The sequence below is a fragment of the Amycolatopsis sp. NPDC003676 genome (assembly GCF_053587275.1).
Genome location: NZ_JBSFNS010000065.1, coordinates 1 through 44443 on the forward strand (window position 1 = coordinate 1; position 44443 = coordinate 44443).

Here is a 44443-nt window from a genome sequence, read left to right on the forward strand (position 1 = left end):
GGTGCTTGTCAAGGCGGGAAAGATGCCTTGACAAGCACCCCCAGACCGCAGGGACGCTTTATATCGGGGTGCGGGGGAGGGGCTGGGTGCCTCGAACCTTGGGTGCACGGGTGCGGTTGGGTGGTGGGGCGCACGGCTGGGTGCCTCGATCGTTGGGTGCACCGGGTGGCGGTTGGGTGGTGGGGCGCACGGCTGGGTGCCTCGATCGTTGGGTGCTTCGGCTGCGGTTCGCGAGTGGGCTGGGGCTAGCGCCCCAATGTGGCGTTGGGTGCGTCAGATGCACCGAATGCGGCATTGGGTGCGTGGGATGCACCCAATGCCGCATTGGGGCGCGTTCTGGCGGGTGGTGGGCGGTCCGTGAAGGGGCCCTTGAGGGAATCTAAGTCCGTGAAGGAGCCCATCGCGGCGTGGCGCGGCGTGCGGAAGGAAGGTCGTGAGGGGAACCTTGAGGGAATCAGATTCCCTCAGGGTTCCCCTCACGTACTTCCGGGCCAGAACCGCCGGAGATCAGTCTGCGTCTGGGGTCTTGTCCAGGCGGGCTTCGTCTTCCTTCGCGCGTTGGGCTGCTTCGCGCATTTCGATCACGTCCGTGAACCAATCGCCCGTTTCGCGGGCTATGTCGCGGACTGCGCCAGTAATGATCGTGGCGATGTTGCCGATGTGGTTGGCTGCGGACTCCGTCAGCTCCTGCACGGTGTCCTTGCCACTTTCGAATGGGCCGACCATGGGCTTCCTCAGGCTGCTCGGAGTTGCCGTTCGGGGTCCACGGTAGCGGCCGGACCCGGTTTTCCGGGAAGGGCCAGCCGCGCGATCTTCTTAGCTACCGACCACAGCTGCTTGTACAGGGGGCCGGTGTTGTAAGGCAGGCCGTAGCGTTCGCAGATTTCGCGCACTTCTCCGGCGATTTGCGGGTAGCGGCGCGCAGGCAGGTCCGGGAACAGGTGGTGTTCGATCTGGTGCGACAGGTTTCCCGAGAGAATGTGGAACAGCGGGCCGCCGGTGATGTTCGCGGAGCCCAGGATTTGGCGCAGGTACCACTGGCCTCGGGTTTCGTTCTCGGTCTCTTCCTCGGTGAAGCTCTCGACGTCCGCGGGGAAGTGGCCGCAGAAGATGATCGAGAACGCCCACAGGTTGCGGACCAGGTTGGCGCTCGCGTTGCCCAGCAGCGTCAGCGGCGCCAGCGGACCGGTGAGCAGCGGGAACAGGACGTAGTCCTTGCCGATCTGGCGCGAGGCCTTGCGGACGATCCGGCGCAGCACCGGCACGTTTTCCGCCCAGGTTCGCTCGCCCTTCACCACCCGCTCGACTTCCAGGTCGTGCAGCATGACGCCCCACTGGAACAGCAGCGCGAGCAGCGTCGCGTACACCGGGTTGCCCAGGTAGTACGGATGCCACTTCTGCGCCGGGTCCATCCGCAGGATTCCGTAGCCGACGTCGCGGTCCTTGTCGACGATGTTCGTGTACGTGTGGTGGATGTAGTTGTGCGAATGCCGCCAGTTCTCCGCCGGCGCGACGGTGTCCCACTCAAACCGCTGCGAGCTCAGCTCCGGGATGCGCGTCCAGTCGTACTGGCCGTGCATCACGTTGTGGCCGATCTCCATGTTGTCCAGGATCTTCGCCGCCGACAGCGCCGCGACGCCGGCCAGCCACGCGGGCGGCAGGAAGCCGGCGAACAGCAGGCCGCGGCCGGTCACCTCCAGTGCGCGCTGGGTTTTGATGATCTTGCGGATGTACTCGACATCCTCCTCGCCGAGGTCGTCGACGATCCGCTGGCGCAGTGCGTCGAGTTCGCGGCCGAATTCCTCGACCTGTGCGGGGCTCAGGCGGTCCTGCAGACCGGTCATGATGCTTCCTCCGGTGGTCAGGCGTCGATTTCGACGTCCCCGACGGGGACGCTGAAGCAGAGCTGGATTTCTTCGTTCTCCTCGCCGGAGACCTCGCCGGTGCGGGCGTTGCGGACGCGTCCGGCGGTTTTGAGCTGTGTGCAGGAGAAGCAGATGCCCATCCGGCACCCGTGTTCCGGCGTCAGGCCCGCGTCCTCGGCCTGTTCGAGCAGCGGCTTGCCGGAGTTGTCGCACTCCCGGCCGCTGCGGGCGAAGCGCACCCGGCCCTCGGCGGCCGCGGTATCGAAGGTCAACGGTGCTGCCGTGAACTCTTCGGTGTGCAGTTGTGCACTCAACCCCTCGTTCTCGAAGAGTTCACGTGCAGCGGCCATCAGCGGAGCGGGACCGCAGAGGAACGTTTCGGCCTCGCGGAACCACGGCGCGGCCTTCTCCAGGTGCGCGACGGAGAACAGGCCGTGCAGGTCGCCGCCGCGGCGGGCGTGGGTGTGGGCGTTGACCACGCGGAACCCCGGGTGCCGGGCGGCGAGTTCGGCCAACTCGGCGCGGTAAAGGGCGTCCGCGGGGGTGTTCGAGTAATGCAGGAACACGATCTCGCCGGGGTGGCCCTCGGCGACGAGCGTGCGGGCCATCGCGAGGACCGGCGTGATCCCGCTGCCGCCGCTCATCAGCACGATCCGGTCCGGGCGCGGCGACGGCAGGGTGAATTCGCCGTCCGCCGGCGAAAGCCCCACCACCGCGCCGACGGCGGTGTCCTGCAGATGCCGCGACACCAGCCCGTTCGGGTCGGCTTTCACGGTGAACTCCAGGTCACCGCTGCCCTGCTCGCCGCACGGCGAGTAGCAGCGGGTCCGGCGGACGCCGTCGATCTCCACCTGCATCCGCACGTACTGCCCGGCGCGGAAGCCCTGCCACGCCCGGCTCGGCCGCACCGTGAAGGTGACGGTGTCGGGCGTCTGATGCCGCACGGCGGTGACGCGGCCGCGGATCTCGCGCCGCACCAGCATCGGGTCGACCAGTTCGAGGTACCGGTCCGCGCCGTGCGGGGTGAGCAGCGCCTCGGCGAGCGAGACGAGTCCGCGCACGCGGCGCGGGAGCAGTGCGGTCATCACCCCTCCAGAAGTTGAGTGCACAGTCGTACACTGACTAGTGTGGGGGCACGGCCCCGGGGCCTGTCAACGCGGAAGCGAGGTGATGTGACGTGGGCCATGCGGCGATCGCCAGTACGCTGCTCGACGTGTCCGCAGCCGAGGAGCCGGCCGGCCCGGTGAGCCGGCAGGAGCGCAAACAGCGCACCCGTCAGGCGCTGCTCGACGCGGCGCTCGACCTGCTCGCCGACCGGAGTTTCGCCAGCCTTTCGCTGCGCGAGGTCGCGAAAGGCGCGGGCATCGTGCCGACGGCGTTCTACCGGCATTTCTCGTCGATGGAGGAGCTGGGCGTCGCGCTGGTCGAGGAGACCACGCGCACGCTGCGCGGCATGCTCCGCGGCGCGCGCACCGAGCAGCGCGGCTACGGCGGCATGATCCGGGCTTCAGTGCAGACGCTGCACCGGCACGTCCGCGAGCACGAGGACCACTTCCGGTTCGTCACGCGCGAGCGCTACGCCGGTCCCGGCGCGGTGTCTCGGGCGATCGCGGTCGAGATGCGGATGTTCTCCAGCGATCTGGCGCTGGACCTGGCGCGCTTCGACCCGCTGCGCACCTGGCCCACCGAGGACCTCCACCTGCTGGCCGACCTCATCGTCACCGCGATGCTCGGCACGGTCGCCGAACTGCTGGACATCCGTCCCGGCGACACCGCCGCCGACGAGCGCACGTTGGTCGCGGCGGAAAAACGGCTCCGGATGATCCTGCTCGGCGTGCCGCACTGGCAGCCTTAGCGGCATGGCCTTCCTGCACCTGACCGCGATCATCGTCGACGACTACGACGAGGCGATCGACTTCTTCACCCAAGCCCTGGGCTTCGACCTTGCCGAGGATTCGCCGTCGCTCACCAACGACGGCCGCCCCAAGCGATGGGTGGTCGTCCGCCCGCCCGGCGGCGAAACCGGCATCCTCCTGGCTCAGGCGGACGGCGACCGGCAGTCCCGCGCGGTCGGCGACCAGCACGCCGGCCGGGTCGGGTTTTTCCTGCGTGCGGACGACTTCCAGGCCAGCTATCAGCGGATGCGCGACGCCGGGGTCGAGTTCCTCGGCGAACCGCGGACCGAGCCGTACGGCCAGGTCGTCGTGTTCCGCGACATCGCGGGCAACCGCTGGGACCTGCTCGGCCCGGCCGCGTCCTGAGCCTGCTCTACGATCCCGAAGTCCAGCTGATCGTGGAGGAACGCTATGCCGAGCGGGTCGGAAGTCCGAGCCGAATTCACCGACCCAGCCGAAAACCTGGCGTTCGACGAGGCGCTGCTGCGCGAGGGGCCGACAGCGCCGGTGGTGTGGCTGTGGCGGAACCCGGTGTGCGTCGTGGTCGGCCGCGGTCAGCGGATCGCCCGCGAGGTCCGCGTCGACGAATGCGCTCGCGACGGCGTCCCAGTGCTGCGGCGAGCCAGCGGCGGCGGGACGGTGTTCCACGACCCGGGCAATCTCAACGTGACGCTCGTGCTTCCCGGCCCCGCGCCTCGTCCGCTGGAAATGCTCGGACTGGTGATGTCCGCCGCAGTGGAAAAACTCGGTCTCCCGGCGAGAATCGGCGACCGCGGCATCTTCGTCGGCGACGCGAAACTGTGCGGCTTCGCGGTCTTCCGGACCAAAGACGTGCTGCTGGCGCATTCGACGCTGCTGGTCGACACGGATGCCGCTCGCGTCGGCGCATACCTCACCGGCCCGCCGCCGGACCCGAAGCCGCTGGATTCGCACCGGAGCAAGGTCGCGTCCCTGGTCGACCACGGCGTGCGGCTGCCGCTGACGGAAGTGGAAGACACTGTCCGCGCAGCTGCGGCGGGACTGCTCGGCCCGCTCCCGCCGCGCGAACCGACGGCAGGGGAGTTGGCGCGGCAGCGGTCATTGCTGTGGAGCCGCTACGAATTCCCGGACTGGCACGCCGAAGGACGCCAGCGTTCGTAACTTCCTTGCCGGACAGCCACATTCGTGCAGCCTGGCCGAAAGTCCGTGAGGGGAACCCTGAGGGAATCAGATTCCCTCAGGGTTCCCCTCACGAACCTCGGACTCGCGGGGCGCCACGCCGGGCCCGAGAACCCCCGCGCGCTACTGAGAAACCGGCATTGGAGCGCTTAGAACCAGCGCTCCAGCACCTGCGCCACCCCGTCCTCCGCAGCCGGTCCCGTCACCTCGTCCGCCACCGCCAGCACCTTCGGGTGCCCGTTGGCCATCGCGACGCCGTGCCCGGCCCACTGCAGCATCTCGACGTCGTTGGGCATGTCGCCGAAGGCGATCACCGCCGACTGGGGCACGTCGAAGCGTTCGGCGATGTCCGCGAGCCCGGTCGCCTTGGTCACGCCGTGCGCGGACAGTTCGATCAGCCCGCCGGTGGACGAGTACGTGACGTCCACCGCGCCGTCGAGCACCGCGTTCACCGCCTCGGCCATTTCCTCCGACGTCATCCCCCGACGGCTGACCAGCAGCTTGATCGCGGTTTTCCCGAGCACCTCGGCGCGCGGCGCGATCCGGCTCTCCTCGTCGCCCCACGGGTTGTGGTACTCCGGCTCGATCACGAAATTGCGCAGTTCGTGGTCCACTGATCCGGTGCCGACCCGTTCCGCGGCCAGCCGGCAGCCGGGCAGCGCCTTGTCGAGCGCGGAGGCCAGGTCGTGCAGCAGGACCGGCTCGAGTTCGCCGTGCACCGCGACCACCGAATCGGCTCCGATGTCCAGCAGCACGGCGCCGTTGGCGCACACCGCGTACCCGGTCAGCCCGAGCGGCCCGGCGATCGGCGCGATCCAGCGCGGCGGGCGGCCGGTGCTCAGCACGAACGGCACGTCGTCGGCCAGGACCCGCTGGACGACCGCCACCGTGCGCGGCGTCACTTTTTCGCTGGGGCCGAGCAGGGTGCCGTCGACATCGGACGCGATCAACCGGGGTTTCTCCACGCGTCCCATTCTCCCGGTCGCCGCCCGTTCGAGCGAATGTCAGTGCTGGACGTTACGGTCGGCCTCGTGCGAGCAGGCATCGTAATTCTTCCTGAAGACCGCTGGTGGGCGGCCGAGCCGAAATGGCGCGCGGCCGAGGAGTACGGCTTCGACCACGCGTGGACCTACGACCATCTGGGCTGGCGATCGCTGGTCGACGGCCCGTGGTTCTCCGCCGTGCCCACCCTCACCGCGGCGGCCATGGTCACCTCCACGATCCGGCTGGGCACCTTCGTCGCCTCGCCGGTCGCGCGGCATCCCGTGCCGTTCGCGCGCGAGCTGATCACCCTGGACGACGTGTCCGACGGGCGTTTCGTGCTGGGCGTCGGCGCGGGCGTGGACAGTTCGCGCTACGACGCGCAGGTGCTCGCCGCGCCGGAGCTGACCGCGCGGCAGCGGGTCGACCGCTTCACCGAGTTCGTGGAGGCCCTCGACGGGCTGCTGATGACCGACAACTTCGACTTCTCCGGCGAGTACTACTCCGCGCGCGGCGCGCGGAATCTGCCCGGCACGGTGCAGCGGCCTCGGCTGCCGTTCCTGGTCGCGGCCAACGGCCCGCGCACCATGACGCTGGCCGCGCGGTTCGGGGCGGGCTGGGTCACCACCGGTCGCGGCGGCTCCACCCTCGACGAATGGTGGACCGGCATCGAGGAGCTGGTCCGCACGTTCGACCAGCGGCTCGAAGCGGCCGGTCGCGAGCCGGCGGGCATCCAGCGGCACCTGAGCCTCGACGCGGCTCCGGTGTTCTCGCTCAGCAGTGTCGCGGCGTTCCGCGAGGCCACCGAAAGGGCCCGTGAGCTGGGCTTCACCGACGTTATCGCGCACTGGCCGCGTTCGAGCGGGCCGTACGAGGGGCACGAGTCGGTGCTGGAAAAGGTCGTCGAAGAAGTGCTTCCGGGTCTCAAGGCCGAATAAGAACTCGGGACCGCGGCCGGGGAGGCCGCGGTCCCGAGGACTTACTTGATGATCGTGTAGATCTGCGCGCCGGGATTGTCGTACACGAGGCGCAGGAAATCGCTGCCCCGGAGGTCGCGCAGACCGGGGGAGATCGGCGCGTCCCTCGCGATCGAGCCGCTGCCCACGAGCACGTGGTGCACTTTCAGCCGCTGCACCGCCTCGCGAACGCGCAGGTCGAGGTCGTAATCGCGGAAGTGCAGCGCCAGGTACTTCGCGTCCGGCGAGATCGGGCCGCCGCCGTCGTAGTGGCCCGCCACCGGGTGCACGCCGGTCAGCGCGTACATCCACGCGGTGCCGTCGAGGCGGTCGTTCAGCACCTTCTGGTCCGACGGGATGCCCATCCGGCCGAGGAAGTCCATGGCCGCGATCTCGTCCGGGCTGACCGGCGGCGTGACCTCGCCCTCCGGCCCGTTGTAGTACAGGAACGACACCGCAGTGGCGTTCGCGGTCCGGTAGAAACCGCCGGTCAGCACCGCGGTCAGGGCCACGACGACCGCCGCCGCCGCGACTCCGAGCCGGGACACCACCTTCGGCCGCGCCTTCGCCCAGCTGACCGAGCGGATCAGCTGGGCGATCCAGCGCTGCAGTTCCGCCATGCCGTGCCCGGCGAGCAGGCACAGCGGGATCGCGGCCAGCGCCATCAGCCGGAACCGGTCGTTCCACCACGGCCGCGACAGCGAGATCACCAGCGGCGACGCGCCGTAGGACGTGACCAGCACGAACAGTCCGGACAGCCCGATCGCGGACACCATCAGCCAGCGCAGCCTGCCGAGCGAGCGGAAGCTCAGCACGCCGACCACGAGCAGCACGGTGAGCCAGAGCTGCGGTTTGTGCAGCACCTGCTGGAACGTGGCGAGCATGTTCAGCGCCGACATGACCGGCAGGTCCGAATTCCACGGCTGGTACGGGTATGCGCCGTTGGTGAAGCCGATCGCGCCCAGGATCTGCAGTGCGGCGAGCGCGAGCCCGATCACCATGACCGGCACTGTGCGCACGATGTCGCCACCGATCACGCGCAGCCCGTTGCGTCCTTCGGGCACACCGTCCACCTGAAGCCCGCGAAGCGACCGATACCAGCGCTGCAGCACCAGTGGCGCCGCGAAGAGCGTGCCGCCGAATAGTGCGCTCGAATGCGCGACGAGCAAGCCGTCCACGGTTAGCGCGAGCACTAAGCCGGTGTCGACGCCCGGGCGTACGAGGAAGCGTTGCAGCGAAACCACCATGAGCGGTGTCAGGACCACGCCCAGCGCGTACGGCAGCAAGCCGCTCGACACTGACTCGTACGCGCCCGTGGTGGCCGCGGCGGCGATGAGAGCCGCGCAGCCCGCGAATACCGCACGGCCGCCCATCTGGCGGACCAAAGCGACCATCGACAGCGCGAAGATGCCCGCGACCGGCATGGTCACGGCGTTCAGCGTGACCGGGATGCTCGTCCCGGAGATCTGGTAGACCAGCGCGGCGACCAGGTGATAGCCGTTCGGGTAGAACGAGCCGTCCGGATACCAGTTGATCTTGCTCATGCCGATCAGCGAGCCGTCGCCGGTGTCGGCGATGTAGCGGATGCCGTTCGCGTGATAGACGGTGTCCCAGCGCTGGAAGACCGCCGTCGTCCCGCCGCGCGCGGACAGCACCACGGCGATCGACAGCGCGGTCGCCACCACGACGCACGCGGCGACCGACCAGTGCGCACGCGTGCTCCAGACGACCGGGGGCTCCTCCGCGCCGGGCTTGATCCAGCCGCGCACGAGGCACAGCCTGCGGATGCCCCACGCGATCCCGGCCAGCAGCAGCGTGCACGCCGAGGCGGTCAGGACGTTGTAGTGAAGGCCGACGGCTGCCAGCCACGGCCCGCCAAGGCCGGTGACGGCGTAGCTGAGCAGCGGCGCTAGTCCGGCCAGGGCCCAGCCGCGCACTCCCGCGGCCCTCCCGATGATGCCGCCCGGGACCACCAGCACGGCCAGGTAAGTGGCGACCGCGCCGAGATAAGTCCAGAAGGTGTCTGGTGCAGGCATGCTTCTCACTTGTGTAGTGCGGGTAAAACCCGGCGGGATGCCGAGGTCGGTTCGGGAGGCGGTCGCACGACTGCGTACCCTGAGCGCCCGTGAGCGAGCACACGAACTCCGCCAAGATTACTGAAGACGACTTTCGCGGTTACGACCTCGTCGTCGTCGGGTCCGGTTTCTTCGGCCTGACCATCGCCGAACGGGCCGCGGCCGAGCTGGGCAAGAAGGTCCTGGTCCTCGAGCGCCGCCACCACCTCGGGGGCAACGCCTACTCCGAGGTCGAGCCCGAAACGGGCATCGAGGTGCACCGCTACGGCGCGCACCTCTTCCACACGTCCAACAAGCGGGTGTGGGACTACGTCAACCGCTTCACCGAGTTCACCGGGTACCAGCACCGGGTCTTCGCCAGGGTGCGGGACCAGGTCTATTCGTTCCCGATGAACCTCGGCCTGATCAACCAGTTCTTCGGCAAGTCGCACACGCCGGACGAGGCGCGCGAGCTCATCGCGAAGCAGGCCGCCGAGTTCCGGACCGAGGACGCGCAGAACCTCGAGGAAAAGGCGATCTCCCTGATCGGCCGCCCGCTTTACGAGGCGTTCATTCGCGGGTACACCGCGAAGCAGTGGGAGAACGACCCGAAGAACCTCGGCACGAACATCATCAACCGGCTGCCGGTCCGCTACACCTTCGACAACCGGTACTTCAACGACACGTACGAGGGTCTGCCGGTCAACGGCTACACCGCGTGGCTCGAGAAGATGGCCGAGCACGAGAACATCGAGATCCGGCTGAACGTCGACTACTTCGACGTCCGCGAGCACATCCCGGCGGGCACCCCGACCGTCTACACCGGCCCGCTGGACCGCTACTTCGACTACTCGGCGGGCCGGTTCACCTGGCGCACCGTCGACTTCGAGTCCGAGGTCGCGCAGACGGGCGACTTCCAGGGCACCTCGGTCGTGAACTACAACGACGAAGAGGTCCCCTACACCCGGATCATCGAGTTCCGCCACTTCCACCCGGAGCGGGACTACCCGAAGGACAAGACGGTCATCTTCCGCGAGTACTCGCGTTTCGCGAAGGAAGACGACGAGCCGTACTACCCGATCAACACCGCCGAGAACCGCGAGAAGCTGGAAAGCTACCGCGAGCTGGCGAAGACCGAGGCGCGCGAGAAGAACGTGCTGTTCGGCGGGCGTCTTGGCACGTACAAGTACCTCGACATGCACATGGCCATCGGGTCGGCGCTGTCGATGTTCGACAACAAGATCGCCCCGCACCTGACCGACGGTGCGCCCCTCGATGGGTCGATCGATGCTTGAGAAAGACACCCCGCGTGGTGAAGTCGCTGTGCTCTCCCGCACCCAGAAGGTGCTGAAGAAGCCCGGCACGGTGCAGGTCGCGCGGGGAATGTCGCTGTTCGGGGAGCACAGCGCGGGATGGTTCGCGCTGGGCTTGCTCGGAGCGGCGGTGGACCGCGACCGGCGCAAAGACTGGCTGGTCGCGTCGGCCGGAGTGGTGGGCGCGCACGCCGCGTCGATCGCCGTGAAGCGCGTCGTGCGGCGGCGCCGTCCGGACCATCCCAGCGTGGAGGTTCTGGTCGGCACGCCGAGCAAGCTGAGCTTCCCGTCGTCGCACGCGACGTCGACGACAGCGGCGGCGGTGCTCTACTCCGGATTGACCGGGCGTAACCTGGTCCCCGCCCTGGTACCGCCGATGCTCGCCTCGAGGCTGCTGCTCGGCGTTCACTATCCGACAGACGTTCTGGCCGGAGCCGCCCTGGGAGGCGTCGTCGGCGGTCTGATCCGACGGAAGCTGACCAAGAAGCGATGAGCGAAACGACCGACGAGCGAACCGAAAACGCGTCCGGTACGGCCGAATCCGCGCAAGCGACGGAACCGGCTGCCGACAAGACCGACGTGGCACAAGAAACCACCGACAAGGCCGAGAAGCCCGAGGCTCCGGCCTCGACCCCGGCCGCCCCGGCGCCGTCTTCCGGCCCGAGCCCCGTGGGTCTCGTGCTCGGGGTGATCAAAACCGCGCGGCCGAAGCAGTGGGTGAAGAACGTCCTCGTCTTCGCGGCGCCGTTCTTCGCGTTCTCCAAGGCGACGAACCGGACCGAGCTGGTCATCGACGCGCTGATCGCGTTCGTGGCGTTCTCGCTCACCGCCTCGTCGGTCTACCTGATCAACGACGCCGTCGACGTCGAGGCCGACCGGGCCCACCCGACGAAGCGCAACCGCCCGATCGCGGCGGGCATCGTCCCGGTCCCGGTGGCCTACGCGTCAGCCGTGGTGTTCTTCCTGGCCGGGCTCGCCGTGTCGTTCGCGGCGGACTGGCGCCTCGCCATCGTGCTGGCGGTCTACGAAGCCGTCCAGCTCGGCTACTGCTTCGGCCTGAAGCACCAGCCGGTGGTGGACCTGGCGATCGTCGGCTCGGGCTTCCTGATGCGCTCGGTGGCCGGCGGTGTCGCGGGCGGCATCGCGATGTCGCAGTGGTTCCTGCTGGTCACGGCGTTCGGCTCGCTGTTCATGGTGGCGGGCAAGCGCTACGCGGAGATCATGCTGTTCGAGCGCACCGGCGCGAAGATCCGGTCCTCGCTGAAGAAGTACTCGGCGAGCTACCTGCGCTTCGTGTGGGCGACGTCCGCGGCGATCCTGATCATGTCCTACTGCCTGTGGGCGTTCGAGATCCGCCAGGCCGAGCACAACTCGGTGTGGGCGGTCGTGTCGATGGTCCCGTTCGTGATCGCGGTGCTCCGCTACGCGGTCGACGTGGACGGCGGCAACGCGGGCGCGCCCGACGAGATCGCCCTGAAGGACCGCGTGCTGCAGGTGCTCGGCGCGACCTGGGTCGTGACCCTGTTCCTGTCGTTCTACCTGTGAACGGCGCGCGGATTTAGACAGCTGGGATTCAGCTTCTCCACAGCATCGACGGTCACCCTCAGGGGTGGGAGCCGGGACACCCCGCCTCCCACCCGCTCAGCCCGGAGGACCGACGATGAACGACAACGAGAACCCCTCGCCCGGTGAGCCTGCGGGCCCTGGCGCGACCGGCGGGCCCGCGGGGCAGGAACCGACCGAGCAGTTCGGCCGGACCGGGGACCTGGGCGGGGCTTCCGCTGGTCAGCCGGGGTCGGCTGAGCAGGCCACTCAGCCGAGTCAGCCGGTACCGCCCGCCGAGCAGACCAGCCAGCTGCACCAGCCTGGGCCGTCGGCCGAACAGGCGGGCCAACCGGCGTCGTCTGCTGAGCAGGCGTCTCAAGCGGGTCAGCAGGCCGCTCAGCAACCGCCTCAGCCCGGCCCTTACGCCCAACCCGGTCCGTGGGGCATGCCGCTGCCGCCGCCGAAGCAGAGCGGCTTCCGCCGGTTCGTGGCCCACCGGGCGACGCAACTGGTCGCGGTGGGCGTCCTGGGACTGGCCGTGGGCGGCGGAATCGTCGGCGGCGTCATGGCCGCGACGCACCACTCCGGCCGCCCCGGCATGAGTCAGCACCAGGGCGGCCACCGCTTCAACGACGGCGGTCCCGGCCAGCGCCACCGCGTCCCGGACGGCCAGAACGGCGGCAACGAGAACAACGGCCCCGGGTTCGGCAACGGGAATGGCGGCAACACCGGCTCTGGGAATTGATCGAGCCTTTCGCGCAGAATCCCTGCCCGCAAGACCTTATTCGCCCAGTAGTGCCGGGTACAAAACCGTCGGATGCTCGGACAGCGCGGCTTTCGCGGTCGCGCTGTCCGCGTCCGCGATGATCTCGATTTCTCCCGCCTCCAGGCCGTCCAGCGCGAGCCGGACGACCTCGGCCGGGTCGTTCTTCGGGATGTCGAAGCTCGCCATCATGTCGGTGTCGGTGCTGGCCATGACCAGGCCGCTGACCAGCGTGCGCTGGGCCAGCAGCTCCAGCCGCACCGAGTTGGTCAGGCTCCACGCCGCCGATTTCGACGCCGCGTATCCCGCCGAGCCCGGGTAGACCGCCCAAGAAAGGGCGGACAGCACGTTCAGAACCGCGCCATCTTTCAGTCCTGGCGCGAATGCGCGGGTTACCTGGAGCGGGCCGAAGAAATTCGTCTCCATTTCGCGGCGAATCTCGGCCAGGTCGCCAGTCACCAGGTCGGTGAAGCCAGCGATTCCGGCATTGTTGATCAGCAGGTTGACGTCCGGGGCGGCGGCCGCGGCGGCTGCGATCGAGTCCGGATCGGTGACGTCCAGCTGCAGCGACACGGCACCGTCGAGGTCGAGGGGGCGGCGAGCGGTGGCGTAGACCTTCGCCGCGCCGCGCTCCAGCAGGGCGCGGACGAAGTGGGTGCCGAGTCCGCGTCCGGCGCCGGTGACCAGCGCGGTTGAGCCTGCGATCTGCATGGGGTTCTCCTGGGGAAAGCTGTCGGAAGGGGACAACGGCTATCCTGGATCCTGACGTCGGTGTCAGGTTCTCGTGTTTGTTGTGCGGATCACGGCGGAGGCTTGCGGATGAGGATCGGAGAGGTGGCGGAGCGCGCCGGGGTCAGCGTGCGTTCGCTGCGCTACTACGAGCAGCAAGGTCTGCTCGAATCGACGCGTACGGCCGGCGGCCAGCGGCGGTACGGCGACGATGCGGTGTCCTGGGTCGGGCTGATCCAGCAGCTTTACGCGGCCGGGCTGTCCAGTGCGACTATCCGCGAGTTGATGCCGTGCCTGCACGCGGGCGTCAGCACGCCGGAGTCGCGCGATCGGTTGCGCACGGAGAAAGCCCGGCTGGACGAGTACATCTCCGGTCTCGAACGCACGCGGGAGCGACTGGAGGCGATGATCGAATTGGCGGAGACGCCGAATCCGCATTGCCCGGTCGTGCTGGGTTAAAGCGCGGCGAAGGTGTCGTTGAGGATCTTCACGATCGCTCGCGGGGTGCCGGGGATGAGTTCGGTCCGGCCGTCGGTCGTTCGGTAAGTGAGAATTCGGCCGGATTTCACGTCGGCGGCGAGGATCGGGCCGCCGGTGAGGTGCCGGCCATTCGCGCGCCGGCCGACGTAGAGCTCGTGCGTTGCTTCCGCCGGTTGATTCAGCGTCGAGGCGAGGTATTCGTGGCTGTTGGTCTCGTCGAACGGGTCCGGGGCGGAGTCGGTCGCGGGGGTGACCGAAACGGACCGCACTGGCGCGCCGGGGATTTGCGGAAGCGTGCCGAAAAGCGTCGTGGCCAGCCGGGTCGGTGCGGCTGGCTGGATTTCGACCAGGCCGTCCTGCGCGGAAATCAGAATCGCGGCTTGTTCTCGTTGCGCGACTATGCCGGTCCGCTGGATTCCGCCGCGTAATGCCGACCAGGCGAAGTACTCGCGTTCGGCGTCGGCGAGGACTTGCAGGGTGGTGCGCAAATACGCGGACGGTGCGTCGTTGTCCGCGAGGCCGAGCCGGGCGAGGAGATTGATGGTGGCGGCGTGAAGTTCGCGGTGTGCGCCGGTTTTGACCCAGACTCGCTTCGCGCGCAGCATCGGATGCTGTTCGCCGAGATCGAGCATGTCCCAGACGACCGAGAGTGCTTCGACGGGCAGGGTCACCGCCTGAGCGACGTCCTCCCGCACCTGCGCCCCCTCTCGCAATCGCCATAAGCACGGTAGCCGATTGATTACCCGCGTGGTGTTGGTGTCAGCAATTGCGGACAGGTAGCAATTCTGGAAAGCCACCTCCGGCTAGACGTGAACGCTATAGGCATTCATGCTCTGATTATTCCTGCTCTGGCCTTGGCGGCGGTAGACGTGTGTGATTAACCGACGATGGCCAAGCCTCCGATCTCCGCCGCGACGCGCACCGTTGGCGAACGCGTGCGCGAATTCCGCAACGAGGCGGGGCTGAGTCAGGAACAGTTGGCCGAACTGGCCGGAGTGCACTGGACGTTCGTGAGCCAGGTCGAACGCGGGCTGCGCAACATCAATCTGCACAACTTGCTCAAATTCGCCGACGGTCTCGGCGTGAATCCCGCCCGGCTGGTGGACGGGCTGCGTCCGCCGTCGGGCGATCAGTCCACTGTAGACGGCCGCAGCACCTGACGAAGCGTGCCCTCGCGAATCAGCAGAATCTGCGTAATCACCTGCAGCCCCACGAAGAACGCGATCGACAGCCCGGCATCGAGCGCGGGGACGTCGTCGACCGGCAGCGTGTACGCCATCCCGATGCTCAGTCCACTGTGGACCAAACTGCCGACGCCCCACACCACCGTCAGCGCCCGCCACGCCCGGCGGAACGACGGCCGCTCATCCCACGCCGCGTCCAGCCGGGAGCCACGGCCGGGCAGCAAGGCGCGGGCCGCTTGATAGGTCGTCGGATATTGGCCGACGACCAGGCTCGCGAGCAGCCAGACCCCGGCCAGCGTGCTGAACCAGGCACCGCGCACGAGCATCAGCCGCGCGTCGCCGGTCATCAGCGTGGTGGCCAAACCGACGGCCAGGAACATCAGGACGAGCAGCCCGATCCCGTCCACGCGACGCCGGGTGACCAGCGTGTACAGCACGCGCAGCGCGGGCGGCAGGCCGCTGAGCAGCAGTGCCCACACCGGCGGGACGTCGAAGGCGCGGAGCAGGTAATAGCCGCCGACTGGCGCGCCGAGGTCGATCAGCAGCGCGGCCAGCGACGAGCGGAATTCTTTCCCCATGCCCCGAGTTTCGGCGCGCGGGCACCTCAGGACATCGTCGAGCTGGTCAGCCCGGCATCCACCGAACGGTGGAGGCCGGGCCGCGAAAACGTCAGACCGGCAGCTTGCGGAAGATCTTCCGCGGCACGTGCCGCAGGATCGACATCACCAGCCGGAACTCCGACGGCGACCAGACGAGCTCCTTGCCCTTGCGCGCCGCGTCGACCGCCACGTCGGCGACCTGCTCGGCGGTCCGGGTCAGCGGAGCGTCCTTCATTCCGGCGGTCATCTTGGTCTTGACCTGGCCCGACCGGACGACGGTCACCTGCACGCCGTGCGGCGCGAGCGCCTCGCCGAGACCGAGGTAGAAGCCGTCGAAACCGGCCTTGGTCGAGCCGTACACGAAGTTCGACCGGCGGACCCGCTCGCCCGCCACCGACGACAGCGCGATGACCTTGCCGTGGCCCTGCGTCTTCAGCTTCTCCGACAGCGCGACGCCGACCGACACCGCGGCGGTGTAGTTCACCGTCGCCAGCTCAACGGCCTTGCCGTGGTCCTGCCACAGCTCCTCGGCCTCGCCGAGCAGACCGAACGCGACCACCGCGACGTCGATGTCACCGCCGGCGAACGCCTCGTCCAGCACCTTCGGGTGCGAGGCGAGGTCGTTGGCGTCAAAGGCCACAGTGGACACTTCGGCACCGCGATCCTTCAGGCGCTGCGCGGCTTCCTCCAGCCGCGGCGAAGGACGGGCGGCCAGTACGACCCGCAGCGGCTTCTCCGCGAGGTACTTCTCCGCGATCGCCAGCGCGATGTCGGACGTGCCGCCGAGCAGCAGCAGGGACTGGGGGTTACCGACCGCGTCGATCACAGTGCGAGCCTCCGGCTCATGTCAGAGGCGAAAACGCCTTCGGGGTCAACGGAAGCGCGCACCTTGCGCCACTCCTCCAGCCGCGGGTACATCTTCGCGAACGTCTCGGGCGAGGTGCGCGAGTCCTTCGCGGTGTACAGGCGGCCGTTCGCGTCCAGGACCATCTCGTCCATTTCCTCGCAGAACCGGCTGAGCCCGTTCTTGATCGGGAAATCGACGCTCAGCATCCAGCCCGGCGTCGGCCAGGACATCGGGGACGGGTTCGAGTCGCCCATCCGCTTGAACACGTTCAGGAACGAGTAGTGCCCGGACCGCGAGATCGCCCGGCAGATGCCCTTGAGCTGCTCTTCCGCGCCGAACGGCACGGAGAACTGGTACTGCAGGAAGCCCTTGCTGCCGTAGCCGCGGTTCCACTCGCTCAGCATGTCGAGGGGGTGGTAGAACTGCGTCAGGTTCTGGATCTTGCCGCGCGCGCCCTTCTTGGGCACGGTCTGCTGCCACAGGTTGCCCATCATGGTCGAGGTCAGCTTGTTGACCAGACCGCTGGGGAACACGTCGGGCAGCGTCAGCAGCTGCGGCGCGTCGAAGCGCAGCGGGTTGGCGCGCAGTTTCGGCGGCAGCTGGTCGAGCGTGGCGAGCGAACCGCGGGAGAACGTCGCGCGGCCGAGGCGGCTGTCGGACGAGATCAGGTCCGGCACCGACATCGAGTAGTCGTAGTTGAGGTCTGAACCATCGGTGAAGAGCCCGAGGGTCTCGTCGAGGTTCGAGGTGCGGTCGGCGTCCACGTAGAAGTAGGCCGATTCCGTCTTCTTCATCCGCACGGTCGCGCGGACGATGATCCCGGTAAGTCCGATTCCCGCCACCGTCGCCCAGAACAGCTCCGAATCCGGGCCCTCCGGGGTGAGCGTGCGCACGGATCCGTCGGCGGTGAGCAGGTCCATCGACACCACGTGGTTGCCGAAGCTGCCCGCCGAGTGGTGGTTCTTGCCGTGGATGTCGTTGGCGATCGCGCCGCCGATCGTCACCTGGCGGGTGCCCGGCAGGACCGGGACCCACAGGCCGTACGGCAGCGCCTCGCGCATCAGCTTGTCGAGGCTGACGCCCGCGTCGAGGTCGACGAGGCCGGAGTCCGGGTCGATCGAGTGGATGCGGTCGAGCACGGTCATGTCGACGACCAGGCCGCCCGCGTTCTGCGCCGGGTCGCCGTAGGACCGGCCGAGGCCGCGGGCGATGACCCCGCGCGGGCCTGCGGAGGCGACGGCTCGGGCGATAGCCTCGACGTCGCGCGTGCTCAGCACGTCGGCGACGGTCCCGGCGGTGCGGCCCCAGCCGGTGAGCGTGCGGCGCTGTGTCTCGGGTGCTTGGGTCACGCGGACCAGGGTAGCCACGCCGAACACCGCCCGGAACGTGACCCTGAAGTGCCCGCTTCTACACTTTGCGCATCAAGGCACAAGCGTCCGAGCGTCGAAGTGGGTAATACGGACACTGACGCAATAGGCCGAGAAGGTATTCCAAGTGGTGGCTACAGAACCGCAGAGTGACCAAGCGCAGCAGGCGCCCGGGGGCCCCGGGCTGCTGGGCCAGCTGATCCGCTTCGCGGCGATCGGCGGCTTCTGCGCCCTGCTCGACCTGGGCACGTACTCGCTGCTGCGTGCGGTCGGCATGGACGCCACGCCGTGGGTGGACATCGCGCGCGCGATCAGTTTCATCGTGGGCACGACCACCGCGTTCTTCTTGAACCGGCGCTTCACCTTCGCTGCGGGCAAGCGCGAGGGGAACGCCCAGGTCGGCGGGTTCGTTCTGCTGTACGCGGTGACCTTCTTCGTGACGATCGGCGTGAATCGGCTCATGCTGAACGTGCTGCCGGAGATGGCGTGGAAGGCCACGCTCGCCTGGGTCGTGTCCCAGGGGACGGCCACCGTGATCAATTTCGTGATGCTCAAGTGGGTCGTGTTCCGTGTACGGCCGGTAAAGGAGAACTGAGTTCGATGCCCGGTAAAGCAGCCCCGGTCGCGGAGGCGGCCCCCGCAGGCCAGACGCGGTTCGCCGAACACGCCCCCGAAGGCAGGCTCACGGCCCAGCGCGGGCTGTACGCCGGGCCGGCTCCCATCGTCAGCAAGGACATGTACGCCGAGGTCCTGCAGGGCAACGCCCAGCGCGATCGCGGCAGCGTGACGCTGGAGCCGTCCGCGAAGGTCACCGGCAACACCTACTTCGGCCGCTTCCCGGCGAGCTACTGGCAGCGCTGGACCACCGCGACCGAGGTCAAGCTCGAAGCCGTCGTCACCGGCGACGGGCTGCTGTCGCTCGGCGCTTCCGACATGCTCGGCGACCCGCGCGTGGTCGACGCGCAGCAGGTCTCCGGCGCGAAGAGCGCCAAGGTCGAGCTGACCGGCAAGCTGGACAAGTTCTACGACGGCGGCGCGCTGTGGCTCGACCTCGAGACCGAGGGCGGCCAGACGCTGCGGGTCGAGCAGGTCCGCTGGACCGTCGACGCGCCGGAGACGATCCGCCCGACCGCGGTCACCATCTGCACGATGAACCGCGCCGACGACTGCCTGAAGAACCTCCAGGCGCTCGCCGCGGACGTGTCCTCGCTGGACACCCTCGACGCCATCTACGTCGCCGACCAGGGCACCGACCTGGTCGAATCGCGCGAGGGCTTCGAGCAGGTCGCGAAGGACCTCGGCGAGAAGCTGCACTACATCAAGCAGCCGAACCTCGGCGGCGCGGGCGGCTTCACCCGCGGCCTGTACGAGGTGGCCGGGCACACCGCCACCGAGCACGCGAACGTGCTGTTCATGGACGACGACGTGCTGCTCGAGCCGGACCTCGTCGTGCGCATGACGGCGTTCTCCAACCGCTCGGCCAACCCGATCATCGTCGGCGGCCAGATGCTCAACCTGCTGCACCCGAACCAGCTGCACGTCGGCGCCGAGTACGCCCGGCTGAACACGCTGGAGCCGGGGCAGCCGGTGCAGCACTCGCTGTCCACCGCGGACCTGCTCGGCGTCGACGAGGACGGCAACCCGAACCGCCAGGAACGCCGCCTCGACGCCGGGTACAACGGCTGGTGGTCGTGCCTGATCCCGTACGAGGTCGTCAAGGCCATCGGCTACCCGCTGCCGTTCTTCTTCCAGTGGGACGACGCGGAGTACTCCTACCGCGCCCGCGAATACGGCTTCCCCACGGTGACCCTTCCGGGCGCCGGCGTGTGGCACGCGGACTTCCACTGGAAGGACTGGGACGAGTGGCACCGGTACTTCAACCTGCGCAACTCGATCATCACCGCCGCGCTGCACTCGCCGTTCAACCTGAACCTGCTCTCGCGCGTGCTGATGGCGCAGCTGGTGCGCTACCTGCTCGGCATGCAGTACGGCCTGTCCGCGACCCTGATCAAGGCGGTCGAGGACTTCCTGGAGGGCCCGGAGGTCCTGCGCGACGGCGGCGTCGAGGCGATGAAGGAGATCCGCCGGATCCGCGACGCGTACCCGGAGACCAAGCGGCACAAGGCCACTGACGTGCCGGGCATCGCGTCCAACGACATCGGCATCATCAACAGCGCGCCGCGGCCGAGCATGCAGCGGCTCGTGCTGATCAAGCGCATCCTCGACAAGGCGCTCGGCCGCAGCCGCTTCGGACTCGGCGCGGTGCCGATCGACGAGGCGCACTGGTGGCACATCGCGCTGTTCGACACCGCCGTGGTCACCGACGCGTCGCAGGAAGGCGTGCGCGTGCGCAGCTACGACAAGGTCAAGATGTTCGACCTCGCCAAGCGCGGCGCGAAGGTGATCAACCGGCTGCGCAAGGAAGGCGCGGGCGTGCAGGAGCAGTACAAGCGCGCGATGCCGGAACTGACCTCGCGCGAAAACTGGAAGCGGCTCTACGAGCTGTGATCGGCTGAGCTGGTCCGAAAAGGGCGTCTCGCGTTCGGCGAGACGCCCTTTTTGTCTTTTTGGGTAGCTTGGTTTCATGGCCGACCTGGTTTCCCGTGCGCGCGCTCTCGCCGACGACCTGTTGTTTCCCGCGGCCGCCGAGGTGGACCGCCACGGCGTGGTGCCGCGGTCGCATTTCGACGCGCTCGCCGAGGAAGGTTTCTACGGTCTCGCCGCACCCGATTCCGGGGTGGATCTCGACCAGTTGGTCGGCGTGCTCGAAGCGCTGGCCGGCGGGTGCCTGAGCACCGCGTTCACCTGGCTGCAGCACCACGGTCTCGTCGCCGGGCTGGCCGCGACGGACCGGGAAGACCTGCGTGAGCGATATCTGGCGGACCTGATCAGCGGACGGCTGCGCGCGGGCGTCGCGTACGCGGGGGTGATTCCGACGCCGCCGCGAGTGCGGGTCGAGCGCGTCGACGGCGGTTATCGGTTCGACGGCGAAGCGCCGTTCGTGAGTGGCTGGGACGCGATTGATCTGCTGCAGCTGTCCGGCCGCGACGGTGACACGGTGGTCAATGCCCTGGTGTCGCCGATCGTCGGACACAGCCTGGTCGCCGAACCGTTGACGCTCATGGCCGCGCAAGGCACCGCGACGGTGCGGCTGAAGCTCGACAATCACTTCATTCCGGACGAATCCGTTTTCGCCCAGGTCAGCTATGACAAATTCGTGGCTGGCAATACGTTCGCGGCCCGGCTCAACGGGTGCGCGCCGCTTGGATTGGCCGAGCGGTGCGCCACCTTGATCGAGGCCGCTGGCGAGGAGGAAACGGCGACGGCGTTGCGGTCCGAACAGGACGAAATCCGGCGTCGCCTCAACGCCGGTCTCGCCGACCCGGCCACGCTCCCGGCCGCCCGCGCGGCCGGAGCCGACCTGGCGTACCGGTCGGCGGGCGCGCTCACCGCCGCGACGGGCAGCCGCGCGGTGCTGGCCGGGGCGCACGCCGGCCGTCTGGTGCGCGAGGCGACGTTCCTGCTTGTCGCCGCGAGCAGACCGGAGATCCGCGCCGGGCTGCTCGAACTCGCGCGGCGCTAAACGGACAGGCCGAATTTGCCCTTTCGGCTCAAATCGTCGACATAGGCGGCTGCCACGTGGACGAAATTCACGGAAACAGTGTTGCCGTCCCGGGTTTCGAGCGAGTGGACGCCGCCGTGTTTGAGTAGGTCGGGAAGCTTTTCCTGGACGGTCTCGGAACTGTCGGCGGTGAGCGGGAAGATCAGCGGCTCTCCGCCTGCCGAGAGGTGCAGGACCAGTGCTGGTTTGGGATCTGCCATGCCTTCATGGCAGCAGTGGGTGATCATCGGCGGCAAGAGCGGTTCGCCGACAGCGGATCCGCTCACAGCGGAAGCCGGGCTACGCGGTTTCGGCAAGCCGGTCCGCGACGGTGCGGGGTTCGCGGCCGAGAAGCTCGGCCAGCAGCGGGCCCGATTCGGCGAAATAACCGGCTCGGGTGGCCTGGTACCAGGTGAGCATGAACCGGGCCGCCTGCTCCGGGACCCCGTTCGCGATCTGTTCGGCAACCCATTGTTCGTCGTCCAGGACGACGCGATTGATGGTGCGACCAGTGAGGTCGGAAGCGATTTTGGCGAAATCGTCGAAAGTGACGGCGGTCGGCGCGGCGAGGGTGACGGGGCCGTCGACGGAGCGGTCGCCGGTGAGGAGGGCCGCGGTGGCCTCGGCGATGTCCGCACGATCGGTGTACGGGACGGGTCCGTCTGCTGGCTGAGCGATCTCGCCGGTCCGCTGCCACGGGCCGAGCACCTGGTCGAGCGGGCCGTAAGCACCGTTGCGCAGTGCGGTCCAGGCGACTCCGGAGTCGCCGAGGATCGCTTCGGTGGCGAGGTGTAGGTCCGACGGCCCATACGGGTTGCCGGGGGCGGCACCGTGCTGGCTTGTGTAGAGGATCCGCCCGGCACCGGCCGCGACGGCCGCGTCGATGGCGCGTCGGTGCAGGCTGACCAGGTCGGCGGCGGGGTCGTTGCCGGAGATCAGCAGGACCTGGTCGGCACCCGCGAATGAGTCGCCCAGATCCTCGTAGGAGCCCTGTCGCACGCGAACGCCGCGGTCGGCGAAGTGCCGCGCCTTGGCGGGATCGCGGACGCTGACGCCGATCTGATCGGCGGGTACGCGCTTGAGGAGGTGCTCGACGGTGGCACTGCCCAGCCCGCCGGTAGCGCCGGTGACAACGATCATTTCCCCTGGTCTCTTCCTCGGGAGCTTAAGTTGACTATGCGGGTCAACTTCTTCCAGCATCGACCTTAGGTAAGCTGACTGGAAGAGTCAACTTACGTGGAGAGACGAGGTCGCGGTGCCCGCGGAATCCCGGCTGCGCGCCGACGCCAGGCGCAATTCCGAGCAGATCCGAACCGCTGCCATCGGCGCCTTCCAGGGGCGGGGCCTGACGGTCCCGCTGGAGGAGGTCGCCAAGGCGGCGGGAGTCAGCAAGGCGACGATCTTCAACAGGTTCGGCGGTCGGATCGGGCTCATCGAGGCGGTTATCGAAGAGGTCGTCGCGACGGAACTGTTCGCGGTCATCGACCACATGCGGACCGTCGACGACATCGGCGAGCGGGTCGGTTGCTACGTCACCGCGCTGCGCGATCTCCAGTACCGCCAGCCCTCCGTCAACGACGTCCTGCTGCAGACCTATCCGAACTCGCCGCAGCTCATGGAGATCTGCCGGGTCGGGGGCGAGGCCAACGAAGAACTCGTCGCGGCCGCGCAAGCCGCCGGGACGCTGCGGCCGGAGTTCACGGCGGGCGACCTGCACGCCTTTGTCGTCGAGACCGCTCTCGCCCTCAAACACGGCGAGCGGCCTCCCCGGGACGCCTACGACCGTCGCACCGCTTACTTCCTGAACGGAATCCGAACACCGCGCTCCGCGTGACGCGCTCGTGGCGCCGATGGCCGCGACGGTGCGGAGTGGACTACGGTTTCGCCGGGGAGAGACCGGATTTAGGGGTGGGTCGTGCCGTACACGTTGACGCTGTCACCGGCAGCGGTAGATCTCCTGCTGGCGGAACTCGGGCTCGGCCGCGCGCCGCTGCCGTTCGTGGTGCCGCACATCGGCATCACCGGCGAGGAACGCGCCGCCGTGCGCGCCGCCGTCTTCCGTGACCTCGACAGCCGCGGCCTGCTGCGGCGCGGGACGATCGACGACGACGTCGAGATCGCGCTCGCCACATTCGCCAAGCCCGGCCTCGCGGTGTCCGCGGCGGCCAAGATCGGCGACGAGCAGCTGTTCGCGCGGGTGGCGTCCAACGGCCAGTTCGCGGTGCTCGTCGTCCAGCGGGACGGGATGTTCAGCTTCGAGGAGGTCCGCCCGACCGGCATCGTCCCGGCGATCGTCGACCTGCTGCCGCTCACGCCCGCCGCGGCGGGGCAGTCGGTGACCGTCGCGCGGCCGTCGAAGCAGCCGGTCCGGGGCGACGCGTACGACCCGTTCGCCGGGGTCAGCGGCCCGCGCACGCACAATCCGCAGCTCAGGGCCGTCCAGCGGATCTTCGAGAAGCCGCGGCTGGCGGTCGGTCAGTTCACGCCGTACGTGAGCGACGGCAACGGCCACGAGCGGGCGCTGCCGTCGCTCGCGTGGTTCGACACCGAACTCGGCCGCTACCTGCTCAGCACGCGCGATTCCAGCGACGGCAACCGCTGGCTCACCTACGCGCCGGCGGACAATGCCCGTCTGGCCCAACAACTGTTCACCCAGCTTGAAGGCTATTCGGCAAACGCCTGACCGGAGCGGCTCGCGTCGGTAAACTCCGGCGCATGAGCACTGATCCGCTGGCGGCAGGCGGGCTGAACGCCAAGGGCATCGCCGAAGCCGCGGCCGAAACGCACAAGCTGGCCGGCACCGCGAAAGCCGGCGGGTTCAGCATCGACGGCGACGCACTCGGTGACCTGCGCAAAGCGCTCACCGACATGGTCACGCGCCTCGAACGGCTCAAGCCGCAGACCCAGGCGCTGACAACCGCGCCGAAGCTCGGCAGCCACCCGTACGGGCACACCGTGGCCGAGCACGACCGCAAGAGCGGCTCTGACGCCCCTGGCGCGGCCCTCGACGTGCTGGACCAGTTCGGCCGGATCCTGAAGGAGGCCGACGAAGCCCTCGCGCGCGCCGGCGGGGTCTACACCGAGAACGAGAGCCAGGCCATCGACTCCCACCGCGCCGTGAAGGGCAGCACCGAATGAACACGCCGCAGCCAGGGCTCGCGCCGTCGGACGCCGACTACCTCGGGCACCCGCATCAGCAGCTGAAGTCGTACGTCGAGACGAATCTCGACGTGGAGCAGGTTTCGTCGGTGTCGCACGCGTACACCGAGGTGCAGAAAGCGTTCGAGGAGTTCGCGACGCAGCTGGGCGAGGCCGTGAAGAAGGCCGCGCACGCCTGGAGCGGCGAGGCCGCGGCCGGTGCGCAGGCGTATTTCGTGAGCCTCGCCGAATGGGCCGAGGCGAATGGCCAGAATGCGAAACTGGCTGCGCAGATCATCGAGGAACAGGCGTCCGCCGCGCAGGCGGCGAAGCACTCGATGCCGGACGCGGTCCCGTTCGACTGGTCCGAGGAATTCGACAAATGGTCGCACGCGAGTCCGCTCGAAATGAGCAATGAGATCGACGCGACGCTGAAGAAGCAGCAGGACAGCCGTTCCGCGCACGAACAGGCCGCGGAGACAATGTCGAAGTACGACGCTTCGCTGCACGAGACCGGGTCGAAGCAGCCGGCTTTCGCGCACCCGCCGAAGTTCGGCGTCGCGGCCGGTGGCGGTGCTGCGGTGGCTATGCCGACTGGTCCTGAGCACCACGACGCTGCTCCCGTTCCGGCCAGCCCTGCTCCTGCTGTGGCTGACGCTGGCTCGGCCTCCGCGGCTGGCGGCGGCGGTGCGGTGGCTGGGCACGCGAGCGCCCCGACCGTCAGCGGCCCGAGCCAGTTCACCGGCGCGGTGCACCAGGCGATGCCGGACAGCGCGACAACGGCGGCCGGTTACGCCCCGCCCGCCGCGCAGTCGGCCCCGGGCGGCGGCAACGCTGGAGCTGCCGGAATGGGCATGGGCGCGATGCCCATGGGCGGCATGATGGGCGGTGGCGGCGGAGGTTTCGGCGCCGACGAGGAACACCAGAGCAAGGTCGGCCGAGGCGGCGGCTCCTTCGGCCCCGGCGACGGCGCAATGGAGCCAGGAGCGGCCGACGTCGCAGCCGGCGGCATGGGCGGCGCCCCGGCCCGCCCGGGTATGGGCTTCGGAGCCCGCCCGTACGACGACAGCCTCAACCAGCCCGCGTTCGTGATGGAAATCGAGGACGACGACGAGGTGTTCGGCAGCGGGCATCGCTCCGCGCCGCCGGTCATCGGGGAATAGCTTGAATGTCCGTTGTGGACGGTGGGGTTAGCGCACTGTCCACAACGGACTAGCCGGTTCAGTACCGGTAAAACTTCTCCGCCCGTCCCTGCCGGACCAGCTTCAGCCACTGCAGGAACGCCTTCGGGTCCCGCTTCACGCCCACGAAATACAGGCCGAAGCGCACAACCTCCAGCGCCCCGATCTTCCGCATTCCCGGCTGCGACAGCAAATACCCGCGGTTGCGGTACGTGTAATACCGCTTGACCTCGTTCTCCGGGTCCTGTGCGTGGAATTTCCCGCCCAGCATCGGCTTGAATTCGTCCGAGCCGTCGGGGTGCAGGTAGGTCGTGCGCAGCGACGTGCCGAACGGCAGGCCGGACCGGACGAGGCGGCGGTGCAGTTCGACCTCGTCGCCGCGGAAGAACAGGCGCAGGTCGGGCACGCCGGTGACGTCCAAAGTGGACGAACGGAACAGTGCGCCGTTCATCAAAGACGCGATGCCGGGCAGGAAATCCGTGCCCAGTTCGGCCGACGAGCGTTTCCAGGTGAGGCCGCGACGCAGCGGGAAAGCCAGCTTCGCCGGGGCGTCGATGTTGGCCACCACCGGGGAAATCTCGGCGAGGCCGCGTTTTTCGGCTTCCTCGAGCAGGATCTCGAGCACGTGCTCGTCCGCGGGGCGGCCGTCGTCGTCGGCGAGCCAGACCCAGTCCGCGCCGAGCGACAGCGCGTGCAGCATGCCGAGCGCGAAACCGCCCGCGCCGCCGAGGTTCCGGTGCGACGGCAGGTACGTGTACGGAAGCGGGTAGGCCTCGACCACGTCCCGCGCGGACTTGTCCGGTCCGTTGTCCACCACCACGAGGTGGTCGACCGGCCGGGTTTGTGCGGCGATGATTTTCAGCGAGTCCGCGAGCAGCTCGCGCCGGTGCCGCGTGACCACCACGCCGACGACGGCGCCCTCGGGCAGCTCTCGCGTCTCGCCGGTCATCATTCCCCGCCGTTCGTCGTGGTCGCGGGCTCGATGCCGAGGCGCTCGAGACCTTCCTGGCTCATGTTCTCGAACGGGTCGCGGCCCTTGTACTCGGTGAGCACCTCGCGCAGCGAACCCTGCTTCTTGACGTGGCCTTCGTCCATCCAGATCGCGGTGTCGCACAGCTCCATCAGGAACTCGTCGGAGTGGTTCGCGAACACCAGGATGCCGGAGCGCTTGACCAGGTCCTTGAGCCGGTCGCGGGCCTTGTTGAGGAACGCCGCGTCGACCGCGCCGATGCCCTCGTCGAGGATCAGGATCTCCGGGTCGATCGAGGTCACCACGCCGAGCGCGAGCCGCACCCGCATGCCGGTGGAGTACGTCCGCAGCGGCATCTGCAGGTAGTCGCCGAGTTCGGTGAACTCCGCGATGTCGTCGACCCGCTTCTCCATTTCCTTGGCGCTCATGCCGAGGAACAGGCCGCGGATCAGGATGTTCTCGACGCCGGAGATCTCCGGGTCCATGCCGATGCCGAGGTCGAACACCGGCGCGATCCGCCCGACGATCCGCGACGAGCCGCGGGTCGGCTCGTAGATCCCGGCGAGCAGCCGCAGCAGCGTGGACTTGCCCGCGCCGTTGTGCCCGACGAGACCGACCCGGTCGCCTTCGCGGAGGCTGATCGACACGTCGTGCAGCGCCTCGATTATCGGCACCTTTTGATCGGAGCTGATCTTGCCGCCGACCTTGCCGAGCACGCGTTTTTTCATCGAACGCGTCTTCGCGTCGAAAATCGGGAAGTCCACGTACGCGTTGTGGACGTCAATGCTGACCATCTGTCACACCCAATACGAGACGCGAGACCGGTAATTGCGCATGGCGACGAGGGCGAGCGCCCACCCGACCACGGTGAGCCCGCCGACCACGACCCAGCTGGTCCAGCTCACCGCCTGTCCGATGAGCGGCGACCGCACCACCTGCATGTAGTGGTAAAGCGGGTTCAGCTTGATGATCGGCAGCGCCCACGAGGCACCGTCCCGCGCGCCGCCGGACAGCAGCTGGTCGACCGGCCAGACGATCGGGGTGCCGTAGAACATCAGCTGGATCAGCGAGTTGATCAGCTGCGGAATGTCGCGGAACCGCGTCGAGATGATGCCGAGCAGCAGCGCGGCCCAGCCCGCGGTGAGCGCGAGCAGCACGAACCCGGGAATGGCGAGGAAAATGTTCCAGCTCAGACCGGGGTGACAGAACTTGTCCGGTACGCACACGCCGTCTTTCGACCCGAGCGAATACGGGGAATCGAGCGCCGAGAAGAAAATGATCAGCAGCACGACGTAGACGATCATGTTGTGCGCCAGCAGCAGCGTCTGCCGCCAGATCGTGCGCAGCACGTAGACGCTGATCGGCGCGGGGACCTGTTTGATCAGCCCCTCGTTCGCGATGAACGTCTCCATGCCTTCGGTGAGGCAGCCCTGGATGAATCCCCAGATGATGAAGCCGGTGGAGAGGTAGGGCAGGAACACCTCGATCGGCGTGCGGAACAGCTGCGAGTACAGCAGGCCGAGGCCGAGCGCGATGACACCCTGGCTGATGGTGATCCAGAACGGCCCGATGATGGACCGCCGGTACCGCTGCTTGATGTCCTGCCAGCCGAGATGGGTCCACAGCTCGCGGGAGGCCAAACCGGTCTTGATGTCGTCGATCGCACGCCCGAACGTCTTGCTGTCCGACGACGGTGGAACCGGAGTCGAGACATCGGGTTCGGCTGCGTGAACCGTGCTGGTGGCATGCACGTGGACGAGGGTACCGATGGGACACACCGGCCTCGGCTCGCCCCGGCCACACCGCACGGCGGCCCCGGTGCGGATACGGGCGATACGGGCCGGGTGTCTCCTGGTGTCCTGGTAGTTTCTTCCCTTATGACTGCTGCTCTCGGTGCGGCGAGCCTCATGGTCGACCTCCTCTCGGCGTACGCGGACCGGCCGGACCCGCGTTCGGTCGCCGTGGTCGGCAACCAGCCGCTGGAGCCGGACCCGGCCCGCGCCAAGGCGGTTGACGACTGTGACCTGGTCATTCGGGTCAACGGGTTCGTTGTCGACGAACCGGACGGACCAGACATCACTGGTCGCAAAGTGCACACGGTCGTCTTCAACCGGGCCGTGCGCGCCACCCGGCACGTCTTCCGCGACTACCGCTCCCGGCTGTATCTGCTGGTCGAGCCCGGTCGCCTGCACTGGGAGCCGGAGGCGCTGCCCGGCTGGTGGCCCTCCGACCTCGGGTTCGTCCCGGTGTCGAACCGCGACGTCGTGCTGCCCCTGTCGGACGCGCTCGGCCTGCCGACGCGCACCGAACCCACCTGGTCGACCACCGGTACGCTCGCGGCCTGGATCGCCCGCACCTCGTTCCCCGAGGCGCAGCTGGTGCTGACCGGGTTCTCGTTCATCGACAACCCGGAGCAGACCTCGTGGGAGCACGCTGCCGGGGATTCGTGCATCGTGGGACCGGAGCACCAGATCGCCGCCGAGGGCAGGCTGCTGGAGTCGTGGACCCGCACCGGCACCACCACCTTGCTCCGCTGAAGCCCGCTGGCACTCGTCGAAGGAACTCCCGTCATGCCCTTCCAGATGTTCAGAAACCTGTTCGGCTCCCGGATCGCGCGCCTCGTCGATTACCGCCTCGACGAGCGGACGCGCGGCGTGTTCCAGGACTTCGAGACCCGCATCGACGAGCTCGAGCACTGCACGGTCGACCACCGCCGCCGGCTCGCCGAGACCGACGAGAAGCTGGACACCGCGCTCGGCGACCTCCGCTGGATCCGCGGGGAGCTGGACCGGATGATCCCGCACGTCGCCGCGCAGGAGGAGCAGCTGGAGACGCTCCGGGAGAAGCTCGCGATGACGCCGCGCACGGACGACGCCGGGGCGCTCGAAGCGCGTTCGCTGGTCGAGGAGATCCAGCGGCAGCACGCGCAGATCCGCGTCCGGCTGGCCGGGATGGCCCGGTACGAGGAGCGGTTGAGCCGCCTCGAGGACGCGAAACTCACGCCTGCGCAGTGACGTCCGTCATCGCCCGCGACGCGACCGAGGCCGACGCTGAGCTGTTGCTGGCCTGGCGCAACGACCCGGCGACGCGGCAAGCGTCGCGGTCGACCGGAGTGATCGATCTGGACGGCCACCTGCGCTGGTTGCGCGGGGTGCTCGCGGCGTCCGGCCGGATCCTGCTCGTGCTGGAGGAGGCCGGGAAGCCGGTGGGCACGGTGCGGTTCGACGACGAGGGCGGCCGCGAGTGGGAGGTAAGCATCACGCTCGCGCCGGAAAGCCGTGGCCGCGGATTGGCGCGTCCAGTGCTCGAAGCGGGTGAGCAGGCGTTGGCGGCCCGGACGGACGCGGTGGCCGTGCTGGCCGCGGTGCACGAAGAGAACGCGGCGTCGGCGGCGTTGTTCGCGCGGGCTGGTTATCTGGAGGTCGCGCCCCCTGCCGACGGCTTCCGCCGGCTGCGCAAGACTCTGCACTGAACCCCACCGGAAGGACGCCACCCATGTCCGAAGTCCGCATCGGCAAGCACCTGCTCGGCCCGGCGCGGCCGCCGTTCGTGATCGCGGAGATGTCCGGCAACCACAACGGCGACCTGGACCGCGCGCTGGCCATCGTGGACGCGATCGCCGACTCCGGCGCGCACGCGGTGAAACTGCAGACCTACCGTCCGGACACGATCACCGTCGACGTCGACGGCCCGGCGTTCCGGATCGGCGACGGGCATTCCCTGTGGGGCGGGGAAAATCTGTACAAACTGTACGAAAAGGCGCACACCCCTTGGGAATGGCACGAGCCGATCTTCGCTCGCGCCCGCGAACGCGGCCTGGAAGTGTTCTCCAGCCCGTTCGACCCGACCGCGGTGGAACTGCTGGAATCGCTGGACGCGCCCGCGTACAAGATCGCCTCGTCGGAGATCGTCGACCTGCCGCTGATCGAACTCTGCGCGCGCACCGGCAAACCGCTGGTGATTTCGACCGGAATGGCGAACGTCGCGGAGATCGACGCGGCCGTGCGCACGGCTCGTTCGGCAGGCAACGACCAGCTGATCGTGCTCGGCTGCACGGCGAGCTACCCGGCGTCGCCGACGGAAAGCAATCTGCGCGGGTTGCCGTTGCTGGCCGGGCTCACCGGGACGCTGGTCGGATTGTCGGACCACACGCCGGGTCTCGGCGCGCCGGTCGCCGCGGTCGCGCTGGGGGCGGTGGCGATCGAGAAGCACGTGACGCTCGCGCGCAGCGACGGCGGGGTCGACTCGGAGTTTTCGCTGGAGCCAGCGGAATTGGCCGCGCTGGTGACGGAGACCCATCGAGCGTGGGAAGCGCTCGGGTCGCCGGTGCTGGGCCCGCGCGAGAGCGAAAAGGAAGGGCTGCGGCTGCGGCGTTCGCTGTACGTGGTGGAGGACGTTCGGGCCGGGGATCCGGTTACGGCGCAGAATGTTCGCTCGATCCGTCCGGCTGGCGGGCTCGCTCCGGCGGAGATCGTGAACGTGCTGGGGCGGACGTTCCGAGTGGACGCGGTTAAGGGCACCGCATTGACTTGGGATTTGATCTAGGCTCGTTCGTATGGCAGGCGAGAAGTCCCGCAAGGCGTTGCTGGCCACCCTCGGTGCGCTCGGCGCGATCCCGGTGGCTTCCGGGCTAACCGGCATCCTCGGCGGCCCGGAACGCGCTCCGGGCGGTGCCGCGACGACGCCCAGCGTGGACAGCGAGTACCGCTTCGTGAACACCTTCTGGACTGCGGCCGGCTTCGCGCTGTGGTGGTCGATCCGCCGCCCGGAGAAGCGCGCGGCGACTACGCGGCTCGTGCTGGGGACGGCTGCTGTCGGTGGGCTGCCGCGGCTTCTGTCGGCACGGAGGGCTGGGGCGCCGCATCCGGTTTTTCGGGCTGCGACGGTGCTGGAGCTGGCTGTGGTGCCGGGGGTGTTGTTGTGGCACGCGAAGGTGATTCGGGGGCAGCGCCCGGAAAAATCGGCCGCTGCCCCGGAGCAGAGCTAGCAGGTCGGCATCTGATCCGTAGTCAGATGCCGAAAAACCCGCGCACCCCGTCAATAACCCGGTCCACATCGGCGTCGCTCAGCGACGGGAACAACGGCAGCGAAAGCTCCTGCTCGTAATACGCCTCGGCGTTCGGGCACAACCCGCGCCGATAGCCGAGATCCTCGAACACCGGATGCCAATAAGCCGGGATGTAGTTCACCTGCACCCCGATTCCCAGCCCCCGCAAGTGGTCGAACAGCGCGCGCCGACGGCCGTCCAACACGCGCAGTGGGTACAGATGCCACACCGGATCCGCGCCCTCGCGGCGTGGCGGCGTCAGGACTCCGTCGACATCCGCGAGCGCCGCGTTGTATCGCGCGTGGATCTCGGCGCGCCGCAGCTTGAATTCGGTCAGCCGCGTGAGCTGGCTGCTTCCCAAGGCGCACAGGACATCCGGCAGCCGGTAGTTCAGGCCGAACTCGTGCACTTCCTGGTGCCACGCGCCTTCGTCCGGGTACCGCTGGCGGGATTTGTCCCGGACCAAGCCGTGGTTGCGGAACGCTTGCGCGCGCTGCAGCAACTCCTCGGACCCGGCGACGACCGCGCCCCCCTCGGCGGTGGTCAGGTTTTTGGTGGGGAAGAAGGAAAACGTGGTCAGGTCGGCAATCGACCCGACCGGTCGACCCTGCCAGGAACCGCCGACGGAGTGCGCGGCGTCTTCCAGCAACAGAGCGTCGGCGTCGTGCGCGATCTTCGCCAGGGTGTCCAGTTCGGCGGGGTGTCCGGCGTAGTCGACGGCGGCCACCACCTTGGTACGGCTGGTGATCGTGGCCGCGGCGGCGTCGACGGATAGGTTGCCGGTGTCCGGCTCGACGTCGGCGAACACGACCTTCGCGCCGTGCAGCGCCGCAGTCGCCGCGGTGGCGACGAAGGTCATCGGCGAAGCCACGACCTCGTCACCCGCGCCGATTCCGGCCGCGGCGTACGCGACGTGCAAGGCCGCGGTACCGGACGTGACAGCCACGGCTGGCGTGCCGCCGGTGTGTTCCGCGAGGTCTGCCTCGAACTTCGCGACCGCGGGGCCAGTCGTGAGCCAGTCACCGCGCAGGACCGAGACGACGGCCTCGATGTCTTCTTCGCTGACGGATTGGCGTCCGTAAGGGAGAAATTCAGGCATATTGCTCGACCAGTTCGCGGAGTTCGTCGGCCTCGAGCCAGAGGTCGTTGGTGTCCGAGCGGTACGCGAAGCCTTCGGGCACCTGCTCTCCGGCGTCGGGCGATTCGTAGCCCCACCCCGCGAGATGCGGTTGCACGACGTAGCGGTCGGTCAGCCGGAGAGTCCGCCGCGCGTCGTCGGGGGCGATCATCTCCTCGTGCAGCTTCTCGCCCGGCCGCACGCCGACCTCGTGCATCGGCGAACCCGGCGCGATCGCCTGCGCGAGATCGACGAGCCGCATGCTCGGGATCCTCGGTACGTACAGCTCACCGCCGGACATCTGGTCGAACGAGTCGACCACGAACTGCACCGCCTGCGGGAGCGTGATCCAGAACCGGGTCATCTCCTTGTGCGTGATCGGCAGCGACTCGCCCTGCTCGGCGAGCTTGCGGAAGAACGGGATGACGCTGCCGCGCGAGCCCATGACGTTGCCGTAGCGCACCACGGAGAACCGCGTCGGGTGCGCGGCCGCGTAGTGGTTGCCGCTGATGAACATCCGGTCCGCGCACAGCTTCGTCGCGCCGTAGAGGTTGATCGGGCTGGACGCCTTGTCAGTCGACAGCGCGACGACCTTCTTCACGCCGGTGTCGATCGCCGCCTCGATCACGTTCTGCGAGCCCGTGACGTTCGTCTGGACGAACTCGAACGGGTTGTACTCGCCGGTGTCGACCTGCTTGAGCGCGGCGGCGTGCACGACATAGTCGACGCCGTGCATGGCGCGTTCGAGGCGGCGGCGGTCGCGCACGTCGCCGATGAACCAGCGCAGCCGCGGGTCGTCGTTGAACAGTTGCCGGGCTTCGTACTGCTTCAGCTCGTCGCGGGAAAGCACCACGAGCCGGCTGGGGTTGAGCTCGGCCAGCGCATAGGCGATGAACGCCTTGCCGAAGGAGCCGGTCCCGCCGGTGAGCAGGATGCTGGAGCCATCCAGCTCGGACATCGATGACCTCCGCGATTGGGGTTCGTGGATCGGCGCGGGGCGCCGCAGGCCATCATGTCACCCATGCGTGCAGGCCCCGGCGTCAACGCCGTGATACAGGCCCGGTCGTCGTCCACCCGGCTGCCGGGGAAGGTGCTGCGGCCGCTCGCCGGACGGAGCGTGCTGGGCTGGGTCGTCCGTGCCGCGGCGGCTGCCCCTGGCGTCGACCAGGTAGTAGTCGCGACCTCGGACGATGGGTCCGACGACGCGGTTGCCGCTGAAGCGGAGCGGTGTGGCGCGCAGGTGGTCCGGGGGCCGCTCGACGACGTCGTGGCCCGGTTCGGGCTCGCGTTGTCGCAGCATCCGGCGGACGCAGTGATCCGTCTCACGGCGGACTGCCCGCTGCTCGATCCCGCCCTGATCGGCCGGCTGGTCGCGGTCTGGCGAGCCGAACCGTCGCTGGACTACGTCTCGACCACGCTCGTCCGCACCCTGCCGCGCGGCTTCGACGCGGAGCTGGTGCGCGCCTCGGTGCTGGCCGAGCAGGTGGCGACCGCGACCGGGGCGGACCGCGAGCACGTGACGTCGGCGATCTACCGGCAGCCCGAGCGGTACTCCTGCACCGGCGTCGTGGTCAGCCCGGCGGCCGACGACCTGCGCGTCACTTTGGACACGGCGGAGGACTGGGAGCTGATCTCGGCTCTCGTGGCCGAGCTGGGCGACCAGCCGGGTTCGTGGCGTTCGGTGGTGTCGCTGCTGCGGTCGCGGCCGGACCTGGTGGCATTGAACGCGCACGTCGAGCAGAAGAAGGTCGGCCAGTGAAGCTGCTGCTCCGGGCGGACGCTTCGCCGACCATCGGGGCCGGGCACATCTCCCGCGTGGTCGCCTACGCCGAACGCGCGGTCGAACGGGGCTGGGATGTGCACTTCGCAGGCTCCACGGCCAACGCGGAGTGGCTAGCCGCCCGCTTCGACGAGCTGTCGGTACCGCGGCTGCCGGTTTCTCCCTTGGCTGACTTGGTTTCCGGCTTTGACGCCGTACTCGTGGACCACTACGGGATCGGCGACGTCCGCGCCGAGGTCAACGCCGCTGGCGCCCGCCTAGTGTCCATTGAGGACGATGTGTTCGGCCGCCGTCCGGCGGATGTGGTGGTGGATTCGGGCTTCACGCCGGGCCCGCGTCCGGAGGACGGTTCGGGCTTGCTGCTGCGGGGTGTCGAGTACACGCCACTTCGAGACGTCGTGCTGCGCGCACGTTCTCGCCGGAGCACTTCGTCGCCGCTGCAGGTGACGGTGGTTCTGGGCGGCGGGGCCGAGTGGGCTTCGACGGTTTCGCTATTGCTCCAGGCGCTTGCCGACACGGGCTTGCCGTTCGTGGCAGACGCTTTGGTCCGTGGCACGCCGACGTTGCCGTCCACTGTGGATGGTCAGGTGATCCGGGTAGCCGCGCCGCATGCCGGATTGCTGGACCTGCTCGCCGGGACGGATGTCGCGATCAGCGCATCCGGGGTGACGTTCCTGGAACTGTGCTGCCTCGGGGTGCCGACCGCCGCGGTACAGCTGGTGGACAACCAGGCAGCCGGGTACCAGGCGGCGCTGGAACGAGGCCTGGCGTGCGGCTTGGGCTCGGCGGATACCTTGGGCCAGTGGCTGCCGGAGGCGACGGAGACGCTGCGACAGTTGTTGTCGGACGCTCCGCTGCGGTCCCGGCTTTCGGCGGCTGGCCGGTCTGCAGTGGACGGTCGGGGAGTGGACCGGGTGCTGGACGTTCTGGCCGGGTTCTGATCGAGGACCGAATCTGTCCTCAATCCCGCATAGCTTCCTCCCCATGACCGAGACCCCGTTCCGGATCCACATCCCGCAATCCGACCTAGCCGACCTCAACCGGCGCCTCGCGGACACCCGTTGGCCGGACCCGTTCGAAGACCCGGCATGGGAGCTGGGCATTCCGGTGACCGAAGTCCAGGACCTCGTCGACTACTGGCGGCTCGGTTTCGACTGGCGGGCGCAGGAAGAACGCATCAACGGCTTCCCCCAGTTCACCACCACGATCGACGGCGCCAACGTCCACTTCCTGCACCTCAAATCCCCGGAGCCGGACGCCATTCCGCTTCTCCTCACCCACGGCTGGCCGGGCTCGATCGTCGAATTCCTCGACCTCATCGGTCCCCTCGCCGACCCTCGCTCGTACGGAGGCGACCCGGCCGTCGCGTTTCACGTCGTCGTTCCGTCCGTACCCGGGTTCGCCTTCTCCGGGCCGACCCCCGACCGCGGCTGGGGCCCGGCGCGGACGGCGCGCGCTTGGGCGGAGTTGATGACCCGCCTCGGGTACGAAAGGTTCGGCACGCACGGCGGCGACTGGGGCGCGTTGATCTCCCGCGAACTCGGCCTCCAGTTCCCCGACCGGATCATCGGCGCGCACGTGACGATGCTGCCGTCCGCGGTGGCGCGCGACGAGTCCGACCTCGACGGGCTCAGCGGGGCGGAGCTGGCGAAAGGGCAGCGGTCGCTGGAGAAGGCGCGGGCCTTCCAGCAGACGGGCATCGGTTACGCGATGATCCAGTCCACCAAGCCGCAAACGCTTGCGTACGGCCTCACCGACTCCCCGGCCGGGCAGCTCGCCTGGATCGCCGAGAAGTTCCGTGCCTTTTCGAACACCGACCACGACCTGATCGACCGCGACGATCTGCTCGCCAACGTCTCGATCTACTGGTTCACCCGCACCGCCGCGTCGTCCTCGCGGATCTACGCCGACCAGGACGTCCAGTGGGGCGCGGCGCTGCCGTCGTCGACCGTGCCGACCGCGGTCGCGGTGTTCCCGGACGACATCGGGCTTCCGCTGCGATCCCTTGCCGAGCGCACCGACCGGATCGTGCGATGGACGGAATTCCCGCGCGGCGGGCACTTCCCGGCGCTCGAAGAACCCGACCTGCTGATCGGGGATCTTCGAGCGTTCTTCGCCGCGGAGAACCAGGGGTGAGGTAGAAGTGGTCCCGTCGTAGCGGGTGCGGTCCGCTGCCGCGGGGAGGGGTGGTCAGCGTGCGAGCTGCTAGTCGGCTGGCTGAATTTCTGAACTGGACGGGAAGCGTGGACGGCGAACTGTCCTGGACTTCCTTGACGGAAGAAGGGTGCTCCCGGACTACTACCCGCACCGGTTCCACCCGGAGTACCCCGGCCTAATTCCGTGGGCGGTGGATGATGACCACGCTTACTTCTGGAACGCCGTCAGTCCGGCTGAACCCGGTGGGAAGATCTCCTTCTTGGAGAACACGGGTCCAGACTGGGGTGCTACGAAGGAAGTATCGAAGACTTCCTGATCGATATCCTCTCCGGCACGTTCACGCACCCGGGGCTTTACTCGAACCTCAACGAAAAACCGCGGATGTACGACAAGTACTGATGAGAAGAGACTGTCCGTCACCATCGCCAAAGCGATGGTGACGGACCGCACTCGCCCCTAGAGGTACTGCCCAGTCCCGGTAATCCCGTGCCCGTGCCCCTCACCCGGCTGCCCCACCGACCCGGATGAGCCAGCAGGCAACCCACGCCGCATCTGCTCCAGTTGCACCCGCGCGGCCATCTGCTGCGCGAACAGTGCCGTCTGGATGCCGTGGAACAGCCCCTCCAGCCAGCCGACCAGCTGGGCCTGCGCGATCCGCAGTTCGGCGTCCGAAGGAGTCTGGTCCTCGGTGAACGGCCGCACGAGGCGCTCGAGCTCCTCGCGCAGTTCGGGTGCCAGGGCCTGCTCCAGTTCGCGCACCGACGTCTGGTGGATCTCGCGGACCCGATTGCGGCTGGCGTCGTCCAGCGGCGCGGCGCGGACCTCTTCCAGCAGCTGTTTGATCATGGTGCCGATGCGCATCACCTTGGCCGGTTCCTCGACCAGGTCCCCGACGGTCTCGTTGTCCTCGCCGTCGGGGGCTACCCGCGCGGTGCCGACCGGGACCCCGTCCGGTCCGACGACCACCACGTGCGGCGCGTCCGTTCCGTCCCCGGTCGCGCCCGTTCCCCCGAAGTTCGGCTCGCTCATGTGCTCCATCCCCGTCGCTGTTGGCGGTCCTGACCCGAGCCTAGCGGCCGTTCGGGCAGTTCTGCCCAACCCCGCGGCAACCGCGAAACCGCACGTCCGTACGGTGTCCCCATGGCGTTCGACGTCGCTCGTATCCGTGGGCTGTTCCCCGCGCTTGGCGACGGCTGGATTCACTTCGACGGCGCCGCCGGAATGCTCGTGCCCGAACAGGTCGCTTCGGCCGTTTCGACGGCGATGCGGGCGCCGGTGTCCGGGCCGGGCGGAGCATTTCCGGCCTCCCAGCGGGCGGAAAGCATCGTCACCGCGGCCCGCCGGGCCGTGGCCGATCTGGTCGGGGCGGACCCGGCTTCCGTCGTGCTCGGACCGAGCGCGCCGGTACTGCTGCGCAGGCTCGTAGACGCGCTCGCCGAACGCTGGACGATCGGCGACGAGGTCGTCGTCTCCCGGCTCGACGAAGAGGCCAACATCGCGCCCTGGCGGCGTGCCGCGAAACGCGTCGGCGCGGTCCTGCGGTGGAGCGAGATCGACATCGAGACCTGCGAACTGCCCGCGTGGCAGTACGAGAACCTCGTGTCCGCGCGGACGAAAGCGGTGTCGGTGACGCTGGCGTCCGGGTCCGTCGGGACGCGGCCGGACGTGCCGACGGTGATCGAATTCGCCAAGCGCGTCGGCGCGCTCGTGGTGGTCGACGCGACCTACGCGGCCCCGTTCGTGCCGCTTGACCTGCAGGAACTCGGTGCCGACGTCATGGTCGTCTCCGCTCCCTCGTGGGGCGGACCGGCTGTTGGCGCGCTCGTGTTCCGCGATCCGGAGCTGCTGGAGCGCATCTCGTCGGTGTCGCTCGACCCGGCCGCCACCGGTCCCGCGCGGCTCGAACTCGGGCCGCACGCGTACCCGCTGCTGGCCGGTCTCATCGCCTCGATCGACTACCTCGCCGGCCTGGACGACGCCGCGACCGGCTCCCGCCGCGAGCGTCTGGTGACGTCGCTCGGCTCAGCCAAGTCGTACCACGCGGGCCTGCTCGCGCAGCTGTCCACGGAACTGCGCTCGCTGCGCCACGTGATGGTGATCGGCGACGCGATGCGCCGGATCCCCGCGCTCGCCTTCGCCGTGGCCGGCGCGAAAGCCTCGCAGGTCGCCGAATACCTCGCGTCGCAGGGCCTGTGCGCCTTCGCCGACGACGGCACCAGCGGCGTTTTCGCGTCGCTGGGCGTCGGCGAGGTCGGCGGAGCGGTGCGGATCGGGCTCGCGCACTACTCCAACGTGTTCGAGATCAACCAGCTGGTGCGGGTGCTCGAAGAACTGAGCTGAGGCTCACGACTTCGCGGCCAGCAGCACCTTCCCGAAGATGCTGCCTTCCTCGAGCAGCCGATGCGCGGTCGCGGCCTCGGCCATCGGCACCACGTCGCCGACGATCGGCTGCACCGAACCCTGTTCCACCAACGGCCACAACCGTTTCCGGACATCCGCGACGATCGCCGCTTTCTGGTCCAGCGGCCGCGACCGCAGCCCGGCCGCGTACACGCTCGCACGTTTGCCGAGCAGCTTGCCGATGTTCAGCTCGCCCTTGATCCCGCCCTGCATGCCGATGATGACCAGACGGCCGTCGGCGGCGAGCGCGTCGACGTTGCGGTCCAGGTACTTCGCGCCCATGTTGTCGAGGATGACGTCGGCACCCTTCGTCTCGGCACGCAGCACCTCGACGAAATCCTGTTCCTTGTAGTTGATCGTGAGGTCGGCGCCGAGCTGACGGCAACGTTCGAGCCGCTCCGGCGAACCCGCGGTGACCGCGACGGTCGCGCCGAGTGCCTTGCCCACCTGGATCGCGTGCGTGCCGATGCCGCCCGCGCCGCCGTGCACCAGCAGCACCTGGCCTTCGCCGAGACCGGCGTGCATCACGACGTTCGCCCACACCGTGCAGGCCACCTCGGGCAGCCCGGCCGCGGAGACCGTGTCGACCTCGGCGGGCACCGGCAGCAGCTGCCCGGCCGGGACCGCGACGCGCTCGGCGTACCCGCCGCCGGCGAGCAGCGCGCACACCTCGTCGCCGACCTGCCAGCCCTCGACGCCCTCGCCGAGTTCGGCGATCGTGCCGGAGCATTCCAGGCCGAGGATGTCGCTCGCCCCGGGCGGCGGCGGATAGTTGCCTTGCCGCTGCAGCAGGTCGGCTCGGTTGCCCGCACTGGCCGTGACGTCCAGCAGTACCTCGCCGGGACCGGGTTCCGGATCGGGGACCTCGGTCCATTCGAGCACGTCAGGGGCGCCGGGTTCGCGGATAGTGATCGCGTGCATGCGCCCGACTGTATCCCGGGTCAGCCGAGATCGTTGGTGCTGAAGGTGTTGCAGCGCGCGGGCTGGCCGGTCTGGTAGCCGGTGGTGAACCACTTCTCGCGCTGCGCGGAGGTGCCGTGCGAGAAGCTCGACTTGTCGACGTGGCCGTTGCCGAGGTTCTTCTGGATGTAGTCGTCGCCGATCCGGGACGCGGTGTCCAGCGCGCGCGAGATGTCGTCCTTCGTGACGTCCTGGACCAGCGGTTTCCCGGAGCTGGTCGGGGTCGTGCTGGCGTGGTTGGCCCAGACGCCCGCGTAGCAGTCGGCCTGCAGTTCCAGCCGCACCGAGCCGGACGTCGGCCCGGTGCCGGTGCCGCGTTTGGACGTGCCGGTGAGGTTCTGCACGTGGTGGCCGTATTCGTGCGCCAAGACGTACGCCTCGGTGAACAGGCCGCCCTGCGCGCCGAAGCGGGTCTTCAGCTCGTTGAAGAACGACAGGTCGATGTACACGTAGGAATCGGCCGGGCAGTAGAACGGGCCGGTGTCCGACGTCGCGCCGCCGCAGCCGGTGCGCACGCCGCCGGTGAAGAAGCGAGTGGTCGCCTTGCGGTAGGTCTGGCCGGAACGGGAGAACTCCTGCGTCCAGTAGTCCTGGATGGAGTTGACGATCGCGACGATCGCGCAGTCGTGGTCCCGGTTCGCGTCGGCTCCGGTTTTGCACTTCTTCGCGAGGGTGCCGGAGTCCAGCTGCTGCCCGGACTGGACGTCGCCCAGCCCGACCCCGCCGACCGCGGGCGACGTGCCGGTGCTGGGACCGCCGCCGAACTGGGAGAACAGGAAGTAGATGACCAGGCCGACGATGCCGAGCCCGCCGCCGCCGATGGCCACGCGGCCGCCGATGCCGCCGCCGCCTCCGCCGCTGCCGCGCATGTCCTGGATTTCGGAGGAGTCCAGATCCGCGTTGTCGTCGAATCGCACGCGGAAAGGGTAGCCGCAAAGCCGGGAACGTGGCTGGGTGCGGCCCCTGCGCTGGGGGCCGCACCCAGGTACTACCGAGGTTTCGTTGACAGCGGTTAACCACCGGCCGGGCTGGCGTCCGGCGCTGCCTTCGCGGTGCCGAGGCCGCGAAGAGAAGCAGCGACATGACGACGCCGGGTGCGCGTGGCCGATGCCGGAGCGCACGGGGTGCTCGTGCTGTTCGCAATCGCGACCGAACCGGAACGGGGCCGTGCCGATCGCGGGGACACAGCGGGCGGTCAACCGCGGGAACTACCTGCCATGCCACCACCTGGCCTTTCCCGGTGGGAAACGGGGCCCGGCGTGCCCTTCGGCGCGCTCCGCGGATCCTCGTCGTCCCTCCGCTGTCTCCCGAGGATGCGCTTCTTCGCGCCGAGTCTCAACCTTTTCGTAACCCTCCATTGGGGGAAGTTCGCCCGGAAATTTCACGCCGGGCCGAAACGGACGGGCGAAACCGGGCCTTCTACGCTTCCGGACATGAGCGATGACCAGGACGTGCGCTGGCTCGACCCGGCCGAACAGCACGCCTGGCGGGCCTACATCGTCGCGTCGCTGCGGCTGCGCCAGCGGCTGCACCGCGAACTGACCGAAAGCCACGGCATCTCGCTCGCCGACTACGAGGTACTGGTGTGCCTCAACCTGGCCCCGGACCGGTGCACGCGGATGACGGAACTGGCCGCGCTGCTCGGCTCGACGAAGAGCAGGCTGTCGCACCAGATCGGCAAACTGGAGGCGGCCGGTCTGGTCGCGCGCCGCCCGGACCCGGAAGACAAACGAGGCGTGCTGACCCAGCTGACCGACGCCGGCCAGCGCGTACTGGACAACGCCGCGCCGACGCACGTGCGCGGCGCCCGCGAGCACCTGATCGACCTGCTGACGCCGGACGAGCAGACCGCGGTGGCCACGGCGTTCACCCGGGTCCTCGAACACCTGGACGACGTCGAAGGACGGCGCGATACCCTGACCTAGAAGGAAGCGTGGCAGAGCGGCCGAATGCAGACGCCTTGAAAGCGTCCGTAGGGAAACCTACCGGGGGTTCAAATCCCTCCGCTTCCGCTTGACGCCTCGAGTGTCCGGCCCCGGATTCCGCGCATCCCGCGGGAGACCGGGGCTGTTTCTTCGGTGGGTCTCGTCTGCCGATCAGCGAAGGTCAGTCAGCCGGGTCTGATCCGAGTCTCGCCGCCATTCTTCCCAGCCGTCGTAGCTCTTGTTGTCGGCGAGTGTCGCGCAGGCGCCGGACGGGGAGTGCGCGGTTCGGCCGTCTTCCAGCTGCATGGAGCCATTTGACAGAACAGTCGCTCGGTGGATCTTGCCTGCTCGCTTGCGGTGCCAGACGAGCTGGTCGCCGGCGGCGAGCTTGCCGGTTCGCAACAACGGCAGCAGGCGGCCGGTCTTCCCGGAGACGAGCGTGGCAGTAAGTCCCAAGGCCTTGCGCAGCACCGTGTCCGGTGTATCAACGAGGGGTTCTGCTCGCCGTTGGAGTTCGTTGAAGACTTCGTCGGAGACCCGAATGGTCGGCATAGCCCTGACTCCTGAACTTTGTGACAATGTTCAGGAATAAGGATATGGGGCAGGTGATGCGTCGCCTATCGATCGACCGGGTGAACGCTGAGGTGCCCAGACGACCGGGCGCGGGTCCTTGGCTTGCGCCGTGCGTCGGCTAAAGACCTGCCGGATCCCCAATGTGTCGTGATTCGAGGACCGGTATCCGGCGGTCGCGCGGGTACCCTGGCCGTGCTGTGCGCCGGGTTCCCGTGGAGTCTTCCGTCATTCGCGACGTCGGCTACGACGCCGCGAAGTCGGTGCTGGAGATCGGGTTCCGCAACGGCAGCGTCTACCGCTACCACCTCGTGCCCGCGCGGGTGCATCGCGCGCTGATGGCCGCCGACAGCCCGGGGCGCTACCTCAACCGGGAGATCAAGCCGAGGTTCCCTGGGCAAGCCGTGGAGTGATTGCGGCGTCAGGCTTTCTTGGCCTCGCGCAGGGCGATCCTCGCCTGGACCTCCGGACGGCGCAGCGGCGGCACGGTCGCCGGCGGCTGGCGGCGCTGCGGGAGTTCTTCCAGCAGCCGCGCGGTGATTTCGGCGATTTCGGCGACCGCCGCTTCGAACGGTTCGCGCGTCGCGTCCGAAAGGGACTGCACCCCGGTCACTTTGCGCACGTACTGGCGTGCCGCGGCTTCGATCTCGTCCGTGGTGGCGGCGGGCTGCAGGCCGCGGAGCGTCGTGATGTTTCGGCACATGTGCTTCAGGGTACGTCTCTGCGGCTGACCGCATCACACTCTAGGGCCAACCTCGTTGACGGGGTCGGAGATCGCCCGGCAACCTTGATGAAGTGCCCCTCAGACCGCGTGCCCCCCGGCTCAGCCGCCCCGTCCCGGAAGTTCCCGCCGACACCCCGATTCCCGAGCAGGCCTGGCAGCGCGTCCCCGCCGACGAACTGGTCACGCTCGTTTCCGTTGTCCTGATGGCACAAGGCTTTCCCGAGGATCGTGCGCGTCCTGCGGCGGAGGCGTTGTGCCACGGCGATCTCACTGGCGCGCCGGAGACTGGCGTCGGGGAGTTGACCCGAGTGCATCTGCCTGCGATCGAGAGCGGATTCGTCAGTCCTGGTGCGCAGCCGTTGCTGATCGCGGACCGCGGGGCTGCGGCGCTTGTCGATTATCGGCGTGCGTCCGGGCTTTGGGCGGTTGGTGATGCGATGGATCGGGCCGTGCAGCGGGCTGGGCGGTTTGGGGTCGGGCTGCTGTCGTTGCGTGGCGTTGGGCCGTTTGGGCGGGTTGGGCATCATGCTGCTCGGGCTTTGCCGCACGGGATGATCGGGATTGTCATGGCTGCTGGGGGGTATGCCGATCAACCCGTGCATCCGCTGGGGATGGCTGCGCCTGCTGGGGCTTATCCGGAGTTCGTTTTTGACGTTGACCTTGCTGATGCTGCTCGTGATCCGCGGTTTGCCGGGTTTGCGTTGATGGTTGATGTGCTGGCCGGGGTGTTGTCCGGGGTTGCTGATCATGAGCATGACACTGGGTTGTTGGTGCTTGCTATCGCGCCTACGACGTTGCGTAGTGCTGATGGGTTTTATCGGGCTGCCAGTGCGGTGTTTGGGAGCATGCTCGGGTGGGAGGGTGGAGCGCCCGTTCGGTATCCCGGGTGGCGGGAGGCTCAGTATTTGGAGCAGTGCCGGGCGTTGGGGGTGCCGTTGGCTGGGGCGGTGCGGAGGCAGTTGGATTCGTTGGCGTTGAAGGTTGGGTTGCCGCCGTTGACTACTGTGGGGTGAGGTTCGGCTCGTCGCCTGGCGGCGACATTGCGCACCTGGGTTGCGTGGGGCACCCCGAAGCTTGATTGTGCTGACGGTCTGGGGGTGCTTGTCAAGGCGGGAAAGATGCCTTGACAAGCACCCC

Annotated in this window: 51 protein-coding genes and 1 tRNA gene; 30 read left to right on the forward strand and 22 right to left on the reverse strand. The window is 68.5% G+C overall.

All coding sequences use genetic code 11. The features are described 5' to 3' along the window. Window positions 1-507: 507 nt before the first annotated feature. Genes ACWDNU_RS29605 through ACWDNU_RS29615 form a run of 3 tightly spaced genes read right to left on the reverse strand, consistent with a single transcriptional unit; the run spans window position 508 to window position 2950 of the window. Window positions 508-726, reverse strand: coding sequence for a hypothetical protein (locus tag ACWDNU_RS29605; RefSeq protein ID WP_370939324.1), 219 nt, complete (start codon window positions 724-726; stop codon window positions 508-510). Window positions 727-734: 8 nt separating this feature from the next. Further along, window positions 735-1844, reverse strand: a complete 1110-nt coding sequence (locus ACWDNU_RS29610; RefSeq protein WP_449671319.1) for a fatty acid desaturase family protein — start codon at window positions 1842-1844, stop codon at window positions 735-737. Window positions 1845-1861: 17 nt separating this feature from the next. After that, a complete protein-coding gene (locus tag ACWDNU_RS29615) occupies window positions 1862-2950 on the reverse strand; it encodes a ferredoxin reductase (RefSeq protein ID WP_449671320.1) in 1089 nt (362 codons plus the stop codon). Between the two features lie 92 nt (window positions 2951-3042). Between ACWDNU_RS29615 and ACWDNU_RS29620 the strand changes: the two genes are divergently transcribed. From ACWDNU_RS29620 to ACWDNU_RS29630, 3 genes are read left to right on the forward strand one after another with little or no spacing between them, the layout of a single operon-like run. After that, the gene (locus tag ACWDNU_RS29620) at window positions 3043-3720 is read left to right on the forward strand and encodes a TetR family transcriptional regulator (RefSeq protein WP_370939321.1); all 678 of its coding nucleotides are present in this window, start codon (window positions 3043-3045) and stop codon (window positions 3718-3720) included. 4 nt (window positions 3721-3724) lie between these two features. Continuing rightward, the gene (locus tag ACWDNU_RS29625; protein WP_449671321.1) at window positions 3725-4126 is read left to right on the forward strand and encodes a VOC family protein; all 402 of its coding nucleotides are present in this window, start codon (window positions 3725-3727) and stop codon (window positions 4124-4126) included. Window positions 4127-4171: 45 nt separating this feature from the next. Further along, a complete protein-coding gene (locus ACWDNU_RS29630) occupies window positions 4172-4900 on the forward strand; it encodes a lipoate--protein ligase family protein (protein WP_370939319.1) in 729 nt (242 codons plus the stop codon). 167 nt (window positions 4901-5067) lie between these two features. Here ACWDNU_RS29630 and ACWDNU_RS29635 read toward each other — a convergent pair whose 3' ends face one another. Continuing rightward, complete coding sequence (locus ACWDNU_RS29635) at window positions 5068-5892, reverse strand: HAD family hydrolase (protein ID WP_370932578.1); 825 nt, start codon at window positions 5890-5892, stop codon at window positions 5068-5070. A gap of 57 nt (window positions 5893-5949) precedes the next feature. Between ACWDNU_RS29635 and ACWDNU_RS29640 the strand changes: the two genes are divergently transcribed. Beyond that, window positions 5950-6837 carry an LLM class flavin-dependent oxidoreductase gene (locus ACWDNU_RS29640; RefSeq protein ID WP_370932577.1) on the forward strand — a complete coding sequence of 296 codons (888 nt, stop codon included), beginning with the start codon at window positions 5950-5952 and terminating at the stop codon, window positions 6835-6837. A gap of 41 nt (window positions 6838-6878) precedes the next feature. Here ACWDNU_RS29640 and ACWDNU_RS29645 read toward each other — a convergent pair whose 3' ends face one another. Then, the gene (locus ACWDNU_RS29645; protein ID WP_449671322.1) at window positions 6879-8891 is read right to left on the reverse strand and encodes a DUF6541 family protein; all 2013 of its coding nucleotides are present in this window, start codon (window positions 8889-8891) and stop codon (window positions 6879-6881) included. A gap of 89 nt (window positions 8892-8980) precedes the next feature. Between ACWDNU_RS29645 and glf the strand changes: the two genes are divergently transcribed. From glf to ACWDNU_RS29665, 4 genes are all read left to right on the forward strand, one after another. Beyond that, the gene (gene glf, locus ACWDNU_RS29650) at window positions 8981-10204 is read left to right on the forward strand and encodes a UDP-galactopyranose mutase (protein ID WP_370932575.1); all 1224 of its coding nucleotides are present in this window, start codon (window positions 8981-8983) and stop codon (window positions 10202-10204) included. Beyond that, the gene (locus ACWDNU_RS29655) at window positions 10197-10715 is read left to right on the forward strand and encodes a phosphatase PAP2 family protein (RefSeq protein WP_344281746.1); all 519 of its coding nucleotides are present in this window, start codon (window positions 10197-10199) and stop codon (window positions 10713-10715) included. Before glf ends, ACWDNU_RS29655 begins: the two co-directional genes overlap by 8 nt. Continuing rightward, the gene (locus tag ACWDNU_RS29660; protein WP_449671323.1) at window positions 10712-11767 is read left to right on the forward strand and encodes a decaprenyl-phosphate phosphoribosyltransferase; all 1056 of its coding nucleotides are present in this window, start codon (window positions 10712-10714) and stop codon (window positions 11765-11767) included. The genes ACWDNU_RS29655 and ACWDNU_RS29660 overlap by 4 nt, the downstream gene beginning before the upstream one ends. Before the next feature lie 115 nt (window positions 11768-11882). Continuing rightward, window positions 11883-12512 carry a hypothetical protein gene (locus ACWDNU_RS29665; RefSeq protein ID WP_449671324.1) on the forward strand — a complete coding sequence of 210 codons (630 nt, stop codon included), beginning with the start codon at window positions 11883-11885 and terminating at the stop codon, window positions 12510-12512. A 36-nt stretch (window positions 12513-12548) separates the two neighbouring features. Here ACWDNU_RS29665 and ACWDNU_RS29670 read toward each other — a convergent pair whose 3' ends face one another. Then, complete coding sequence (locus tag ACWDNU_RS29670; protein WP_449671325.1) at window positions 12549-13241, reverse strand: SDR family oxidoreductase; 693 nt, start codon at window positions 13239-13241, stop codon at window positions 12549-12551. Window positions 13242-13349: 108 nt separating this feature from the next. Here ACWDNU_RS29670 and ACWDNU_RS29675 point away from each other — a divergent pair, with 108 nt between their 5' ends. After that, window positions 13350-13718 (forward strand): MerR family transcriptional regulator, encoded by a 369-nt coding sequence (locus tag ACWDNU_RS29675; RefSeq protein WP_449671326.1) that lies wholly within the window; start codon window positions 13350-13352, stop codon window positions 13716-13718. Here ACWDNU_RS29675 and ACWDNU_RS29680 read toward each other — a convergent pair. Then, window positions 13715-14434: an ESX secretion-associated protein EspG gene (locus ACWDNU_RS29680; RefSeq protein ID WP_449671327.1), complete on the reverse strand. Its 720-nt coding sequence runs from the start codon at window positions 14432-14434 to the stop codon at window positions 13715-13717. The two genes, ACWDNU_RS29675 and ACWDNU_RS29680, sit on opposite strands and share 4 nt — an antisense overlap. Window positions 14435-14626: 192 nt before the next feature. Here ACWDNU_RS29680 and ACWDNU_RS29685 point away from each other — a divergent pair, with 192 nt between their 5' ends. Next, window positions 14627-14899: a helix-turn-helix domain-containing protein gene (locus ACWDNU_RS29685; protein ID WP_370932569.1), complete on the forward strand. Its 273-nt coding sequence runs from the start codon at window positions 14627-14629 to the stop codon at window positions 14897-14899. Here the strand turns inward: ACWDNU_RS29685 and ACWDNU_RS29690 are convergent. From ACWDNU_RS29690 to ACWDNU_RS29700, 3 genes are all read right to left on the reverse strand, one after another. Next, the gene (locus ACWDNU_RS29690; protein ID WP_370932568.1) at window positions 14869-15501 is read right to left on the reverse strand and encodes a VC0807 family protein; all 633 of its coding nucleotides are present in this window, start codon (window positions 15499-15501) and stop codon (window positions 14869-14871) included. The two genes, ACWDNU_RS29685 and ACWDNU_RS29690, sit on opposite strands and share 31 nt — an antisense overlap. A 91-nt stretch (window positions 15502-15592) precedes the next feature. Then, complete coding sequence (locus tag ACWDNU_RS29695; protein WP_449671328.1) at window positions 15593-16348, reverse strand: decaprenylphospho-beta-D-erythro-pentofuranosid-2-ulose 2-reductase; 756 nt, start codon at window positions 16346-16348, stop codon at window positions 15593-15595. Then, complete coding sequence (locus ACWDNU_RS29700) at window positions 16345-17718, reverse strand: FAD-binding protein (RefSeq protein WP_449671329.1); 1374 nt, start codon at window positions 17716-17718, stop codon at window positions 16345-16347. The genes ACWDNU_RS29695 and ACWDNU_RS29700 overlap by 4 nt, the downstream gene beginning before the upstream one ends. A 145-nt stretch (window positions 17719-17863) precedes the next feature. On the opposite strand from ACWDNU_RS29700, the gene ACWDNU_RS29705 reads away from it, so the two are divergent. From ACWDNU_RS29705 to ACWDNU_RS29715, 3 genes are all read left to right on the forward strand, one after another. Then, window positions 17864-18331, forward strand: coding sequence for a GtrA family protein (locus tag ACWDNU_RS29705; protein ID WP_370932565.1), 468 nt, complete (start codon window positions 17864-17866; stop codon window positions 18329-18331). A 5-nt stretch (window positions 18332-18336) separates the two neighbouring features. Then, window positions 18337-20244, forward strand: coding sequence for a glycosyltransferase (locus ACWDNU_RS29710; RefSeq protein ID WP_370932564.1), 1908 nt, complete (start codon window positions 18337-18339; stop codon window positions 20242-20244). Between the two features lie 76 nt (window positions 20245-20320). Then, entirely contained in the window at window positions 20321-21319 is a 999-nt protein-coding gene (locus ACWDNU_RS29715; protein ID WP_449671330.1) for an acyl-CoA dehydrogenase family protein, read from the forward strand. Here the strand turns inward: ACWDNU_RS29715 and ACWDNU_RS29720 are convergent. Both ACWDNU_RS29720 and ACWDNU_RS29725 read right to left on the reverse strand, forming a co-directional pair. Beyond that, entirely contained in the window at window positions 21316-21558 is a 243-nt protein-coding gene (locus ACWDNU_RS29720) for a hypothetical protein (RefSeq protein WP_344282872.1), read from the reverse strand. The genes ACWDNU_RS29715 and ACWDNU_RS29720 overlap by 4 nt on opposite strands. A gap of 79 nt (window positions 21559-21637) precedes the next feature. Further along, window positions 21638-22477: an NAD(P)H-binding protein gene (locus ACWDNU_RS29725; RefSeq protein WP_449671331.1), complete on the reverse strand. Its 840-nt coding sequence runs from the start codon at window positions 22475-22477 to the stop codon at window positions 21638-21640. Between the two features lie 115 nt (window positions 22478-22592). Between ACWDNU_RS29725 and ACWDNU_RS29730 the strand changes: the two genes are divergently transcribed. The 4 genes from ACWDNU_RS29730 to ACWDNU_RS29745 all read left to right on the forward strand — a co-directional run bounded on the left by ACWDNU_RS29730 (window position 22593) and on the right by ACWDNU_RS29745 (window position 25638). Next, complete coding sequence (locus tag ACWDNU_RS29730; RefSeq protein ID WP_449671332.1) at window positions 22593-23171, forward strand: TetR/AcrR family transcriptional regulator; 579 nt, start codon at window positions 22593-22595, stop codon at window positions 23169-23171. Window positions 23172-23252: 81 nt separating this feature from the next. Then, window positions 23253-24020: an ESX secretion-associated protein EspG gene (locus ACWDNU_RS29735; protein WP_449671333.1), complete on the forward strand. Its 768-nt coding sequence runs from the start codon at window positions 23253-23255 to the stop codon at window positions 24018-24020. Window positions 24021-24052: 32 nt separating this feature from the next. Next, the gene (locus ACWDNU_RS29740) at window positions 24053-24475 is read left to right on the forward strand and encodes a hypothetical protein (RefSeq protein ID WP_449671334.1); all 423 of its coding nucleotides are present in this window, start codon (window positions 24053-24055) and stop codon (window positions 24473-24475) included. Then, on the forward strand, window positions 24472-25638 hold the full coding sequence (locus tag ACWDNU_RS29745; RefSeq protein WP_449671335.1) for a hypothetical protein: 1167 nt from the start codon (window positions 24472-24474) through the stop codon (window positions 25636-25638). The genes ACWDNU_RS29740 and ACWDNU_RS29745 overlap by 4 nt, the downstream gene beginning before the upstream one ends. Window positions 25639-25696: 58 nt before the next feature. Here ACWDNU_RS29745 and glfT1 read toward each other — a convergent pair whose 3' ends face one another. Genes glfT1 through wzm form a run of 3 tightly spaced genes read right to left on the reverse strand, consistent with a single transcriptional unit; the run spans window position 25697 to window position 28377 of the window. Continuing rightward, on the reverse strand, window positions 25697-26605 hold the full coding sequence (glfT1, locus tag ACWDNU_RS29750; protein WP_370932557.1) for a galactofuranosyltransferase GlfT1: 909 nt from the start codon (window positions 26603-26605) through the stop codon (window positions 25697-25699). After that, window positions 26605-27420 (reverse strand): galactan export ABC transporter ATP-binding subunit Wzt/RfbE, encoded by an 816-nt coding sequence (gene wzt / locus ACWDNU_RS29755; RefSeq protein WP_344281688.1) that lies wholly within the window; start codon window positions 27418-27420, stop codon window positions 26605-26607. Before wzt ends, glfT1 begins: the two co-directional genes overlap by 1 nt. A 3-nt stretch (window positions 27421-27423) precedes the next feature. Then, window positions 27424-28377 carry a galactan export ABC transporter permease subunit Wzm/RfbD gene (gene wzm, locus ACWDNU_RS29760; protein WP_344281686.1) on the reverse strand — a complete coding sequence of 318 codons (954 nt, stop codon included), beginning with the start codon at window positions 28375-28377 and terminating at the stop codon, window positions 27424-27426. 156 nt (window positions 28378-28533) lie between these two features. Between wzm and ACWDNU_RS29765 the strand changes: the two genes are divergently transcribed. Genes ACWDNU_RS29765 through ACWDNU_RS29785 form a run of 5 tightly spaced genes read left to right on the forward strand, consistent with a single transcriptional unit; the run spans window position 28534 to window position 31613 of the window. Further along, a complete protein-coding gene (locus tag ACWDNU_RS29765) occupies window positions 28534-29163 on the forward strand; it encodes a hypothetical protein (protein ID WP_370940605.1) in 630 nt (209 codons plus the stop codon). Window positions 29164-29196: 33 nt separating this feature from the next. Beyond that, complete coding sequence (locus tag ACWDNU_RS29770) at window positions 29197-29640, forward strand: hypothetical protein (RefSeq protein ID WP_370932556.1); 444 nt, start codon at window positions 29197-29199, stop codon at window positions 29638-29640. Beyond that, window positions 29637-30098: a GNAT family N-acetyltransferase gene (locus ACWDNU_RS29775; protein WP_449671336.1), complete on the forward strand. Its 462-nt coding sequence runs from the start codon at window positions 29637-29639 to the stop codon at window positions 30096-30098. The genes ACWDNU_RS29770 and ACWDNU_RS29775 overlap by 4 nt, the downstream gene beginning before the upstream one ends. Before the next feature lie 23 nt (window positions 30099-30121). Further along, window positions 30122-31171 (forward strand): pseudaminic acid synthase, encoded by a 1050-nt coding sequence (gene pseI / locus ACWDNU_RS29780; RefSeq protein ID WP_370932554.1) that lies wholly within the window; start codon window positions 30122-30124, stop codon window positions 31169-31171. Window positions 31172-31181: 10 nt separating this feature from the next. Continuing rightward, a complete protein-coding gene (locus ACWDNU_RS29785) occupies window positions 31182-31613 on the forward strand; it encodes a DUF4345 domain-containing protein (RefSeq protein WP_449671337.1) in 432 nt (143 codons plus the stop codon). A 22-nt stretch (window positions 31614-31635) separates the two neighbouring features. Here ACWDNU_RS29785 and ACWDNU_RS29790 read toward each other — a convergent pair whose 3' ends face one another. Continuing rightward, window positions 31636-32772, reverse strand: coding sequence for a DegT/DnrJ/EryC1/StrS family aminotransferase (locus tag ACWDNU_RS29790; protein ID WP_449671338.1), 1137 nt, complete (start codon window positions 32770-32772; stop codon window positions 31636-31638). Continuing rightward, entirely contained in the window at window positions 32765-33748 is a 984-nt protein-coding gene (gene pseB / locus ACWDNU_RS29795; RefSeq protein ID WP_370932551.1) for a UDP-N-acetylglucosamine 4,6-dehydratase (inverting), read from the reverse strand. Before pseB ends, ACWDNU_RS29790 begins: the two co-directional genes overlap by 8 nt. A 63-nt stretch (window positions 33749-33811) precedes the next feature. Between pseB and ACWDNU_RS29800 the strand changes: the two genes are divergently transcribed. Genes ACWDNU_RS29800 through ACWDNU_RS29810 form a run of 3 tightly spaced genes read left to right on the forward strand, consistent with a single transcriptional unit; the run spans window position 33812 to window position 36706 of the window. Beyond that, a complete protein-coding gene (locus ACWDNU_RS29800) occupies window positions 33812-34549 on the forward strand; it encodes a cytidylyltransferase domain-containing protein (RefSeq protein WP_449671339.1) in 738 nt (245 codons plus the stop codon). Continuing rightward, on the forward strand, window positions 34546-35511 hold the full coding sequence (locus ACWDNU_RS29805; RefSeq protein ID WP_449671340.1) for a spore coat protein: 966 nt from the start codon (window positions 34546-34548) through the stop codon (window positions 35509-35511). The genes ACWDNU_RS29800 and ACWDNU_RS29805 overlap by 4 nt, the downstream gene beginning before the upstream one ends. A 43-nt stretch (window positions 35512-35554) precedes the next feature. After that, the gene (locus ACWDNU_RS29810; protein ID WP_449671341.1) at window positions 35555-36706 is read left to right on the forward strand and encodes an epoxide hydrolase family protein; all 1152 of its coding nucleotides are present in this window, start codon (window positions 35555-35557) and stop codon (window positions 36704-36706) included. Window positions 36707-37183: 477 nt separating this feature from the next. On the opposite strand, the gene ACWDNU_RS29815 is transcribed toward ACWDNU_RS29810, so the two are convergent. Then, window positions 37184-37765, reverse strand: coding sequence for a bacterial proteasome activator family protein (locus tag ACWDNU_RS29815; protein WP_449671342.1), 582 nt, complete (start codon window positions 37763-37765; stop codon window positions 37184-37186). 102 nt (window positions 37766-37867) lie between these two features. Between ACWDNU_RS29815 and ACWDNU_RS29820 the strand changes: the two genes are divergently transcribed. After that, the gene (locus ACWDNU_RS29820) at window positions 37868-39067 is read left to right on the forward strand and encodes a cysteine desulfurase-like protein (RefSeq protein ID WP_449671343.1); all 1200 of its coding nucleotides are present in this window, start codon (window positions 37868-37870) and stop codon (window positions 39065-39067) included. 3 nt (window positions 39068-39070) lie between these two features. Here the strand turns inward: ACWDNU_RS29820 and ACWDNU_RS29825 are convergent, their stop codons facing one another. Further along, entirely contained in the window at window positions 39071-40048 is a 978-nt protein-coding gene (locus ACWDNU_RS29825; protein ID WP_449671344.1) for an NAD(P)H-quinone oxidoreductase, read from the reverse strand. Between the two features lie 20 nt (window positions 40049-40068). Further along, a complete protein-coding gene (ypfJ, locus tag ACWDNU_RS29830; protein WP_449671345.1) occupies window positions 40069-41004 on the reverse strand; it encodes a KPN_02809 family neutral zinc metallopeptidase in 936 nt (311 codons plus the stop codon). A 516-nt stretch (window positions 41005-41520) separates the two neighbouring features. Here ypfJ and ACWDNU_RS29835 point away from each other — a divergent pair. Both ACWDNU_RS29835 and ACWDNU_RS29840 read left to right on the forward strand, forming a co-directional pair. Continuing rightward, window positions 41521-42012: a MarR family winged helix-turn-helix transcriptional regulator gene (locus ACWDNU_RS29835; RefSeq protein ID WP_370932543.1), complete on the forward strand. Its 492-nt coding sequence runs from the start codon at window positions 41521-41523 to the stop codon at window positions 42010-42012. Between the two features lie 2 nt (window positions 42013-42014). Then, a tRNA-Ser gene (locus tag ACWDNU_RS29840) sits at window positions 42015-42099 on the forward strand. 84 nt (window positions 42100-42183) lie between these two features. Here the strand turns inward: ACWDNU_RS29840 and ACWDNU_RS29845 are convergent. Then, a complete protein-coding gene (locus tag ACWDNU_RS29845; protein ID WP_449671346.1) occupies window positions 42184-42564 on the reverse strand; it encodes a restriction system modified-DNA reader domain-containing protein in 381 nt (126 codons plus the stop codon). A 233-nt stretch (window positions 42565-42797) separates the two neighbouring features. Between ACWDNU_RS29845 and ACWDNU_RS29850 the strand changes: the two genes are divergently transcribed. Next, window positions 42798-42995 (forward strand): KTSC domain-containing protein, encoded by a 198-nt coding sequence (locus tag ACWDNU_RS29850; protein ID WP_449671347.1) that lies wholly within the window; start codon window positions 42798-42800, stop codon window positions 42993-42995. 8 nt (window positions 42996-43003) lie between these two features. Here ACWDNU_RS29850 and ACWDNU_RS29855 read toward each other — a convergent pair whose 3' ends face one another. Then, a complete protein-coding gene (locus ACWDNU_RS29855; RefSeq protein WP_116200703.1) occupies window positions 43004-43285 on the reverse strand; it encodes a DUF2277 domain-containing protein in 282 nt (93 codons plus the stop codon). 92 nt (window positions 43286-43377) lie between these two features. On the opposite strand from ACWDNU_RS29855, the gene ACWDNU_RS29860 reads away from it, so the two are divergent. After that, on the forward strand, window positions 43378-44319 hold the full coding sequence (locus ACWDNU_RS29860; RefSeq protein WP_370932541.1) for an Ldh family oxidoreductase: 942 nt from the start codon (window positions 43378-43380) through the stop codon (window positions 44317-44319). The last annotated feature ends 124 nt before the right edge of the window (window positions 44320-44443 follow it).

Excerpts from the sequence above, each read along its gene's own strand:
- ACWDNU_RS29685 (WP_370932569.1), top strand. The coding sequence starts at position 14,627 with ATGGCCAAGCCTCCGATCTCCGCCGCGACGCGCACCGTTGGCGAACGC.
- ACWDNU_RS29630 (WP_370939319.1), top strand. The coding sequence starts at position 4,172 with ATGCCGAGCGGGTCGGAAGTCCGAGCCGAATTCACCGACCCAGCCGAA.
- ACWDNU_RS29665 (WP_449671324.1), top strand. The coding sequence starts at position 11,883 with ATGAACGACAACGAGAACCCCTCGCCCGGTGAGCCTGCGGGCCCTGGC.
- ACWDNU_RS29625 (WP_449671321.1), top strand. The coding sequence starts at position 3,725 with ATGGCCTTCCTGCACCTGACCGCGATCATCGTCGACGACTACGACGAG.
- ACWDNU_RS29785 (WP_449671337.1), top strand. The coding sequence starts at position 31,182 with ATGGCAGGCGAGAAGTCCCGCAAGGCGTTGCTGGCCACCCTCGGTGCG.
- ACWDNU_RS29835 (WP_370932543.1), top strand. The coding sequence starts at position 41,521 with ATGAGCGATGACCAGGACGTGCGCTGGCTCGACCCGGCCGAACAGCAC.
- ACWDNU_RS29710 (WP_370932564.1), top strand. The coding sequence starts at position 18,337 with ATGCCCGGTAAAGCAGCCCCGGTCGCGGAGGCGGCCCCCGCAGGCCAG.
- ACWDNU_RS29740 (WP_449671334.1), top strand. The coding sequence starts at position 24,053 with ATGAGCACTGATCCGCTGGCGGCAGGCGGGCTGAACGCCAAGGGCATC.
- ACWDNU_RS29720 (WP_344282872.1), bottom strand. The coding sequence starts at position 21,558 with ATGGCAGATCCCAAACCAGCACTGGTCCTGCACCTCTCGGCAGGCGGA.
- wzt (WP_344281688.1), bottom strand. The coding sequence starts at position 27,420 with ATGGTCAGCATTGACGTCCACAACGCGTACGTGGACTTCCCGATTTTC.
- ACWDNU_RS29765 (WP_370940605.1), top strand. The coding sequence starts at position 28,534 with ATGGTCGACCTCCTCTCGGCGTACGCGGACCGGCCGGACCCGCGTTCG.
- ACWDNU_RS29610 (WP_449671319.1), bottom strand. The coding sequence starts at position 1,844 with ATGACCGGTCTGCAGGACCGCCTGAGCCCCGCACAGGTCGAGGAATTC.
- ACWDNU_RS29810 (WP_449671341.1), top strand. The coding sequence starts at position 35,555 with ATGACCGAGACCCCGTTCCGGATCCACATCCCGCAATCCGACCTAGCC.
- ACWDNU_RS29670 (WP_449671325.1), bottom strand. The coding sequence starts at position 13,241 with ATGCAGATCGCAGGCTCAACCGCGCTGGTCACCGGCGCCGGACGCGGA.
- ACWDNU_RS29820 (WP_449671343.1), top strand. The coding sequence starts at position 37,868 with ATGGCGTTCGACGTCGCTCGTATCCGTGGGCTGTTCCCCGCGCTTGGC.
- ACWDNU_RS29605 (WP_370939324.1), bottom strand. The coding sequence starts at position 726 with ATGGTCGGCCCATTCGAAAGTGGCAAGGACACCGTGCAGGAGCTGACG.
- ACWDNU_RS29770 (WP_370932556.1), top strand. The coding sequence starts at position 29,197 with ATGCCCTTCCAGATGTTCAGAAACCTGTTCGGCTCCCGGATCGCGCGC.
- ACWDNU_RS29645 (WP_449671322.1), bottom strand. The coding sequence starts at position 8,891 with ATGCCTGCACCAGACACCTTCTGGACTTATCTCGGCGCGGTCGCCACT.
- ACWDNU_RS29800 (WP_449671339.1), top strand. The coding sequence starts at position 33,812 with ATGCGTGCAGGCCCCGGCGTCAACGCCGTGATACAGGCCCGGTCGTCG.
- ACWDNU_RS29815 (WP_449671342.1), bottom strand. The coding sequence starts at position 37,765 with ATGGAGCACATGAGCGAGCCGAACTTCGGGGGAACGGGCGCGACCGGG.
- ACWDNU_RS29745 (WP_449671335.1), top strand. The coding sequence starts at position 24,472 with ATGAACACGCCGCAGCCAGGGCTCGCGCCGTCGGACGCCGACTACCTC.
- ACWDNU_RS29790 (WP_449671338.1), bottom strand. The coding sequence starts at position 32,772 with ATGCCTGAATTTCTCCCTTACGGACGCCAATCCGTCAGCGAAGAAGAC.
- ACWDNU_RS29615 (WP_449671320.1), bottom strand. The coding sequence starts at position 2,950 with ATGACCGCACTGCTCCCGCGCCGCGTGCGCGGACTCGTCTCGCTCGCC.
- ACWDNU_RS29825 (WP_449671344.1), bottom strand. The coding sequence starts at position 40,048 with ATGCACGCGATCACTATCCGCGAACCCGGCGCCCCTGACGTGCTCGAA.
- ACWDNU_RS29635 (WP_370932578.1), bottom strand. The coding sequence starts at position 5,892 with ATGGGACGCGTGGAGAAACCCCGGTTGATCGCGTCCGATGTCGACGGC.
- ACWDNU_RS29660 (WP_449671323.1), top strand. The coding sequence starts at position 10,712 with ATGAGCGAAACGACCGACGAGCGAACCGAAAACGCGTCCGGTACGGCC.
- ACWDNU_RS29690 (WP_370932568.1), bottom strand. The coding sequence starts at position 15,501 with ATGGGGAAAGAATTCCGCTCGTCGCTGGCCGCGCTGCTGATCGACCTC.
- pseI (WP_370932554.1), top strand. The coding sequence starts at position 30,122 with ATGTCCGAAGTCCGCATCGGCAAGCACCTGCTCGGCCCGGCGCGGCCG.
- glfT1 (WP_370932557.1), bottom strand. The coding sequence starts at position 26,605 with ATGACCGGCGAGACGCGAGAGCTGCCCGAGGGCGCCGTCGTCGGCGTG.
- pseB (WP_370932551.1), bottom strand. The coding sequence starts at position 33,748 with ATGTCCGAGCTGGATGGCTCCAGCATCCTGCTCACCGGCGGGACCGGC.
- ACWDNU_RS29725 (WP_449671331.1), bottom strand. The coding sequence starts at position 22,477 with ATGATCGTTGTCACCGGCGCTACCGGCGGGCTGGGCAGTGCCACCGTC.
- ACWDNU_RS29715 (WP_449671330.1), top strand. The coding sequence starts at position 20,321 with ATGGCCGACCTGGTTTCCCGTGCGCGCGCTCTCGCCGACGACCTGTTG.
- ACWDNU_RS29845 (WP_449671346.1), bottom strand. The coding sequence starts at position 42,564 with ATGCCGACCATTCGGGTCTCCGACGAAGTCTTCAACGAACTCCAACGG.
- ACWDNU_RS29855 (WP_116200703.1), bottom strand. The coding sequence starts at position 43,285 with ATGTGCCGAAACATCACGACGCTCCGCGGCCTGCAGCCCGCCGCCACC.
- ACWDNU_RS29675 (WP_449671326.1), top strand. The coding sequence starts at position 13,350 with ATGAGGATCGGAGAGGTGGCGGAGCGCGCCGGGGTCAGCGTGCGTTCG.
- ACWDNU_RS29655 (WP_344281746.1), top strand. The coding sequence starts at position 10,197 with ATGCTTGAGAAAGACACCCCGCGTGGTGAAGTCGCTGTGCTCTCCCGC.